The organism is Oceanimonas pelagia, assembly GCF_030849025.1.
Lineage (GTDB): Bacteria > Pseudomonadota > Gammaproteobacteria > Enterobacterales > Aeromonadaceae > Oceanimonas > Oceanimonas pelagia.
Genome location: NZ_CP118224.1, coordinates 1,936,142 through 1,992,447, shown reverse-complemented (window position 1 = coordinate 1,992,447; position 56,306 = coordinate 1,936,142). Strand labels below are relative to the sequence as shown.

The window sequence follows — 56,306 nt, the reverse complement described above, 5'->3', positions numbered from 1 at the left end:
TTGAGCTGGAGCGGCGGCTGTCGTCGGTGTTTATTACCGGCGACGACTACGGCACCCGGTCCCAGACGGTGCTGAGTGTGGAACAGGGTCGAGTGCGCATACTGGAGCAGGGCCGGGGGCCCCGGGGCCGTTTGCTGCACCGCCGGCGGGCCGAATGGCGGCTTGCTCCCGGTGTCTGAGCGACTCGCCCGCCAGTCAGGCCGGCCCACGGACCGGTTGCTTGCCCCCGTATTGGGCTTTGCCACCGCTGCCCCGGGAGACCGGCTTACTCCGGCTGCAGGTCGCTGCCGATATGCCCCAGCAGGGCGGCCAGATCGTTGTGAATGTAGCGCTCGTCCACGCAGCGGGCGAGGTGGTCGTTGACAAAGCGCACGAAGTTGGCGGCGGGATAGGGCAGGCGGCGGTTGCCGTGGCACACCAGATACCAGTAGCTGCCGAGCGGGAATTCGGCCAGGGCCGGCCGGCCCAGCCGCTGCTGGCCTTCCGCCAGGGTGTGCTCGGACAGCACCGCCAGCCCCAGGCCCTGCTCCACGCTCATGCGAATGACCTCGTTGCTTTCTATCTGCATCACCCGCTTCAGTTGCAGGTTGCGGCTGCGCAGCCATTCCTCGAATACCAGCCGGGTGGCACTGCCCGGCTCCCGCAGTAAAAAGCGCTCGTTGAGCAGATCGGCAAAGCGCGCCGGTGGTTGTTTCACCGCCCAGTGATCGGGAGGGGTGATCAGCACCAGCGGATTGTGAATAAAGCGTCCGCTCAGGGTGTGCTCGCCGGTGGGCGGGTGGCTGAACAGGTAGACGTCGTCCTGCTGGTGGCGGTGGCGCTCCAGAATATAGCCCCGGTTGCCCACGCTGATGGATACCTCCACCCCGGGATATTGCCGGTTAAAAGGTCCCAGCAGCCGGGGCAATATGTATTTGGCGGTGGTCACCACACCAATGCTGAAGCTGCCCCGGGTGCCCTGGCGGGCGTCCTGCAGAAAACCGCCAAAGTCGTCAAAGCGGGACAGGGCGTCGAGGGCGGCATGGTAGAGCTCGGTGCCGATAAAGGTGGGTTTCATCTGGCCATCCAGCAGTGGTTCGCCCACCGCCTCGGCCAGGCGCTTGAGCTGCTGGGAGACGGTGGGCTGGGTCAGGTGCAGCTGGGCGGCGGCCCGGGACACCGAGCCCAGCCGCACCACGGCCACATACACCTGCAGCAGGCGAAAGGTCAGGTGGCGTACATTCATGGATGATTATCTATATCTGAGTTAATTAACATTTATTGGAAACTATAGCGCCGTCAACGCACAATGTCGCCACTTTCCAGAGCCGGCTTCGGCCGGCTCTTGCTTACAGCCCGTTTTCTTTTGTGCCGGCAGGCTTGACGCTTTGCCGCGGGCACGGCTGTGCGTGTTGCCAATCAAATAAAAGAGGAGTGAATATGCCGGATATAGTGGTGGCGTTTTTTGCGCTGGGAGTGGTGGCGGGACTGGCCCGCTCCGATTTGCAGGTGCCCAAGGCGGCCTACGATACCCTGGGGATCCTGCTTATGCTGACCATCGGTTTCAAGGGCGGGCTGGCGCTGCACGGCAACCTGCACTGGCAGCTGGTGCCGGAGCTGCTGGCGGTGGCCTCACTGGGCGTATTGATCCCGCTGCTGTGCTACCCGCTGGCCCGGCGGCTGCTGCGCCTGGATCAGGCCAACAGTGCCAGCCTGGCCGCCCACTACGGCTCGGTGAGTGCCGGCACCTTTGCGGTGGCCCTGGCCTACGCCCAGACCCTGCAGCTGGAGATCGCGCCGGAAACCACCCTCTACCTGGTGCTGCTGGAGCTGCCCGCCATCGTGGTGGCCATTTCCCTGTACAAGCGGCTGGCGGGCCAGGATGGTGTTGCCAGCAGCGGCAGTGTGTGGCATGAAGCCCTGACCAGCCGGGGCGTGGTGCTGCTCACCGGTGGTGTGCTTATCGGTTATTTCTATGGCCCCGAACGGGCAGCGCCGGTGAGTGAGCTGTTTATTCACGCCTTCAAGGCGCTGCTGGCACTGTTTTTGCTGGAAATGGGGCTGTGCGCGGCCAAGGCGCTGACGCCGGTGCCCTGGAAACGCTGGCCGGTGATGCTGTTTGCGCTGGTGGCTCCCCTAGCGCTGGCCAGCCTGGGTGCGCTGACCGCCACCCTGCTCGGTCTGCCGGCGGGCAGTGCGCTCATTCTGGTGGCGCTGGTGGCCAGTGCTTCCTACATTGCCGCGCCGGCCGCCATTGGCGCCGCCATCGAAAAAGCCGACATTGGCCTCGCCATGCTGGCCTCGCTGGCGGTGACCTTTCCCTTTAACGTGCTGGTGGGCATACCGCTCTATGCCCGCTGGCTGGCGGCCTGAGCATAAAAAAGCGGACCCCAAGGGGTCCGCTTTTTGCTTTCCGCTGTGGTTACACCAGCTCGCGGTTTTCCTTTCTGGCGGCGACAATGTCTTTCCACACGCCGCGGCAGATCATGATCAGCACCCAGAGGGTGAGAGCGGGCCAGATCAGAATGTAGGCCCCCAGGGTCAGTTCGTTCATCTCAGGACTCCTTGGCAAGGTCGGCGGTTTGCATGGCCGCCGGAGTGGCATGTTCAAAGCGATCGTCGTAGTTGCCCACGCGCTGCTTGATCAGGTCAAAGTCGAATTCCCGGCGTTCCATCAGGCTCATCACCACACACACCAGGGTGCTGACGCCGTAGGCCACCAGGGAAGACAGCAGTACGGTGTATTCCCGCAGGAAACCGGTGGCGAAATACATCAGCGCCAGGCCGGCGAGAATGCCGGCAATAAAGCCGACGTGGCGGCCAAAAAAGCCAAACGCCATCAGGCCGATCACCACGCCGCCGCCGAGGCTGGCGAGCAGTTCAAACGCCAGGGCCACGGCACCGGTCATGGGCAACAGCTCAAAACGGGCCACGCAGAACATGAGCAGGGCCACAATCACCGACGAGGTAAAGGCGCGGTTGGTGACCCGGTTCCAGAAACAGCTGGCGATCACCGGGAACACGATGGCCCCCCACAGCGCGCCCACAAACACCAGCATCACCAGAATGTCGAGGGAGAAGCTGGCGAACACGATGCCCAGCATGGTGGCCACTATCATGGTCAGCCGGCCGATAAACAGCATGCGTTTGGGATCGGCCTTGCCCCTGGCGATGTTCTTGCCGTAGACGTCGGCCATCACGATGGCGGACAGCGCCGACAGGTCCGAGTCGGCGGTGGAAGACAGCGAGCCGATCACCAGAATAAAGAACAGGCCGATAAACACCGGCGGCAGGTAGCTGGACACCATCTGCGGGATCAGGTTGTTCATGTCGCCGTTGAGGGGCTCAACACCGTTGGCCAGTGCCATCAGGCCAATCATGCCCAGGCCAATCACAATGGCGCCGTAACCGAGGGTAGCGGTAATAAAGGTAGGCTTGATGTGCTGCTCATTCACCGCAAACAGCCGCTGGGAAATGGTCTGGTTACCAATGGCATAGGCCAGCACCGCCACAAAATAGGGCGCGCCCTGATGCAGAATGGCCTCGGTGGAGAACAGGTTGGCCTGCTCGGCGGTGAGGTGATCAAAGCCGTTCATCACCTCGGCCGGGCCACCCATGGCAAACAGCACGGCGGGAATGATCACCACGGCAATGGCCATGAGCGCAATCAGCTGGGCGAAGTCGGTGAGCACGGAGGCACGAAAGCCCGACCACAGGGTGTAGCTGAGCACGCCCACACCGGCGATGATCACCCCGGTCTGGAACGACAGCGGCGACAGCACCGACACCAGAGCCCCGGCGGCGGTGAAGTTCACCATCAGGCTGATGATGCTGCCCAGCAGGTTGGAAAACGCCAGGATCAGCTGGCTGGAGGAGCCGTGACGGGCGTGGATCACCTCACCCAGGGTATGGGCGTTGGGCGCCAGGGCACGAAAGCGCCGGCCAAAGGGGTAGATGAACAAAATCATCAGTGCGCCCCACAGGCCGTAGTGCAGCGGGCCGGACACGCCATAGGTGTAGCCCGAGGTGGCGGCGGCGTAGAAGGAGGCGGCCCAGATCCAGGTGGCGGTCATGCTGGCCGCGCCCATGCCAAAGCCTACGCTGTGGTTGGACACCATAAAGGCGTCGGTGTCTTCCTGCTCCTTCTTGATGAAGGTGGTGATTAAGTAGGTTCCGCCGTAAAAGGCGGCCAGCAGCAGCAGCACGGTCGTGCTGGAAAATTGATAGAGTTCCAAGTTCATCTCCCTGTCTTGCGAAAAACACAGACAAGCGCCGGCAGTCTCGCGAAGGCGGATTGCGGGGCGCGAATAAGGACGACCTGGCTGACGGCAACGGACGTGTGGAACCCGTGAACGAGGTTCGGCAAACAGCGAGAGTGTGTTTTGCGGTGAAGCGCGGCGCTTCTGTAAGACGTTGGCGTTAGCCTGGTATTGTGCGGTCGACGGCACGGATCCGTGCGTCAGGGCAGAGCTTCTATGGCGCCCATCATAAGGCGTGCACCTCCTCAAAGTTGGTTAGGTCGGCTTTTGAGCGCCAATACCTTAACGACTGAGTCAGGTAATGTCCACCCTTTCACTGGCTGCAAAACCGCGCTTTCGGTATAATCCGCGCTCCCCCAGATCCACCAGAACATGCTGAACGTTGTTGAACAGGAGTAGTCATGCAAGCAAAAGTTGCCGTCATCATGGGCTCGAAAAGCGACTGGCCCACCATGCAGGGCGCCGCAGAGATCATGGACAAGCTGCAGGTGTCCTACACAGTGGAAGTGGTGTCGGCGCACCGCACCCCCGACAAGCTGATGGAATTCGGTGAAAAGGCGGTGGAGCGCGGCTATCAGGTGATTATCGCCGGTGCCGGCGGTGCCGCCCACCTGCCGGGCATGGTGGCTGCCAAAACCCGCCTGCCGGTGCTGGGCGTGCCGGTACAGAGCAAGGCCCTGAGCGGCCTCGACAGCCTGCTGTCCATCGTGCAGATGCCCAAGGGTGTGGCCGTGGGTACCCTGGCCATCGGCACCGCCGGTGCCTTCAACGCCGGCCTGCTGGCCTGCCAGATGCTGGCGAATCACGACGCCGAGCTGGCCGAGCGGCTGGAAGCGTTCCGCAACGAGCAGACCAGCACCGTGCTGGGTAGCCCGGATCCGCGGGAGGACGCATGAGCCGTATCTGGGTACTGGGTGCCGGCCAGCTCGGCCAGATGCTGAAACATGCGGGTATGCCCCTCAATCTGGATGTACGTCCGGTTGATATTGAGTCCGAAGACACCTTTCCGCTGGAAGCCCATGAAAAGGTGACCGCCGAGCGCGAACAGTGGCCCGAAACCGCCGCCACCCGCCAGCTGGCGGCGCACCCGGCGTTTGTGAACCTGAACACCTTTCCTATTCTCGCCGACCGCTACACCCAGAAGTCACTGATCGACAGGCTGGGTCTGGCCACCGCGCCCTGGCGGCTGGTGGAAACCGACACCAGCGCCGAGGATCTGCACCACGTCCTGGGTGAGCGGGTGCTGCTCAAGCGCCGCACCGGCGGCTACGACGGTCGCGGCCAGCACTGGCTGCGCGAGCCGGGCCGGGATGCCATTCCCGACGACTGGCACGAGCAGGCCATTGCCGAGCAGGCCATCGATTTTGACGAGGAAGCCTCCGTCGTCGGCATGCGCGGCGAAGACGGCCAGTGTTATTTCTATCCGCTGACCCTCAACCTGCACGTGAACGGCATTCTGCTGGGCTCGGTGTCGCCGCTGGCGCGGCTGGCGCACCTGCAGGCCGAGGCCGAGCGCATGCTGGGTACCCTGATGAACGACCTCGACTATGTCGGCGTCATGGCCATGGAGTGCTTCCGGGTCGGCGATCGGCTGCTCATCAACGAGCTGGCGCCGCGGGTACACAACAGCGGTCACTGGACTCAGGCCGGTGCCAACGTCAGCCAGTTCGAGGCGCATCTGCGCGCCGTGGCCGGCCTGCCACTGGTGGCGCCCACGGTGAAAAACACCAGTGTCATGGTCAACCTGGTGGGCACCGAGCGCAACGACGACTGGCTGTCGGTGCCCGGTGCCGAGCTGTACTGGTACGGCAAGGAGGTGCGTCCGGGCCGCAAGGTGGGGCACATCAACTTCTGCCTGAGCAATGCGGCCGACACCAGGGCCGCGCTGGACAAGCTGGAGCCCATGCTCCCCGCCAGCTACGGCATTGTGCTCGACTGGCTGCGCAGCCAGCTCGACTGAGCCCGAGCCCGGTTCAATGGCAAGGCCCCGTTTCGACACGGGGCCTTTTTGTTTTTGCCCGGCGTGACGGCGGTCGCTCCCGGGATCCGTGAGCCTGTTTGACTCCACTTCAAATTGATATGCTGAGCCATCACTCTGAAGGCACGGAAATCATCATGATGGCAACGGGTTGGCGTGAACGGCTGAGCAGGCACCAGGCCCTGGCATGGGGGCTGGGTCTGGTGCTGGTGGTGGTGTTCTGGCTGTGGCGGGGACAGGTTTATCAGGCGGCGAGCGAGGCTCCCGAGCCCGCCGCCGCGGCGAGCCCTGCGCCCGAGTTCCGGCTGCAGGTGCAGACCCTGGCCGCCGAGCCCTACCGGCCCGAGGTGGTGGTGCAGGGGCAACTGCAGGCGGTGCGGCAACTGGTGATGCGTGCCCGGGTGGAAGGCACGGTAGAGCGAATGCCCGCGCTGGGCCAGGCGGTCAGTGCCGGCGAGGAGTTGCTCAGACTCAGTACCGACGATCGCCAGGTCAACCTGGCCCGGGCCGAAGCGGAGCGGGCGTTGCGGGTGGCCGAGCTGGCCGCCGCCGAGCGGCTCAGGGGCAAGGGGCTGCTGGCCGAAACCGACTTCCTGCAGCGTCAGTCCGCCGCTTCCCAGGCCGAGGCGGCTCTCACTCAGGCCCGGCTGGCGCTGGAGCACAGCCGGCCGGCCGCACCCTTTGCCGGCACCGTGGATGCTCACCACGTGGAGGTGGGGGATTACGTCAGGGCCGGCGATGCCTTGCTTACCTTGGTGGATGCCGGCGCGCTGAAACTCATGGCGCAGGTGCCCCAGCAGCAGGTGAGCGGGCTGGTTCCGGGCCTGCCGGTCACCGCCGTGCTGCTGGACGGCCGCGAGCTGGCCGGCACCCTCAGCTTTGTGGCCAGCGCCGCCGATGCCGCCACCCGCAGCTTTGCGGTGGAAGCCCGTTTTGCCAACCCGCAGGGGGAGCGCCTGGCCGGCGCCAGTGCCGAGTTGCGCATTGTGCTGCCGTCCCGTCCGGCTCACCGGCTGTCGCCGGCGTTGCTGGCGCTGGATGAACGGGGCCGGCCCGGCGTACCGGTGGTGGACGAGCAAAACCGGCTGCAACTGGTGCCGGTGACCCTGCTCGCCATTACCCCGAATGAGATCTGGGTCGACGGCCTGCCCGCACGGCCCAGGGTGGTGACCCGGGGCGCCGGTTTTGTGGCCGAGGGCGAGCCGGTGGCGGTGCGGGAGCCGGCCGAATGAGGGCCCTGATTGCCGCCGCCGTGTACCGCAGCCGGGCCACCCTGCTGGCCTTTATGCTGTTGCTGCTGGGTGGCGTGGGGGCCTACCAGGCCATTCCCAAGGAAGCCAACCCCGACGTCACCATTCCCATCATGTATGTGTCCATGGCGCTGGAAGGCATCAGCCCGGAAGACGGCGAGCGCCTGCTGGTGCGGCCCATGGAGCAGGAACTGCGCACCCTGGAAGGGGTGAAAAAAATGACCTCCACCGCCAGCGAGGGCCATGCGGCGGTGATGCTGGAATTTGATGCCGGTTTTGATCCCAAACAGGCGCTGCAGGAAGTGCGTGAAAAGGTGGACTCGGCGCGCAGCGAACTGCCCCAGGAAGCGGACGAGCCGGTGGTGCACGAGATCAACGTGGCGCTGTTTCCGGTGTTGTCGGTGGCGCTGTCGGGACCGCTGGCGGAAGGCGAACTGGTGATGATTGCCCGCCGCCTCAAGGACGAAATCGAGGGCATTGCCGAGGTGCTGGAAGTGGACATCGGCGGTGACCGGGAAGACGTGCTGGAAATTCTGGTCGACCCCCAGGTGCTCGACGGCTACGGCATCGACTATACGCAACTGTTCAATCTGGTGTCCCGCAACAACCGGCTGGTGGCCGCCGGCAGCCTGGACACCGGCGCCGGCCGGCTGGCCATCAAGGTACCCGGGGTGATCGAGGATCTGGACGACGTGCTGGGCCTGCCGCTCAAGGTGAGCGGCGATAGCGTGGTTACCTTTGCCGATGTGGCCACCCTGCGGCGCACCTTCAAGGATCCCGCCGGCTTTGCCCGCATCAACGGCCAGCCCGGTGTGGTGCTGGAGGTGAGCAAGCGCGCCGGCGCCAACATCATCGAGACCATCGCCCGGGTCAAGGCATTGCTGGCGCGGGCGCAGCCCCTGCTGCCCGAGGGGGTGAACATCGACTACATCATGGATCAGTCCACCCAGATTGAAACCATGCTGGCGGATCTGCTCAACAATGTGCTCACCGCCGTGACATTGGTACTGGTGCTGATCCTGGCCACCATGGGCGCGCGCCTGGCGGTGATGGTGGGCCTCACCATTCCCGGCGCCTTTTTTGCCGGTATTCTGATCATCTGGGGCATCGGCTTTACCATGAACATTATCGTGCTGTTTGCCCTTATTCTGGTGGCGGGCATGCTGGTGGACGGGGCCATCGTAGTGAGCGAGCTGGCCGACCGCCACCTGCACGAAGGGCAAACACCGAAGGAAGCCTGGATCAACGCCGCCCATCGCATGAGCTGGCCGGTGATCGCCTCCACCTTTACCACCCTGGCGGTATTCCTGCCGCTGCTGTTCTGGCCCGGGGTGGTGGGCCAGTTTATGCAATACCTGCCCGCCACCGTGATCATCTGTCTGCTGGCGTCTCTGGCCATGGCGCTGGTGTTTTTGCCCACCATGGGCGGGCTGGGCCGGGCCGGTGGTGTGCCCAGAGCGCCTGTGGTGGTGCCCGGACTGAACCACTACCGCCGGCTGCTGGCCTGGCTGCTGCGCCGCCCCGGGCTGACCCTGCTGGGCACTCTTGGGCTGATTGCGCTCATCTATGCCGGTTATGCCCGTTTTAACCACGGGGTGGAGTTCTTTCCCGATATCGAGCCCGACAGCGCCCAGCTGCAGGTGCGCGCCAGAGGGGATCTGTCCGTTTATGAGAAGGATGCCCTGCTGCGGGAAGTGGAGCACCGGCTCACCGGCCTCACCGAGGTGAAGGCGCTCTATGCCCGCAGCTTTGCCATGGCCGACAACCAGCGCGGCAGCGATGTGATTGGCGTGCTGCAGTTTCAGTTCACCGACTGGTATCTGCGCCGCCCGGCCAGCGCCATTCGGGAAACCATGCTGGCGCGTACCGCCGATATTCCCGGGGTGGCGCTGGAGTTTCGTGAGCAGCAAATGGGGCCGGGCGGTGGCAAGCCGGTGGAAATCCGGCTGTCGGGCAGCGACGATGCCACCCTGAGTGAGGCCACCGATCGGCTGCGTCATGCCATGATCGAACTGGGCGGGTTTGCCGATATCGAGGACGATCGCAGCCTGCCGGGCATTGAATGGCGGCTGCGGGTGAACCGGGAAGCCGCCGCCCGCATGGGGGCCGATGTGCTCAGTGTGGGCAATGCGGTGCAGCTGGTGACCAACGGCCTGCGCCTGGCCAGCTACCGGCCGGAAGATGCCAGCGACGAGGTGGACATTCGGGTGCGGCTACCAGGCCACTGGCGCTCGGTGGATCAGCTCTCCCGCCTGACCCTGAATACCCCCCGGGGCCAGGTGCCGCTCAGCCAGTTCGTGACCCTGACCCCGGCGCCCAAGGTGGGCACCCTGCACCGGGTGGATGGCCGACGCACCGTCACCATCAAGGCCGACATTGCCGAGGGCTTTCGCCTCGACGAGCGGCTGACGGCGCTGCAGCGAAGTGGTGTGACACTGCCGGATGGCGTGGCCCTGACCGTGGCCGGAGAAGATGCGGATCAGCGTGAAGCGGCGCAGTTTCTGACCACCGCCTTTGTGGTGGCGCTGTTGCTGATGACGCTGATCCTGGTGACCCAGTTCAACAGCCTGTACCAGACCGCGCTGGTGCTGTCGGCCATTGTGTTTTCCACCGCCGGGGTGCTGATGGGGCTGCTGCTGAACGGTCAGTCGTTCGGCATTGTGATGGTGGGTATGGGCATCATCGCCCTGGCGGGCATAGTGGTGAACAACAATATCGTGCTGATCGACACCTTCAACCAGTTGCGGGCCGATGGCATGAACCCGGTGGAGGCGGCGCTGGAAACCGGCTGCCTGCGTCTGCGCCCGGTGCTGCTCACCGCCATTACCACGGTACTGGGGCTGATGCCCATGGTGCTGGGGGTGAATGTGGACCTGCTGGCGCCGTCCCTGGGGCTGGGCGCGCCCTCCACCCAGTGGTGGACCCAGCTCTCCAGCGCCATTGCCGGCGGCCTGGCCTTTGCCACCCTGCTGACCCTGCTGCTCACCCCCTGCATGCTGGTCTTAAGGGAAAGCCGGAAACCCTCTTCGAGGGAGCTGTAAGCGGTCAGCTATAAGTGGTGCAATTTGGCTTCCTGATAGGAAGCGGGCAACGCCCATGCTGCCCGAAGCAGCAGTGGGGATTGCCGGAGCCGACCGTCAAATGTCAGGGATGACATTTACCGAGCGTCCCACGGATGGGCTTGGAGCGTGTCGGCGGAGTGCAACCGCACTGCTGCTTCGCGTTGTGTTCTCTTTGACGATTTGTGATTGGCTTCCGGCTTGGTGGGTTAGCCCAACAGGGCCAGCTGTTCGCTCCAGGGCCGAATATCGCCGATGTGTTCGGCGACCCACTCCGGGTTGTAGTAGGTGTCGAGGTAGCGCTCGCCGCCGTCGCACATCAGGGTGACCAGGGAGCCGGTTTTGCCGGCTTTTTGCATTTCCTGCGCCAGTTGCAGCACGCCCCACAGGTTGGTGCCGGTAGAGCCGCCGGCCTTGCGCCCCAGCACGCGCTCCAGCCAGTGAATGGTGGCGATGCTGGCGGCGTCGGGCACCTTGATCATGCGGTCGATCACCTCGGGCAGAAACGACGCCTCCACTCTGGGGCGGCCAATGCCTTCAATGCGGCCGCAGGCCCGGCTGGTGAGGCTGGCATCCTGCTGCTGAAAGCTGTCGAAGAACACCGAGTTTTCCGGGTCCACCACCACCAGCCGGGTGTTCAGGCCGGCATAGCGGATGTAACGGCCCAGGGTGGCGGAGGTGCCGCCGGTGCCGGCGCTCATCACGATGGCCTCAGGCTCCGGGTGGGGCTCTTCCGCCAGCTGGCGAAAAATGCTTTCGGCTATGTTGTTGTTGCCGCGCCAGTCGGTGGCCCGCTCCGCATAGGTGAACTGATCCATGTAGTGGCCACCGGTGTCGTGGGCCAGCCGTTCGGCGGCGGCATAGACCTCGCTGGCATGCTCCACAAAGTGACAGCGGCCGCCCAGGCGTTCTACCTGGGCGATTTTGCTGCGGGTGGTGGACGCCGGCATCACGGCGGTAAAGGGCAGCCCCAGCAGTTTGGCGAAATAGGCTTCCGACACTGCGGTGCTGCCGGATGATGCCTCCACCACATGGGTGCCTTCACGCACCCTGCCGCTGCAGATGGCGTGCAGAAACAGCGAGCGGGCCAGCCGGTGCTTGAGGCTGCCGGTGGGGTGGGTGCTTTCGTCCTTGAGGTAGATATCGATGCCTTCAAGGGCGGGAATATCCAGCCGGTAAAGGTGGGTATCCGAGGTGCGCAGCTGATCGCTGGAGAGAATTTTAAGGGCGGTGCGGGTCCACTGGCTCATAAGATGGCGTCCGTGAAAACTGGGGAATGGCAGGAATTGTATTCTCACTCAACGGAAAAAGTTTTCTCTTGTTCCCGTCATGATGGATAATTTTTAGAAAATTTTTCTCTTAATGGGTGGTTAAGCGAATGGATAATTTCGATCGTCGAATACTGGCCCTGTTGCAGCAGGACGTCACCCTGGCGCTGAAGGATCTGGCGGAGGCGGTGAACCTGTCCACCACCCCCTGCTGGAAGCGGGTGAAGCGGTTGGAAGAGGCCGGGTACATTCGTGGCCGGGTGGCGCTGCTCGATGCCGAGCGGCTGGGACTGGGACTGTCGGTGTTTGTGCAGATAAAAACCCAGCACCACGACAGCCGCTGGCTGGCGCGCTTTGCCGAGACGGTCACCGCCTTTGACGAGGTGGTGGAGTTCTACCGCATGTCCGGCGAATGGGATTACATGCTGCGGGTGGTGGTGGCCGACATCAAGGCTTTTGATCGCTTTTACAAAAAGCTCATCAACAGCACCGAAGGCCTGTCCGATATCACCTCCAGCTTTGCCATGGAGCAAATCAAGTACACCACGGCCTTGCCGTTAAAAGTGTAAAAACTTGCTGGTTTGTGCCGCAGTGCGAAGCAACAGCAGGGTTGCACTCCGCCGACACGCTTCGTTAAACGCCACTCAATAAAAAGGCAGCTGCGAACATAATCAATGTTCGGTCAGCCTTTTTACTTCGTCACGGCGAGCAAGCTCGCCCCATGGACGCTCGGAAAATGCATCTGACCGCCATGGAAGGCGGGAATGTCGAAAATGCAGGAGCAACTTTTCGGCCGTGGAATTTGACGGTCGGCTACGGCAATCCCTGCTGCTGCTTCGTGTAGCTTCACTGTTGCTTGCAAAACGCTGTCAGGCAACGCGATGCTCAGCGAGGAGGGCAAAGGGCGTCAGCTTCGCCGTGCCCTCTGCGCCATGGATGGCGCAGCGGAGCCCACATGGAAGTGTTTACGGCGAGCCGGCGAAGTTGTGCGCTTTGTCCGACGAGGTTGCACGGCTCTGCAAACGGCTGAGTATGTTGCAGAAGTCCGGCCTTCATCCTTGCTTTCTGCGTACATAGTCTCCCGGTGTGCAGCCCATCAGTTCGCCAAAGGCGGCGATAAAGGCCGACAGGCTGTCGTAGCCGCATTCCAGTGCCACATCGGTAATGCGCAGGTTTTGCTCCAGCAGGGGCAGGGCGGCGAGCAGGCGGGCGCGCTGGCGCCACTGGCGAAAGCCCAGACCGGTGTGGCGCATGAAATACCGCCCCAGGGTCTTGTCGCTCACGCCCAGTTGCCGGCTGAAATACCCCATGGGCCGGCGGCAGTCCGGGTTTTCGGCCAGATGGTGGCAGATGCCGAATAACATCTCATTATCGGGCCAGGGCAGCATCAGGGCGCAGCCCGGTGCCGCTGTCAGCCGGTCGAGCAATACCGCCACCAGCCGGCCCTCGGCACCGCCCTCGTCGTATTCCACCTCAAAGTGGCTGAAGGCCAGAATAAGCTCCCTGAGCAACGGGCTGATTTCCACCACCAGGCAGGGCCGCGCCGGCACTGCATCGGAAGCGATATAGAGGCTGCGAATCTGCGTGCCGGCGGTGCACCACACACCGTGGCTCAGGCCCGGGGGGATCCACACTGCCCGGCTGGGCGGGGCCACAAAACGGGCATGGGGGGTGTCTACCGTGATCACCCCTTCGGCGGCCCAGGACAGCTGCACCCAGGGGTGAGCATGGGGAGTGTGAATGGCTTGGTTGGGCAAGGACCACCGCTGCCCCAGGAGCGGCCGGGGCAGCTGCAGCCGGGCCAGCTGGTCGAGCAAAGGCTGCTGTTTGTCCGCTTGGCGATACTTCATCTCTTTTTGCCGATAAAGCGTGATTTCCATTCAGGCTACAGTAGCCCGGTATTGCTCTCAACCGGGAATATTTCAGATGCTCAACCATTTACGTTTACTGTTCGCTCGTTTCACCCTGGTGCTGCTGGCGGTGGTGGCCGCGGCCACCCTGTGGCCGGCCCGAGGACAGGGGGCGGTGCTGTTTGACTGGCTTACCGCCGCCGCCATTGCCCTGCTGTTTTTTATGCACGGGGCCAAACTGTCTCGCCAGGCCATTATCGCCGGTGCCACTCACTGGCGGCTGCACCTGCTGGTATTCGCCTGTACCTTTGTCATGTTTCCCGTCATAGGGGTTCTGCTGAAGCCGGTGCTGCTGCCGCTGCTGGGAGAGCAGCTGTATATGGGCGTGCTGTTTCTGTGCGTGCTGCCGGGCACGGTGCAGTCGGCCATCGCCTTTACCTCGCTGGCGGGCGGCAATGTGCCGGCGGCGGTGTGCAGTGCCTCGGCCTCCAGCATTCTGGGCATCCTGCTCACCCCCCTGCTGGTGGCGGCCCTGCTCAATATGCAGGCCGGTGAGGCGGTGTCGCCGCTGGACTCCATTCTGTCCATCAGTGCCCAGCTGTTGCTGCCCTTTGTGGCGGGTCATGTGCTGCGCCCGCTGATTGGCGGTTTTGTGGATCGCAACCGGGCCTGGCTGGGCAAAATCGATCAGGGCTCCATTCTGCTGGTGGTGTACACGGCGCTGAGTGCGTCTGTGGTGGAGGGACTGTGGCACACGGTGTCCATGACCCGGCTAATGGTGCTGGCGCTGGTCTGTTGTGTATTACTGGCGCAGGTGCTGTGGCTGACCGCGGTGCTTGGCCGGCGCCTGGGCTTTAACCGGGCAGACCGCATCACCATCATTTTTGGCGGCTCCAAAAAGAGCATGGCCACGGGCGTGCCCATGGCCAAGGTGCTGTTCGGTGGTGCCATGCTGGGACCGGCGTTGCTGCCGCTGATGCTGTTTCATCAGATCCAGCTGATGGTGTGCGCCGTGCTGGCGCAGAAATACGCCCGTGAAGGGGATCCGGACCTTAACCCTGAGCAAACACCAGCGCCTTGAGCCCCGCCTCGGGGTCAATGTCGGCAAACTCGGGCGGGTTGTCGAGGCGCTGTACAAAGCGCAGCTGTGGTGTCTGCTCGGCCATGCCGTCGATCAGAAACCGGCTGCTGACCTCCGGATCGTTGACGCAGGCCAGCACGGTGCCCTGTTCGGTTAGCAGCTCCGGCAGCCGGCGCAGGATCTTGCCGTAGTCCTTGGTAAGGGCAAAGCTGCCCTTCTGGAACGACGGCGGGTCGATAATGATCAACTCATAGGGCCCCAGTTTGCGCACCTTGCCCCAGGACTTGAACAGCTCGTGGCCGAGAAAACCGACCTTGCTCAAATCGTGATGATTCAGCCGGTGGTTGTCCCGGCCCCGGGCCAGCGACGATTTGGCCATGTCCAGATTCACCACCTGCGTCGCACCGCCGGCGATGGCGGCCACGGAAAAGCCGCAGGTGTAGGCGAACAGGTTCAGCACCCGTTTTCCTTGTGACTGCTGTCGCACCCACTGCCGGCCCGCGCGCATATCCAGAAACAGGCCGTGGTTCTGGTTGCGGCCCAGGGTCAGCCGGTAGTTCAGTCCGTGCTCGCGCACCACGGGGTTGGGTTCAAGCGTCCCCCAGATCACTTCCAGCGGCGCGCCGTCGCGGCCACGGTGTTGCAGCAACAAGGCCCTGGCACCGCTCTGTTGCCAGGCCTGCGTAGTCACCAGCTCATTCAGCAGGCTGAGCAGGGCGTTCAGAAACTCGGGCACCGGCTCCCGGAACAGGCTTACCAGCAACTGACCGTCGAGCCAGTCGGCGGTCAGTTGCTCCAGTCCGGGCCAGCGCCGGCCCCGGCCGTGAAACAGCCGGCGGGCCTCGGCGGGCAGGTGTTCCAGGGCAGTTTCGAGGTGTTTCCTGAAGGTGGGCAGGGCGGTGGCATTCATGGTGTGGTCCGGCAAGAAAAAAAGCAGGCCATTCTAGCGGCCTGCCTTTGATAACTCCACTCGGGTGGTCAGCTTACAGCCACTGGCTGAGGCCCACCAGCCCCAGGGGCAGGGCAAAGAACACGCCGCCGATATAGGCCGCCACATAGCCCTTGTTGCGCTGGGCCAGCCCGGCCAGGCCTTCGGCCATGTACAGCGGCAGGGAGCGCAGCATGGGCAACAGGTAGATCAGGGCGATGGCCAGCAGGTTGAACAGCAGGTGCACCAGGGCGATTTGCAGCGCCACCATGGCCGAGGCACCGGTGATGGCGGTGGCCGCCAGCAGGGCGGTGATGGTGGTGCCGATGTTACTGCCCAGAATAAAGGGATACACCTGCTTCAGGCTGAACATGCCGGAGCCGGCCAGGGGCACGATCAGCGAGGTGGTGGTGGAGGACGACTGCACCAGCACGGTCACCAGGGTGCCCGAGGCCATGCCCGACACCGGGCCGCGACCCACGGCGGTGCGCAGAATGCCCATGGCACGACCTTCCATCAGGGTGCGCAGCACCCGGCCGATCTGGGTGACCACCATCAGGATCAGGCCGATGCCCAGCAGAATGAGCGCCACGCCGGACCAGATCCCGGGCAGCCAGGCCACGCTGTCCTTCATCATGCCGGTGGCGGGGGCCAGCATGGCCTTCATGAAGTTCAGATTGCCCAGGCTCATGCTGGTGTCGCTGACCAGCAGGCCGGCCAGCCACTCGGAAGCCCGTGCCAGAGGCTGAAACAGCAGTTCCAGCGGCAGCACAATGGCCACCGCCAGCAGGTTAAAGCTGTCGTGCACGGTGGCGGCGGAAAAGGCGCGGCGGAACTCTTCGCCGTTGCGCACATGGCCCAGGCTTACCAGAGTGCTGGTCAGCGAGGTGCCGATATTGGCGCCCATGACCATGGGAATGGCAATGGCCACCGGCAGGCCGCCGGCGACCATGCCCACGATAATGGAGGTTACGGTACTGGAACTCTGGATCAACGCGGTGGCCACCACACCGATGATCAGTGCAATAACGGGATTGGAGGCAAATTCAAACAGGGTTTTGGCGTCTTCACCGGCGGCGGCCTTAAAGCCACTGCCAATGGCGCCCACGGCGGCCAGCAGCAGATAAACCAGGGCGGCCACCAGCAGCCAGGACATCCAGCGAGGGATACTCTGCGTGTTGGCGGAAGCGGGCAGGGCGGAGGTTTCAGTGCTCATGGTACATCCTCAACGTCATGATGGGCGCACTATGCCGGCCTAATATGACGGTTTTATTACAATGTGACACTGGCATGACGGTACGATGAATTTGCCGGCTCCGACAGCCTCGTTCGCATCCGAATTTCCCTCACTTGCTCTCGCGCAGTCCAGGGGTAATAGTGAAACACCATGGATGCAACGCGAATGCGTTTGCATCCTGTTCAAGCGAATAAACCGATACATCAGGTCACAACCGGAGGAAGAGAGCATGAGTAAGCACGTATTTTCCCGTTCCGTACTGGCTGTTGCATTGAGTTCCGCACTGGTGGCGGGCACCGCCCTGGCCGCCCCGTCTGCCGCCTTGTCCGGCAAGGCTGAGGCGGCCACCGAAGCCGGCTCCCTGGCCGGCAAGCTGGAAACGGCCACCGAGCAGACCGGCAATTCGCTGGAGCAGGCCGCCAGCAAGGCCGGCACCCTGATGAATGACAGTGTGATCACCGGCAAGGTGAAGTCGGCGCTGCTCAATGACGAGCGCATATCCAGTGTCGATATTTCGGTGGAAACCAATAACGGCAAGGTGGTGCTGAGCGGCTTTGTGCCCGAGCAGCGGCAGGCCGAGCGGGCCGTGGCGGTTGCTCAGGGGGTGAAGGGGGTCACCGCGGTAGATGATCAGCTGCATGTTCAGGCCGCGGGTGAGACGGAGGACGGCTCCCTGGCCGAACTGGCGGGTGACGCGCTGATCACCGGCAAGATCAAGGCGTTGCTGTTGGCGGATGAAGTGGTTGCCGGCACCTCGGTCAGCGTGGAAACCGACAAGGGCGTGGTGCACCTGAGCGGCGAGGTGGACAGCCAGGCTCAGGCTGAGCAGGCTGCCCGTCTGGCCGGCACGGTGGAAGGCGTGACCACGGTGAAAAACGATATCAGGGTGGTGAACGGATAACGCCCGGATCCGGCCCGGGCCGGCGGCCACTCACTGGCCGGGTGAGTGGCCGGTTTTTATTTCGACAGGAGAGGGATCAATAAGGCGCAGCCGCTTCCTTTCCCGGCGCCAGCGGTTTTTTCACCGGGGTCGGTTGCGGTAAGCTGGGCCCAACAGTCACCGCATACAGACAAGGCGCATCATGGGTGAAAGGGCCCCGCACAACCGATTTTACCGCAACGGACCCGATCACCTTTCACGAGAGCCGGTGGACTTTGTGCATGTTCGCCGGCGTTTTGATTTTCGCAGCATAGAAATCGGCCGCTGGGTCACGCGGGCCGAGCGTGAGGCCGCGGCCGGCCATTTTTACAACGCCCTGTGCGATCTCATGCTGATCCTGCAGGGCCCCGAGTCCCTCATTTCCCTGCGTGGCACCCTGTCGCTGCAATACGGCACCGGCGGCCGGCCGGGGGTATCCGCCCATTACAGCCCCGCCACCCGCAGCTTTGCCCTGGCCAAGAACGCCGGCCCCGGCAGCATTGCCCACGAGTGGTTTCATGCCTTTGATCATCATATGGGGAGCAAGGCCTTCAGCGGCCTGGGCCATAACGTCTTTGCCTCCGGCGCCTGGCTGAACGAGGCCCGCCCGGTAATCCACCCGCTCAACGCCCTGCTGTTTGCCTGTTTTGAGGCCGTGCTGCTGAGCGAAGACGGCAGCCAGCCCCGTGCCTCGGCCAGCGTGGACGAGCGGCAGGGCGTGTTTTATTACAGCCGGCCCGAGGAGCTGTGCGCCCGTGCCTTTGAGGCCTTCGTGCAGGATGCCGCCATCAAGAACGGCTTTCTGGTCAAGGGCACCAGGGCCACCCGGGAGGCCGAGCTCGGGCTCTATCCGCAAGGGGCGCAGCGGGCCCGCTGCAATGCCGCCTTTGGCCGTTATTTTCATGCGTTGGGCCGGGCTCTGTATCGCCAGCAGCCCGTCTAAGCTGAAAGCGGACGGCCATAGAGGAGGATTAGCGATGAACACAGCACACAGGGGCGCCATGCTGGAATGCGTGCAGGGCGACATTACGCAACAGCCGGACATGGACGCCATCGTCAATGCCGCCAACGGTGCCCTGCTGCCCGGTGGTGGTGTGGCCGGCGCCATACACAGGGCGGCGGGGCCCGGCCTGGTGCAGGAATGCCGGAAGCTTGCGCCCATTCATCCCGGCGAGGCGGTGAGCACCGGTGGCCACCGGCTGCCCAACCGCCATGTGATTCACTGCCTGGGGCCGGTCTACGGGGTAGATGAGCCCGCCGCTGCCCTGCTGGCGTCCTGCTATCGCCAGGCTCTGCGGCTGGCCGAGCAACAGGGGCTGGCGTCGGTGGCCTTTCCCGCCATTTCTACCGGGGTGTTCGGTTATCCCCTTGAGCCCGCGGCGCGCATTGCGGTGAACACGGTAAAGGCGACCCTGGCGGAGTGCCCCGGCATCAAGCGAGTGCGTTTCGTGCTGTTCAGTGCCGCCGATCTGGCCTGCTACCGGCGGGTGCTGGCAGAAACAGGTGAGTAATAAATGAATTTATATTTTTAAATAATCATTAAAAATTCATTTGTTGGGGCTGTCCGTGAGTGTGATATAACACTCGTATATAAAAACGCACTGGAATAACCATATTGGCTAATATCGAACACCTGTTTTTGCTGGCCGGCGTGCTGCTGTGCCTCAGCGTGCTGGCCACCCTGGTGTCGGCGCGCTCCGGCATTCCCATTCTGCTTATCTTTCTGCTGATCGGCATGCTGGCCGGTGAAAGCGGCCCCGGTGGCATTCAGTTCGAGAGTTATTCCCTGGCCTATACCGTGGGCAACCTGGCGCTGGCGGTGATCTTGCTGGATGGCGGCATGCGTACCCGCATGGACACCTTTCGTGTGGGCCTCAAACCGGCGCTCAGTCTGGCCACCCTGGGGGTGCTCATCACCAGCGGCATTACCGGGCTGCTGGCGGTGTACATTCTCGATCTGGGCTGGCTGCAGGGGTTGCTGCTGGGCGCCATCGTCGGCTCCACCGACGCGGCGGCGGTGTTTTCCCTGCTCGGCGGCCGGGGCATGCAGCTGAACCAGCGGGTGGGCGCCTCCCTCGAGATTGAGTCCGGCACCAACGATCCCATGGCCATTTTTCTCACCCTGACCCTGATTGCGCTGATCACCGGCGAGATGAACAGCGCCGGCGATGCCCTGTTGTTTCTGCTCAGTCAATTCGGTGTGGGCGCGCTGGCGGGCTGGCTGGGGGGCCAGTTGCTGGTGCAGCTTATTCGCCGTATTCATCTGGTGGCCGGCCTCTATCCGCTGCTGGTGTTCGGTTTTGGCCTGACCCTGTTTGCCCTGACCGCGGTGCTGCAGGGCAGCGGCTTTCTGGCGGTGTACCTGGCCGGGCTGGTGCTGGGCAATTCCCGCCTGCGCAATCTGGAGTCGATTTTGCCGGTGTTCGACGGCCTGGCCTGGCTCAGCCAGATTGGCCTGTTCCTGGTGCTGGGGCTGCTGCTCTCTCCCGCCGACATGTGGGCCCTGGCGCTGCCCGCCAGCCTGATTGCCCTGGCCATGATTTTTGTGGCCCGGCCGCTGGCGGTGCTGGTGTCTCTGCTGCCGTTTTTCCGTTTCAACGGGCGTGAGCTGGGCTTTATTTCCTGGGTGGGGCTGCGCGGTGCCGTGCCCATTGTGCTGGCCATTTTTCCGTTGATGGCCGGCATTCCCGAGGGCAATCTGCTGTTCAATGTGGCCTTTTTCGTGGTGCTGATCTCTCTGCTGGTGCAGGGCTCCACCCTGCCGCCGGTGGCCCGCTGGATGAAGGTGGAAGTGCCCCCCGAGCCGGCGCCCCGGCGCCGCTCCATGCTCGGCATTTTCAAGGAAGACGACTTCGAGATGTTTCTTTACCGGGTGGACAGTCAGTCCCTCGACGGTGTGGTGGTGCGCCAGCTGACCTTTCCGCCCCACTGCCGGGTGGCGGCGGTATTCCGGGGCGAAAATCTGCTGCCCGCTTCGGGCAGTACCCGGCTGGCGATCAATGACATGCTGTGTGTGATCGGTCGCAGTACGCACCTCAAAACCCTCAACAACATGTTTGGCGGCGATCTGGAAGCGGCCCGCGAAAAGGCCCGGGCCTTCTTTGGCGACTTTATTCTCGATGCCGGCGCCCGCATGAGCGATGTGGCGCTGATGTACGGTGTGGATGTGCCGCCAGCGGAGCGGGATCTGACCCTGGGCGACTTTATGCTGGCCCACAACAGCGGCCATCCGGTGGTGGGGGATTATTTTGTGCGTTACGACATGGTCTGGACGGTGGCGGACGTAGACGGTGACCGGGTGCTGAAGGTGGGCATGCGCGAGTTTGAGCCGTCCTGATGGTTACTCGCCGTGGGCGGAGTAACCGGTCGGCTGCAACGCCGGCTCGGGCTGCTGTCCGCGAATGTGGTGCAGACTGCCCAGGTCGGCCACCCGGCTGTAGCCCAGCGCCTGCAAGGCTTCCATCGCCATGCGCGAGCGGCGGCCGTCCTGGCCGTAGAGGTTGATGGCGGTATGGCGGTCGGGATAGCGCTCGGTTACTCCCCGGGCGATATGGGTATGGGGAATGAGCACGGCGCCGGGCAGGTGATCCTGCCGGTATTCCTCCACAGTGCGCACGTCTATCCATACCGGGCCGTGCTCGGTGTGTGCGCGCTCGGCGGCCGGTAACGGCGTGGCCAGCGTCAGCAGCAGGGTGGCAATGAGAATCTTCATGGCGTGGGTACCCGTTCAGTGGTGTCTGCCGGCAAGTGTAAAACAGAAGGGAAGGGGAAGAATGGCCCGGGGGGCGGGGGGCCGACAGAAACCGGCACAAACGCGTAAAAACGGAGCCATTCAGGCTCCGTTTGGCATCTTGTTACCGAATGGGATCAGGACATCAGGTAGGCCAGGATCTCCACCACCTGCTCGGGGTGGCGGCAGGTGGCCTTGGCGGCTTCGTCCACTTCCTTCAGCGGGTGATCGTGCTCGGCGTCGTGCAGGGTGATGATGGGCACGCCGGAAGCCACCGCAAAGCCGGCGTCAAAGGCGGCGTTCCACTGCTTGTATTTGGGGCCGAAGCGCACCACCACCAGATCCGCTTCGCGAATGTGGGTGGAGGTCCGAATGCTGTTGATGCCCGAGGCCTTGCGGTCACGCCAGAAGTTGTCTTCCTCGTTGCCCAGAATGTTCACGCCCACCATGTCGCTGGCGTCGTGATCGGTCACGGCGGAGCTGAAGCGTACCTTCAGGCCTTTGGCTTCGCAACCATTGATGATTTGCTCGCGCCAGTCGGTATGGATTTCGCCGGAGAGGTAGACGTTCCAGATCTTGTCGCTCATATTGCCTTCCTTATTGTTCACAAAAGTAACTGAAATAAAGTACAGTTGTTACAGGTTACCCCATTTCAGCGGCAAGATCAGCCCTTGGCTGCCGCCGGCACCAGCTTGAGCAGGCGGCCGTCGTCCGCGTCGGTGAGCACGTAAATGCCGCCGTCGGCGGCCTGGTGCAGGGCGCGAATGCGCAGACCCGGTTCACGCAGCAGGTGGTGCTCGCCCGTTACCCGCTCGCCGTCCAGCTCCAGCCGCACCAGCCGGCGTCCGGCCAGGGCCCCCACGAAGAGGTTGCCGCGCCAGGCCGCAAAGGCGGAGCCGGTATAAAACAGCATGCCCGAGGGGGCGATGGACGGCACCCATACCCAGAGCGGGTCTGCCATGCCGGTCTTGCTGGTGCCTTCGCCGATGGCGCCGCCGCCGTATTCTTCGCCGAAGGTCACCACCGGCCAGCCGTAGTTGGCGCCTTTTTGAATGCGGTTGACCTCATCGCCTCCCTGGGGGCCGTGCTCATGAGTCCACAGTTCACCGGTGTCCGGGTGCATGGCGGCACCCTGCACATTACGGTGCCCCAGACTCCAGATCTCGGGCAGCGCGCCGGGGGTGTTTACAAAGGGGTTGTCGGCGGGCACCCGGCCGTCGTCGTGCAGGCGAATGATCTTGCCGAGATGATTGTCGAGCCGCTGGGCCTGGTGCCGGCTGTGGTAGCGATCGCCGGTGGTGATAAACAGGTAACCGCCGGCATCAAAGGCCAGGCGCGAGCCGAAATGGGAGCGGCCGTGGGTTTTGGGTACCTGGGCAAATACCACTTCGGGCTGCAGCAGGCGGTCGTCCCTCAGCCGGGCCCGGGCCACGGCGGTGCCGGCGCCCCCCGGGCCCGGCTGGCTGAAGCTGAAATACAGCAGGCGGTTGCGGGCAAAGTCCGGGTGCAGGGCCAGATCGAGCAGGCCGCCCTGACCGCCGGCGGCAATGGCCGGCAGGCCGGAAATGGAGCGGCGTTCGCCGCCGGGCATCAGGCGCAGCAGCCGGCCCCGGCGCTCACTTACCAGCAGGCTGCCGTCGGGCAGCTCGGTCAGGCTCCAGGGGTGATGCAGGCCGGTGGCCAGGGTATGCACTCGATAGTCTGCCGCCGCCAGCGGCAGGCTCAGCAGCCACAACGCAAACAGGCACGCGCGCATGGCCCTACCACTCCGGCTCGGCGTGGGGATCATAGCCTTCATACTGCACCGGGCGGGTGCCGGTTTCACCGGTCATGCGCGGGTAGCCCTGCTCCGGCGGGCCGGGTCTGGGCTTCTTGCGGGAGCGGGAGACGCTGAAAATCCAGTCGTCACCGAAGTCGAACCAGTAAAACAGCTTTTTGCCCCTGGGCAGCGGAAACAACGCCGAGATGGGGGCGTCGAGGGAGTATTCGTCACCGTCAAAGTGCAGGCGCTCGCCGGCGCGCTCGCTGCGGGCGATAAAAAAGGAATACATGTGATCGTTGTCAAAGCGCACCGCTCGCTGAATGGCATCGTGCAGTTCGTGCAGGGAGGAGCGATCGTCAATTTCCAGCTCGCAGGCCCAGTCGTGATGGGCATACATGCCGGAGACCAGCCGCACGGTAAGGGTGATGAGCATACACATCTCCTGGCGATAAATCCTAGTGTCAGAATAGACGGTGATAATGACCGGCGTATCCTCTGGCCTCCGGCGGGGGATGATGAAAATGTGAGCTGGCTCGGCATCGAATAACGACAGCCTGATGCCATTTTTTGCAAAATAAGACATGCTGACAGCATGCCGGAATGAATCGACAAGGATGTAACCATGGGTTTGAAGGTGCTCGGCGGGGCCGTGTTGGGGCTGTGGGTCATTATGGTGCTGGGCATGGCCCCGGTACAGGCGGGCACCCTGCAGCAGGTGCTGCGCCACGGCGACATTCGCTGCGGGGTGTTTCCCGATGATCCCGGCCGCAGCGCCATCGACGAAAGCGGAGTCTGGCGCGGATTTTACGTCGACTTCTGCCGGGCCACGGCCGCCGCCCTGTTTGGTGATCCAAACCGGGTGCAGTATGTGGAAGTGGATGCCACCAGCCGTTTCACCACCCTGCAGCAACGACGCAGTGACGTGGTCATGTACAGTGCTACCTGGACCCTTGGGCGGGAAGATCAGTACCAGGTGGCCTTTCCCGCCGTCTATCTGTTTGACGGCCAGGGCCTGCTGGTGCGCAAGGGGAAGGGCATTGCGCGGCTGGCCGACCTCGAGGGCAAGAGCGTGTGCGTGACCGAAAACACCACCACCCACAACAATCTGCTGACCCTGCTGGAGCGGGATCAGATCCATGCGCGGGTGCTGTTTTCCAATGGTGACAGTTTTTTTCGCGGGCATTGCGATGCCTATACCGCCGACCGCATCAATCTGGCCATTAACCGGGCGCACCGGGCCGACGATCCGGATAATTATCATATTCTGCCCGAGCTGCTGTCCCGGGAGCCCATCGGCCCCATGGTGCGCAACGACGATGCCGAATGGAGCCGGGTGATCCGCGCCGTGGTGCACGCCCTGATCCTGGCCGACGACAAGGGGGTGACGCAGCACAACGTCGAGCGCCTGCGCAGCGCCGAGCAGGATGCGGAAGTCCGCCATCTGCTGGGCGTCAGTGGGGATCTCGGCGCGCGTCTGGGCCTGCCCGCCGACTGGGCCTATCAGGCCATTCGCAGCGTGGGCAACTACAGCGAAATTTACCAGCGCCACTTTGGTCCCGGCACCCCGGTAAACATGCCCCAGGGGCTGAACCAGCCCTGGTCGCGGGGCGGCCTGCTCTATGCGCCGCTGTTTCGCTGAGCGCCCCCGTCATGGCCAGCAGCGCTAACCGCAAACCGGGCGGCAGCCTGGGCCGCCGGCTGACCCTCGTCATCATGCTGGTGTTCGGGCTTTATCTGTTGTCGGCCTCGCTTTTTGCCTATGTGATCTTCAGTCAGTATTCCCGGCTGGCGGGGGCGGTGGGCAGCCATTTTGAGCGGGCCATGATCGCCGCCGAGCTGACCCGGGACGCCGAAACCATTGCCGCCGAAGTGTATGAATTGCTGGTGGGCAATGATCGCTCCGTCAGCGCCGGCAATCGCCGGGTGGAAAACCTGGCCAGCATTTATCAGGCCACGCGCGAGCGGCTGACGCAGCAGGGGGCTTCCGTCAGCGCCGCCGATGCCCTTGCCCTGGATCGCTGGCAGGCGCCCTTTTTCAGCAGCCTCGACCGGCTGAACGAGCGCTTGCGTGCCGAGCAGGAGCTGCAGGCCGGGCAGTTTCAGCGGGTGGATGAATTGTTTCTGCTGTTGACCAAGGTGTCCGATCTGCCGGCGGATGAGGGCCAGCCGCTGCCCGAGCAGCGCTTTGCCGGACCTGCACTGGCCGCAATTGGCTATGCCGCCGCGGCCCTGAGTGCGGAACGCCCGGGGCACATCAGCCGGCTGCGCTCCTATTGCCGGCAGCAGTTGCAGGTGCTGGCCGGCCTGACGCTGACCCACCCCGACTTTATTGCCCTGCGCCACCGGCTTGAGCAGCAGTTGCCGGCGGTGTTCAGCCAGCGGGGGCCGCTGTTGCGTCATGCCCGTGCCACCCTGGCCACCGCCCGGCAGACCCGGGTGCTGGCGCAAAAGCTGACCAGCGCCACCTTTGGCTATCACCAACGGCTCAAGGCTTCGGCCCAGCAGGCCCTGCAGGAGCAGCAGGCGCTGATGCAACGCTCGGTAGCCGGATTGCTGGCGGCGTCAGTGGTACTGGTGCTGATCACCCTGGGCGCCATTTTTTACATTCGCCGGGCGGTTATTCAGCGCATCAACCATCTCAGCCTTGCCATGCAGTCTCATGGCGAGGGAGTGCCGGTGCCCATTCCCACCGCCGGCGATGACGAAATCAGCCGCATGGGGGCCACCTTTGAGGTGTTCGTCAATGCCCGTCAGAGTGCCGAGCAGCAGCTGGCCCGGGCCAACCGTCATTTGCAGGAAATGAATCAGTCGCTGCAGCGCCTGAGCGAAGTGGATGAGCTGACCCGCATCGCCAACCGGCGCTGCTTTGATCGCCACCTGGAGGGCGAATGGCGCCGGGCCCAGCGTGAGCAACGCCCGCTGGGAATCATCATGGGCGACATTGACTACTTCAAGCGCTTTAACGATGCCTACGGCCATCAGCAGGGGGATGAGTGTCTGCACCGGGTGGCTCAGGCGCTGGCCGGCCAGTTGCATCGCCAGGGGGACATGGTGGCCCGCTACGGCGGCGAGGAATTTATCGTGCTGTTGCCGGAACTGGATTTGTGGCAGGCCCGTCATGTGGCCGGACGGCTGCTGAATGCGGTACGGGAGCTGGAGATTGAACATTGCCAGTCGGAATTTGGCATTGTGACCCTGAGTCTCGGGGTGGTGGCCGGCGTACCCGGGCAGCGGGATCGCATCGAGGACTTTGTGGGCCGGGCCGACAGGGCCCTGTATGCCGCCAAGAAGCAGGGGCGTAACCGCCTGTGCGCGCCGCCTGAAGCATGCGGGGCCGGCCGGAGCCGGCCCGAATAGGCTTACTTGAAGTAGGAGCAGCAGTAGTCCACCAGGCTGTGCACCTTGAGCTTGAAGCTGGCGTTGGCGGGCACGTCAAAGGACTGGCCGCCCTCAATGTGCAGCCATTCGTCGCTGCCCGGCAGCTGTACTTCCAGGCTGCCGGCGGTGATTTCCATCAGCTCGGCGGCCTCGGTACCAAAGGTGTATTCACCCGGCAGCATGATGCCCAGGGTTTTGTGGCTGCCGTCGGCGAACTTCACCACCCGGCTGGTGACCTTGCCGTCGTGATAGACATTGGCGCGGGTTTCGACGGAAACATTATCGAACTGGGCGTCGGCTTGAGACATGATACTTCCTGTATTGAGTAATAAGAGGGGGATTGGTTATAGCACAAGGTCGTGCGCCGGAAAATGGGGCGGGACCGGTGAAGGAAAATTCTCACGGGCGGGTCCTCTGGCTCGGGTCTTCAGGCTTCTCATTTGGCCCATGCCAAGGTAACGTAAACAAAAAATGTGATCAGGGACATGTTTATGCACACACTGGCAGATGCCGTAACCCGGACGCCGCTGCTCACCGGCACGAGTCCGGCGCACAAGCGAGAGGAAATTCGCCGCTATTTTCACCAGACCTTCAGTCTCTACGAGGCGCTGTTCGACTGCATTGCCACCGAGGCCGCCTACTATTCCCGCCCCGAGCCCCTGCGCCACCCGCTGATTTTCTATTTTGGCCACACCGCGGTGTTTTTCATCAACAAGCTGGTGCTGGGCAAGTACCTGCCCGAGCGCATCGACGAACGGCTGGAGTCCATGTTCGCCATCGGGGTGGACGAAATGTCCTGGGACGATCTCAACGATGCTCACTACGACTGGCCCGGCCTGGCCCAGACGCGGGAGTACCGCCGCCGGGTGCGCGATACCGTGGATCGGTTTATCAGCGACATGCCGCTGAGCCTGCCCATTACCCAGGACAGCGCCGCCTGGATAGTGCTGATGGGTATCGAGCACGAGCGTATTCACCTGGAAACCTCCTCGGTGATCATGCGCATGCTCCCCCTGGAGCAGCTTCGGCCTCACCCCCTGTGGACGCCCTGCACCGAGACCGGACCGGCGCCACAGAACGCCCTGCTGCCGGTGGCAGGTGACACCATTACCCTGGGCAAACCCGCCGGCGCGGCCACTTACGGCTGGGACAACGAATACGGCAGCAAAACCGTGGAGGTGCAGCCCTGCCGGGTGTCGAAATATCTGGTGTCCAACGGCGAGTTCCTGGAGTTTGTGCAGGATGGGGGCTACCAAAAGCCGGAATACTGGACCGAGGAAGGCCGCCGCTGGCTGGGCTTCACTCAGGCCGGCATGCCCCGTTTCTGGCGGCAACATCACGGCGAATACCGGCAGCGCAACCTGCTGGAAGAAGTGCCGTTGCCGCTGAACTGGCCGGTGGAAGTGAACTACCTCGAGGCCAAGGCCTTCTGTAACTGGAAGGCGGTGCAAACCGGCCGCCACATTCGCCTGCCCACCGAGGCCGAATGGACCCTGCTGCGCAACCGCATCGACGCTGATCAGCCCGATTGGCCGCGGGCCCCGGGCAACCTCAACCTGGAGTATTTCGCCTCGTCCTGCCCGGTCAACCGGTTTGAGACCGGTGGCATTTACGACATTGTCGGCAACGTCTGGCAGTGGACCGAGACCCCCATTGACGGTTTTCCCGGGTTTGAGGTGCACCCCCTTTACGACGACTTTTCCACCCCTACCTTTGACAACCGGCACAACCTGTTCAAGGGGGGCTCGTGGATTTCCACCGGCAACGAGGCCACCCGTTACTCCCGCTATGCCTTTCGCCGGCATTTCTTTCAGCATGCGGGCTTTCGCTACATTGAATCCGACAACCCCGAGGTCCCTGTGGAGCCTGTAAACACCTACGAAACCGATGAGCTGGTTGCTCAGTACCTGGAATTTCACTATGGGGATGCGTATTTCGGCGTGCCCAACTATCCGGTAGCCTGTGTCAATGCGCTGCTGGGGCACCTGCCGCATGTGAGCAAGGGCCGGGCGCTGGATCTGGGCTGCTCGGTGGGCCGGGCCAGTTTCGAGCTGGCGCGCCATTTTGACCGGGTGGACGGCATCGATTTTTCCGCCCGCTTTATTCAGCACGGTTTTCAGCTCAAGGAAAGCGGCCAGACCCGGTTTGCCATTCCCACCGAAGGGGAGCTGGTGGAGTTCAAGGAGGCCAGCCTCGAACAAATGGGCTATGCCGGGGTGGCCGACCGCATCGAGTTTGTGCAGGGCGACGCCCACAACCTCAAGCCCCGCTTTACCGGTTACGATCTGATCTTCTGCGGCAACCTGATCGACCGGCTGTACGATCCGGCGGCGTTTCTGAGCAAGGTGCACCAGCGTCTGAACCGAAGCGGCTGCCTGGTGCTGACCTCACCCTACACCTGGCTGGAGGAATACACTCCCAAGGCCAGGTGGCTGGGGGGCATCAAGGTCAACGGCGAGAACTTCACCACCCTCGACGGCCTGAAGGCGGTCCTGGGGGAGCACTTTGAACTGGTGGGCCGGCAGGATATTCCCTTTGTCATTCGCGAGACCCGGCGCAAGTTTCAGCATACCCTGGCCGAGATGACGGTCTGGAAACTGAAGTAAACCGCATAAGCCAGTGAGGGGTAAGGGAAGAAAATTACCCCTCACACCCCACTCGTCTGTTGCCCTGTGGCAACCACAAAAAAGCCGGTCATTCGACCGGCTTTTGTCACTGTGGACTTTCATCCTTGCCCGCAGGCTTGCCCTTTCAGTTGCTGGCGTTGGCTTCGCGCAGCTGGGCGTTGTCGTTCTTGGCCTCGGATTTGACGGTGCCCTGGTTCATCTGGCGTTCAATTTCCTCGCGCTCGCGGGCTTCGTCCTTCAGGGACTTCTTGGGCAGTATCATGTTCAGTACAAAGGCCACGCTGGCGGCCACAATCACCGGCGAACCGATCAGCATGCGGGCGGTGTCACCCAGCTGGGCGATGGCCTCGGGCACGGCATTGATCCCCATGGCCAGCGCGACCGACAGCGCCACTATGGTGATGTTGCGGGAAGACAACTCGTCTTTGACCAGCAGCTGAATACCGGTCATGGTGATCATGCCGAACACGATAATGGTGGCGCCGCCCAGTACCGGGTAGGGAATGGTGGTCATCACGGCGCCGAACTTGGGCAGCAGGCCGGCAATGACCAGGAACACGGCGGCAATGCCCAGCACGTAGCGGCTGATCACTTTGGTCATGGCCACGATGCCCACGTTCTGGCTGAAGGAAGCGGTGGGCAGGGCACCGAAAATGGAGCCCACCAGGGTGCACAGGCCGTTGCCCAGCAGGCCGCCGGACAGTTCCTTGTCTTTCAGCTCGCGGTTCATGCCGCCGACCGTGGTGGCAGACAGGTCGCCGATGGTCTGCACCGAGTTCACAATGCAGATCACCACCATGGAAATCACCGCCGAGGCATGGAACTCAATGCCCATGGAGAAGGGCGTGGGCACAATGATCCAGGGTGCCTGGTGCAGGCTGGTGAAGTCCACCATGCCAAAGGCAAAGGACATCAGGTAACCCACGATAATGCCCACGATAATGGCGGCCAGGCGCAGGTAGCCCTTGCCAAACTGGGAGCACAGCAGTACCACCGCCAGGGTGGTGATGCCCACCAGCCAGTTCTGGCCACTGCCAAAGCCGTCGGCGTTGACATTGCCGCTGCCGGCCATGTACTTGATGGCGATGTCATACAACGACAGGCCGATCACCAGTACCACGGTACCGGCCACCACAGGCGGAAACAGATGGCGGATTTGCTTGATAAACAGGCCGACGATGATCATGGCGATACCGCCGGCGATCTGGGCACCGAGAATGCCGGGAATACCGTAAACAGAGCCAACGGCAATCAGGCTGGGTACATAGGCAAAGCCCACACCGAAAATGGTGGGTACGCCGGCGCCAAAGCGACCGACAGGGTAAAGCTGCAGCAGGGTGGAAATACCCGAGAACAGCAGGGCAAGTTGCACCAGCATCATGGTTTCCTGGCCATTGGCCCCGGACACCCCGGCCACGATAAGCGGCGGCGTTACCGCACCCATGATCATCGCCAGAATGTGCTGGAAGGAGAGCGGCAGTGCTTTACCGAAAGACGGCTTGCCGTAGTAATCGAATACCGATTTGCTTTGGCTGTGTTTCATTGCATAAGTCCCTGAGGGTTGCTCAAGTGAGTTGTTGTTCACTGCCTGCCGTCGTTATCTGGTTATATAAAAAGGCTGACAGAACCACACCGCAGTGTCTGAGCTTCGAGTTTGGCTCATTTGTGTCCAACTCATGGGGTGGCTGACCCCGTGGTTAATCACGGGGATCAATGTATACATTTTTGTAAACACCAAATCAATATTTTGTTCATATTTGCGAGTGGGACTGTGTTTCTGCTCGCAGTTTTTTGTGCTGGATCAATGCCGTTACCGCATTAGTAAATTTTGCGGCGTATGCCGGTGCGCTCCAGTATCTTGACCGAGATTTCCTCCACCGAGTGAAAGGTGGTGTCGATAAAGGGAATGGCCTCCATGCGGAACAGCCGTTCCACCTGGCCCAGCTCGTAACGGCACTGCTCTATGGTGGCGTAGCGGCTGTCGGCCCGGCGGCGCTGGCGAATTTCCTGCAGCCGGTTGGCGTCTATGGTCAGCCCGAACAGCTTGTGGCGGTTGGCCTTGAGCGCGGGCGGCAGGTTCATTTGCTGCATGTCCTGATCGATAAAGGGATAGTTGGCGACGCGAATGCCGAACTGCAGCGCCAGATACAGGCTGGTGGGAGTCTTGCCGCAGCGGGATACCCCCACCAGGATGATGTCGGCCTCGTCGTATTCCTTGGTGGTCACGCCGTCGTCGTTGTCGAGGGCATAGTTCACCGCATCGATGCGCAGATCGTAGTGGTGCCGGTTCTCCATGCTGTGGGCCTTGTGGGCCCGGGGCTCGGCCCTGACCCCCAGTTGCTGCTCGATGGGGGCGACAAAGGTATTGAGAAAGTCATAACACATGGCTTCGCTGGCGGTAATGATGCCCCGCAGCCGATCGTCGATGATGGTATGAAATACCAGAGGTTTCTTGCCGCTCTGGTGAAAACTGTCGTTGATGCGATCCCGTACCGCACGGGCCTTGTCTTCATCCTCCACAAAGGGAAAGGTCAGTTGCTCAAAGGGCAGGGGAAACTGGCTCAGCACCGCATGGCCAAACACTTCGGCTGTGATCGCCGTCCCATCGGAAACATAAAAAACCGTGTGCACAGGGCCTCCAGATCTCACTTTCGGGTATTGGGGCGGGCAGGGCGTTTACCCGCTTTTCGGGGCCATTGTAGAATCAAACCGTGTACAGGCCCACATCCTAACAACAATACCAGAGGCCCTGTTTTTACACAGAAATCAATTGTGATACGGATATCCCGAAACCCCTTTTTGTGGAGACGTGGCAGTGCAGGAATATGTGATTTGGTATGAACAACTCGGCATGCATGACGTGGACCGGGTTGGCGGCAAGAACGCCTCACTGGGCGAGATGATAAGCCAGCTGGCCGGCGCCGGTGTGTCGGTGCCCGGCGGCTTTGCAACCACCGCCTTTGCCTTTAACGAATTTCTCGAGCAGAGCGGGCTGAACGACAGGATTCACGACCTGCTCGACCGGCTCGACGTGGACAACATCGCCGCCCTGGGCGAAGCCGGCCGGACCATTCGCCAGTGGGTGATCGACACCCCGTTCCAGCCCGGGCTGGAAACGGCCATTCGCGAAGCCTACGACGAGCTGGCCGGCAAGGCCGGTGATGAGGCCTCGTTCGCGGTGCGTTCTTCCGCCACTGCCGAAGACATGCCCGACGCCTCTTTTGCCGGCCAGCAGGAAACCTTCCTCAACGTGCGCGGTCTGGACGCGGTGATGGAAGCCATCAAGCACGTGTTTGCCTCCCTGTTCAACGATCGCGCCATTTCCTACCGGGTGCACCAGGGCTACGACCACAAGGGCGTGGCGCTGTCCGCCGGCATTCAGCGCATGGTGCGCTCCGACATCGGCGCCTCCGGCGTGATGTTCACCCTGGACACCGAGTCCGGCTTTGATCAGGTGGTGTTCGTCACCTCCGCCTGGGGCCTGGGTGAAATGGTGGTGCAGGGCGCGGTCAACCCCGACGAGTTCTACGTGCACAAGCCCACCCTGACCGCCGGCCGACCGGCGGTGGTGCGCAAGACCCTGGGCTCCAAGCTGCAGAAAATGATTTACGCCAGTGCTCAGGAGCTGGGCAAGCAGGTGGAGATCAAGGAAACCAGCCGGGAAGAACGCCGCCGGTTCTCGCTCACCAACGACGAGGTGATGGAGCTGGCCAAGCAGGCCATGATCATCGAAAAACACTACGGCCGTCCCATGGACATCGAGTGGGCGAAAGACGGGGTGGACGGCAACCTCTATATTGTGCAGGCCCGGCCCGAAACCGTGCGCAGCCGCCAGGACGCCAACGTGCTGGAGCGCTTTGCCCTGAGCCAGAAGGGCGAAGTGATCGCCGAGGGCCGCGCCATTGGCCACAAGATTGGTGCCGGCACCGCCAAGGTCATCGACAGCATCGAGCAGATGGACGAAATCAAGGCCGGCGATGTGCTGGTAACCGACATGACCGACCCGGACTGGGAGCCGATCATGAAGCGCGCCGCCGCCATCGTCACCAACCGGGGCGGACGCACCTGTCACGCCGCCATCATTGCCCGCGAGCTCGGCATTCCCGCCGTGGTGGGCTGTGGCAATGCCACCGAACTGGTGCAGGACGGCCAGCAGGTGACCGTGTCCTGTGCCGAAGGCGACACCGGCTTCATCTATAACGGCAAGCTGGAGTTCAACGTCAACACCTCGGAAGTGGGCTCCATGCCCGCCTCGCCGGTGAAGGTGATGATGAACGTGGGCAACCCCGACCGGGCCTTTGACTTTGCCCAGTTGCCCAACGCCGGCGTGGGCCTGGCGCGGCTGGAGTTCATCATCAACCGCATGATCGGCGTGCACCCCAAGGCGCTGCTCAACTACGACAGCCAGAGCCCCGAGCTCAAGCTCAAGATCGACGAAATCATCGCCGGCTACGACAGCCCGCGGGAGTTCTTCGTGGCCAAGCTGACCGAGGGCATCGCCACCCTGGCCGCCGCCTTCTGGCCGGAGCGGGTGATCGTGCGCATGTCCGACTTCAAGTCGAACGAATACGCCAACCTGCTCGGTGGCGATGCCTACGAGCCGGACGAGGAAAACCCCATGCTGGGCTTCCGCGGTGCCTCCCGTTACATTTCCGAGGACTTCCAGGACTGCTTTGCCATGGAGTGCGAGGCCATGAAGCGGGTGCGGGGCGACATGGGCCTGACCAACGTCGAGATCATGATCCCCTTCGTGCGCACCCTGAAGGAAGCCGCGTCGGTCATCGACATTCTCGGCGAGAACGGCCTCAAGCGCGGCGAAAACGGCCTCAAGGTGATCATGATGTGCGAGCTGCCGTCCAACGCCCTGCTGGCGGACAAGTTCCTCAACTATTTCGACGGCTTCTCCATCGGCTCCAACGACATGACCCAGCTCACCCTGGGGCTGGATCGGGACTCCGGCCTGGTGGCGGGCTCCTTTGACGAGCGCGACGAGGCGGTGAAAACCCTGCTGGCCATGGCCATTCAGGCCGCCCGCAAGGCCGGCAAATACGTGGGCATCTGCGGCCAGGGCCCATCGGATCACGCCGACTTCGCCGCCTGGCTGGTGGAGCAGGGCATCGACTCCGTGTCCCTCAACCCGGACACCGTCATCGACACCTGGCTGTACCTGGCGGAGCAGGCCGGGAAGTAACGGTTCACCATTGAGTATCAAGGGCGCTTCGGCGCCCTTTTTTAGTGTGTAGTGCACCAGGGAATAGGGACTTGGGATGAGAGGGGAGTGCATCATGGCCAGTCCCCAGTCCCCAGTCCCCAGTCCCCAGTCCCCAGTCCCCAGACTTGCGCTTCCCGCCCACAGCGTTAAAATGCCCATCGCTTTTTTACCCGGTCGCAGCCTACCCGGACAAAACAAGGACACAACTTATGAAAGCACTGCTGATCTGCTCCGGCGGATTCGACTCTGTGACGCTCGCCTGGCGGCTGGCGGCGGAGGATTCCCTCGGCGCCCTGCTGACCTTTGACTACGGCCAGCGCCACAAAAAGGAAATCGACGCCGCCCGCCTGTGTGCCGAGCGCCTTGGTGTTCCCCATCTGGTGATGGACATCGGCCACATCGGCCGCCAGCTCTCCGGCTCGGCGCTAACCGACGACATCGATGTGCCCCACGGCCACTACAGCGAAGACAACATGAAGGTGACCGTGGTGCCCAACCGCAACGCCATCATGCTCACCATCGCCTTTGGTGTGGCCGCCGCCCGCGGCCTGGATACCGTCGCACTGGCGGTACACGGCGGTGATCACTTTATCTATCCCGACTGTCGCCCCGACTTTATTCGCCTGTTTGGCGAGATGCAGGCGCGCGCCCTCGACGGCGTGGCCGAGGTGGCGCTGCTGGCGCCCTATGTGAATGCCGACAAGACCGAGATCGCCCGGGACGCTGCCCGCTTCAAGGTGCCGGTGGCCGACACCTGGTCCTGCTACGAAGGCGGCGACATTCACTGCGGCCGTTGCGGCACCTGCGTGGAGCGCATCGAAGCCATGGCCCTGGCGGGTCTGGACGATCCCACTCCCTATCAGGACGATCAGTTCTGGCGCGAGGCGGTGGCGAGGGCGAAGTAATGTATACCATCAAAAAAGAGTTTCATTTCTCCGCTTCCCACCAGCTCAAGCAAATGCCCGACTGGCACCCCTGTGCCCGGCTGCACGGTCACAACTATGTGGTGGTGATCGAGCTGCAGAGCGAGCGGCTCGATCAGTACGGCTTTGTACGCGACTACCTCGAACTCAAGGCGTTCAAGGACTATATCGACGACCGGCTCGATCACCGTCACCTCAACGAGGTGCTGGGGGACGAGTGCACCACCGCCGAGCGGCTGGCTCGTCATCTGTATGACTGGGCGCGGGCGCGCTGGCCCGAGGTAAGCGCCGTGGCCGTGTCGGAAACCCCCAAAACCTGGGCGGAGTTCCGGCCATGATCGCCATCAGCGAAATCTTTGGCCCTACCATTCAGGGGGAAGGGGCGCTCACCGGGGTGCCCACCGTGTTTGTGCGCACCGGCGGCTGTGACTTTCGCTGCAGCTGGTGCGACACCCTGTATGCGGTCGAACCCCGTTTCAAGGCCGACTGGACGCCCATGAGTGCCGAGGCGGTACTGGCCGAGGTGGAGCGCCTGAGCGGCGGCCGGCCACTGCTGATTACCCTGTCCGGTGGCAATCCGGCGCTGCAACCCCTGGGGGAGCTGCTGAGCCTGGGCCATACCCGGGGTTACACCTTTGCCATCGAGACTCAGGGCAGCAAGGCGCAGGACTGGTTTGGCCTGCTGGATCACCTGACGCTCAGCCCCAAGCCGCCTTCCGCCGGCATGGCCTTCAGCCAAAGCCGGTTTGACGCCTGCCTGGCTGCCGCCGGGGTCAATACTCAGGTGACCCTCAAGCTGGTGATCGCCGACGAAGCCGACTACCAGTGGGCGCGGGAATTTGCCGCCAAGTACCCGCAATTGCCGCTCACCCTGCAGCCCTGCAACCCGGCGCCGGCCACCCCCGACGAGCCCGAGCGGGAAACCGACCTCGAGGCCCTGAATGCCAGGCTGCGCTGGCTGGTGGACAGAGTCACCGCCGACGGCTGGTTTAACGCCCGTGTGCTGCCTCAGCTGCATGTGATCATCTGGAATAACGAACGGGGCGTGTAAGCCTTGCCGCCCCTGTACGGTCAGGGGCGTTCTTTGTTGTTATTCGCCTCGCGTTTTTACCGTAAACGCATTGCCTGTTTGAATCCGCTCGAATAGTATGGACGTCTAAACGTCTGTTATGCACATTATTCAGGAATCACAGGAGTCGTCATGTCCCGCTTTTCCCGCGCCCTGCCGTGGCTGGCATTGTCATTGTGCTCGTTTCCCCTGTTGGCGGTCGACGAAGCCAAAAAGGAAATCGTTATCGGCACCACGGTGGGTGACTTCGCCGACATGGTCACCGAGTCGATCAAGCCCCAGCTCGAGGCCCTGGGCTATCGCGTCAAACTGGTGGAGTTTACCGATTATGTCATGCCCAACCTGGCCCTGGCAGAAGGCTCACTGGATGTTAACTGTTTTCAGCACAAGCCCTACCTGGATACCTTCAGTCAAAGCCGCGGCCTGACCCTGAGCCCCATCACCCAGGTGCCCACCGGCCCCATGGGGCTGTATGCGGGCAAGGCCGACTCGCTGGAACAGGTAAAGCAGGGCAGCACGGTCGCCATTCCCAACGATCCCACCAATCAGGCCCGGGCCCTGCTGATGCTGGAAGACATGGGCTGGCTCACTCTGAAAAAAGACATAGATCCGCTCAAGGCCAGCGAATTTGATGTGGCCGACAACCCTTATGGCATTAAGCTCATCATGCTGGAAGCGGCTCAGCTGCCCCGCTCGCGCCAGGATGTGGACTTCTCGGTGATCAACGGCAACTACGCCGCCTCCAGTGGCATTCCGTTCAGCGAAGGTCTCTTTCTGGAGCGCAGTTACGATTTTATCAACTGGGTGGTGGTGCGCAGCGAAGACAAGGACAAGGCCTTTGTGCAGGACGTGACTGAGGCCTATAACAGCGAGGCGTTCAAGGACTATGCCAGCAAACGCTTTGAAGGCTACAAGTACCCGGAATCCTGGCATGAATAAACCCAGAGAATTCCATATTGATGTGCATGGCCGCCGGCTGGCGGTGGTGGAGTGGGGCGACCCGAATGGCATCCCCCTGGTGGCCCTGCACGGCTGGCTGGATAACGCCGCCAGCTTTACCCCCCTGGCCCGGCGGTTGCCCGGTGTGCGGCTGATTGCCCCGGATCTGGCCGGTCATGGCCGCTCCGATCACCGGGCGCCGGGCCAGCCCTATTACATCTGGGACAATGTGGCCGATGTGCTGGCCCTGCTGGACGCCCTTGAGCTGAAACAGGTGGCATTGCTGGGCCATTCCATGGGGGCCAGCGTGGCCACCCTGTTTGCCGGCGCCTTTCCCGAGCGGGTCAGCCGGCTATTTTTGCTGGACGGTCTGGTTCCTCACGATTATGCCGCCGATACCCTGCCGGAACAGCTGGCCGCCGCTCTGGAAAAGGCCAAACGCCAGCGTCGCCGGGGGCCACGCTTCTATCCGGATTTTGAAAACGCGGTGACGGCACGCATGAACAGCCGCTGGCCGGTCAGCCGCGAGGCGGCCCGGCTGTTGCTGGCCCGGGGCATGGAGCAAACCGCTGAAGGCTGGCTGTGGCGCCACGATGGCGCACTGGTGCTGCCCTCTGTGGTGCGGCTGTGCGAGGCGCAGATCACCGCTTTTGTGCGCCGGCTGAGCATGCCGGTGTGGCTGATGATGGCAACGCAGGGCATTGGCATGGCACGGGTAGCGCCCTGGCTGGATCTGATCCCCGGGCTGGAGCTTGAGGTGCTTGACGGCGGCCATCATATGCATATGGACGAGCAGCCGGCGGCACTGATTGCCAACCGGCTGCTCGCAGGGCTCGGGGCTGAGCCCCGGTGAGGCCGGTACTCAGTAACCCAGGTGGGCGGCAATCACCATCAAAACCCAGCAGAAGGCATAAATGGGCACCATGATGGGCACGATCACCGGCAGCCACTGGGCGTAGGACACCCGCCCCAGTGCCAGCATGGCCAGGATGCCGCCGGCGGTGGGAATGAACAGGTTGGTCAGACCATCGCCGATCTGGAAGGCCGAGACCATCAGCTGCCGGCTCATGCCGATCAGATCCGCCAGCGGGATCAGTATTGGCATGGTGATCAGGGCCTGGGCCGAGCCGCTGGGAATAAACAGGTTGATGATGCCCTGAATAATGCTGGTCAGCACGGCGGCCAGGGCCACGGGCATGCCTTCCAGTACCGAGCTCAGGGACTTGACGATGGTGTCAATCACCCGGGCGTCCTGCAGAATCACCGGAATTGAGGCCGCCAGGCCAATCACCAGCGCGCCCGAGGTGACCGAGGAGGCCCCTTCCATCATGCGCTTGACCAGCTGGTTGGCGCTCATGCCCGCCGCCAGGCCGATGACGATGGCCATGATCAGAAAGACGGCGGAAATTTCCGTGATGTACCAGCCGCGGGTGAAGATCCCCGTCAGCAGGCTGATCAGGCCGATCAGAAAGATGCCGAGAATGGTCAGATCCTGGCGAGACAACCGGTATTCATGCAGTGCCTTGCTCATTTCCACCGGCTGCTCGTCATGAAACTCCATCTTGACCACGCGCAGGCAGATATAGGCCGCCAGCATACTCAGCGAGCCCAGCACCATCAACAGACGCAGGCCCCAGCCTGAGAACAGCGGCAGCTCGCCAATGCTCTGGGCTATGCCCACGGTATAGGGGCTGATGGGGGACAGGGCAAAGCCGATGCCGATGCCGCCCACCGCCATGGTGACGCCCACCAGCCGGGAGCAGCCCACCGCCGCCGCCACCAGCACGCCCAGGGGCACCAGGGCGATGTTGTTTTCACCCCCCACGGCCACGCCGAAGAAACCGTAGATAAAGGTACCCAGCACGATGATCAGGTTACGGCTTTTGGTGCTGTTGCTGGCGCCCACCTTGTTGGCGGCCACGCCGATCATGTTTTCCAGCGCCCCCGTGCTCTGCAGCACATGAAAAAGGCCACCGGCGATAAACACGATAAACAGGAAGGGGGCGGCATTGATCATGCCCTGGGGAATGGCCAGGAACAGGTCAAAAAAGGGCAGCGGCTCCACCCCGGTCAGATACGCGAAGGTATCGGGGATCACCCGGCTTTTGCCATCGATCACTTCCCGGGCGAACTCGCCGGCGGGAATGATAAAGGTCAGCAGGTAGACCCCGACCAGCACCATGAAGATCAACACCATGGGATCGGGAAACTCGTGAAACCACCTGCGTTGCTTTTTATCGCTCCCGGCACGGGGGTGGGACTGGTTCATATGTCTCTCCTTGAAGATGAAATCGCTGGCAACGGAGGACGCACGTCAGGGCTGCGCGGGCTGGCCGAAGTAACGGGCGACCAGGTTCACCAGAAAGGTGGCGGCGGTCTCCATGCAGTCGTCGTTGAAGTCGTAATGGGGGTTGTGCAGGCTGCAGGGTCCCAGCCGGGCACCGGCCTGGTGGCCGTTGTCGCCATTGCCGACCAGGAAGTAACAGCCGGGCACCTGCTCCAGAAAGTAGGCGCAGTCTTCGCTGCCGGTCAGTGGGGCGGTGGGGGCCTCGACACTGTCGTCACCGAACTGCTCCCGGGCGGTGTCCACCGCCAGCCGGGTCATGGCCGGATCGTTCATCAGTACCGGGTAGCCGCGCTGGTAGTCAATGTCGCACTGGCAGTCGAAGGCCGCAGCCTGAGCCTGGGCCAGGGTGCGGACACGGCGCTCCAGGGTGTCGCGCACGGCGGGATCCAGGGTGCGGATGCTGAGCTCCAGCTCGGCGGTGTTGGGGATCACGTTGGCGGCGCTGCCCGCCTGCATTTTGCCGACGCTGATCACCGCGACCTGGTTGGGATCCACATTGCGGCCCACTATGCTCTGCAGGGCCAGCACGGTGGCGGCCGCCGGCAGGGTGGGATCCTGGGACAGCTGGGGCAGGGCACCATGGCCGCCCTTGCCGATAAAGGTCAGTCTGGCGGTATCCGAGGACGCCATAAAGGCGCCTTCGCGAAAGCACAGCCTGCCCACGGGCACACCGGGAAAGTTGTGCAGAGCAAAGAGCGCATCACAGGGGAAGCGTTCGAACAGGCCTTCGTCGAGCATGCGCTGGGCACCGCCGCCGCCGCCCAGCTCCTCGGCCGGCTGAAAAATCAGGGTCAGGGTGCCGCTGCCGGTCAGTCCCTGCTCCCGCTGGCGGCGGGACATGGCTTCGGCCACGCCCAGCAGGATGGCGGTGTGGCCGTCGTGACCACAGGCATGCATTTTGCCATCCACCTGGCTGGCCCAGGGCAGGCCGGTGGCTTCCTGAATGGGCAGGGCATCCATGTCGGCACGCAGGCCCAGGCGAAGGCCAGTGCCGTCACCCCAGCGCAGCACCCCCACCACGCCGGTGACGGCAATGCCGGTATGCACCTCGTAGCCCCAGGTCCTGAGGCGATCGGCCACCAGCTGGCTGGTGGAGAACTCCTCAAACCCCAGCTCCGGGTGCTGATGGATCTGGCGGCGCCAGGCTTTCATCTGGTCGAGGTCTGGTTTGATGTCGATGTTCACTGTCGTCATAATACTCCCTGACTGGTGGTTTCTGCGGCGGCGGGAAATAGTGTCAGCCATCAGCGATAGTGAAAAGGCAGAAAATTTTGCCTGGTGACAACTTTTGGTAATCATGTGATATGAAAGATCATCAGCTCAGGGCGCTGGTTAAGGTGGCCGAAGAAGGCTCTATTCGCGGAGCGGCCCGCTCCCTGCATCTGAGCCAGAGTGCGCTGACCAAGGCGCTGCGGGAGCTGGAGGCCGATCTGGGCACTCAGCTGCTGATCCGCAGCTACCGGGGGGTTGAATTTACCCCCGCGGGCCAGACCTTGCTGACCCGGGCACGCCTGGCCTTGTCAACCCTGGACAGGGCGCGCGATGAAATTCGCTGGCTGCGGGGAGGGGCCGGGCTCAAGGTCACCGCCGCCGTAACCACGGCCGTTGCCTCGACCGCTCTGCCAGCGGTATTGAGCGAGTTTGAGCGAGAATTTCCGGATGTGAGTCTGCGGTTTGTGGAAGGTATGCTGACCACGGTATTGCCCGGTCTGCTGGAAGGACAGCTCGACTTTGCCATTGCCGTGGCCGAGCCGGAACAGTTGCCTTATGAGATCCTGTTCGAGCCCCTGACTCGTATCTTTTCCGAGCCGGTGGCGCGGGAAGGGCATCCGTTACTGGCCGCGACCGACTGGTCACAGATGGCGGATGCCCGCTGGGTGCTGAACCTGGCCACCGGCAGTTCGGCCCAGCAGCTGGTGAACTGGCTTGATACACAGGGAGCGACGCTGTCACAGCGCATTGTGCATTGTGACTCCCCCTTGCTGATGGTGGAGCTTATTCGCCGGACCGATCTGGTGGGTTTTGGCCCGCGGGTTTATTTTGAGGATCCACTGTCCGGTGGTGGCCTGTCCTGTTTTGATTCCCTGCCCAGGTTTCCGGCTCACGCGCTGGGCTTGCTGACCCTCAGGGGAGTACCGCTGAACCTGGGAGCGGAGCGCCTGGTCAGCCTGTTTCGACGCCGGATCACCGAACTGGAGCTGGGGGCTGTCAGCCCCGGGCCGGGGATAGACAGAGAGGAGAGTGAATAAGGTGTCGTGGCAAAGCGAGCGGAGCTATTACAGCGGCAGGGAATCCTGCGGCGGTACCGGCTGCTGTTCAAGCTCCAGCTCCAGTTGTTTTTTACGGGCGGCGGCCAGCACCCGGCGCTTGCGATCCTGGCACAGGCGGATCACCTCCCGGCGCTGGGCGGGAGTGAACTTGAGCCAGTTAAAGCGCTCTTCCCGGCTGCGAAAGCAGCCCTTGCAGTAGCCCCGGTTGTTGACCTGGCAGACGCCGATGCAGGGGCTGGGGACATCAAAAAACTCCAGTTGCTCCATTGAGCCGCCTCCCTGTTACCGCCTTCACTGGAGCATATTCCGCTCATTTTTACAACAGATCCCGCAGCCGGTACCAGGCCATGGCCAGCACCAGCGCCGGGGTGCGCAGCAGCCGGCCGCCGGGAAAGTCGTGGTGGGGAATACGGGAAAACAGATCAAAACGCTCGGCACTGCCGGCGATGGCGTCGGCCATCAGGCTGCCGGCCATGCCGGTGAGGGCCATGCCGTGGCCGGAGAACCCCTGGGCAAAATACACATTGCCGTTCAGCCGGCCAAAGTGGGGGGCCCGGTTCATGGTAATGCCCACATAGCCGCCCCAGGTGTATTGCTGTTTGACCCCGTCCAGTTGCGGAAACACATGGCGTAGGCGCGTGCCCATGGACGCCGCCAGGTTCACCGGATCCAGACCCGAGTAACTGACCCGGCCGCCGAACAGCAGCCGGTGGTCGGCACTCAGGCGAAAATAGTCGAGCACAAAGTTGATGTCGGCCACCGCCATGTTGTTGGCAATCAATGACTCGGCCCGTTCCTTACCCAGTGGCTCGGTGGCGGTAATATAGGTGCCCACCGGCATGATCTTGCGCTCGATATCGGGGGCGATGCCGTCAAGGTAGGCGTTGCCGCACAGCAGCAGGTGACGGCAGCGCACCACGCCGTGAGGGGTGTGCACCACCGGGTGCTCACCCTGTTCAATGCGGGTGGCGGGGGTGTATTCAAAAAACCGCGCGCCGGCCTCGGCGGCGGCTTGCGCCAGCCCCAGGGTGTAGTTGAGCGGATGCACATGGCCGCTGGCGGCATCGTAGAGGCCGCCGAGATACGCCTCGCTGCTCATCTGCTCACGAACCTGCTCCTTGCTCCACATTTCCAGAGAGTCGTAGCCATAATCCTTGCGCAGGCTGTCGGCCCAGTGCTCCAGCTCCTTCATGTGGCGGGGTTTGACCGCCGCATGCAGGTGACCGTCGGCCAGATCGCACTGAATGTGGTGCTGGTCGATGCGCCGGCGCATTTGCGTGAGGGCTTCCACCGAAATGTCCCACAGCTGCCGGCTGACGGTGTCGCCCACCAGCCTTTTAAGGGTGGCCTGCTCGCAGGCATAGCCGAAAATCATCTGACCGCCGCTGCGCCCCGAGGCGCCCCAGCCCACTCGCCGGCTCTCCAGCACCGCCACGCTGTAACCCCGCTCCGCCAGATTGAGTGCCGCGGCACAGCCGGTGATGCCGGCGCCCACAATGCACACGTCCGCTTCCAGATTTTCGTGCAGGGCGGGATGAGCGGGGGCCGGGTGGGCGGAGGCGGCGTAATAGGAATCGGCGTGTGGCTGCATAAAGGCTCCTCAAAAGGTCAAGAGATCTTAAACCAGGTGCTGATACCACTGGTACTCCAGCGGGGTTACGTGCTGATCGAATTCGGCCAGCTCAAAGCGCTTGTTGATAAGGTAGGCCCGGTGAAACTCCTTGCCCAGGTATTGCGACAGCCGGTGCGACTGGGCAAAACGGTCGAGGGCATTTTGCCAGCGATAGGGCAGCAGCGGCAGGTCCAGCTTGTTGGCATCGCCCTGAATGGGCGCGGGCGGATGCAGCTGCTCGGTCAGACCGTAATCCACCGCGGCGAGAATGGCCGCCACCACCAGATAGGGGTTGGCATCGGCCCCGGCTACCCGGTGCTCCAGCCGGGTATTGGCGGGGTCGCCGGACGGGATGCGCACCGCCACGGTGCGGTTGTCAAAGCCCCAGCTGGCGTGCAGGGGCACAAACATATGCGGCTGCAGCCGGCGGTAGGAGTTGGCGTTGGGAGCAAACAGCGCCATCGACTCGGGCAGCATGCTGAGAGTGCCGGCAATGGCCTGGCGCAGCAGCTCGTGATCGCCGGCAAACACATTGTTGCCGTCGTCGTCGAGCAGGCTCACATGAATATGCATACCGGAGCCGGCCTGGCCGTTGTAGGGCTTGGCCATAAAGGTGGCGTACATGCCCTGCTTGATGGCAATGGCCTTGATCGCCCGCTTGAGCAGAATGGCCTGATCGCAGGCGGCCACGGCATCGTGCTGATGGGTGAGGTTGATTTCAAACTGGCCCGGGGCGTATTCGGCCACGGCGTTGTCGGCGGGAATGTGCTGCAGTTTGCATACCTCGGCCACCTGCACCAGAAAGTCCTCCCAGCTGTCGAGATCGTCCAGGGAATACACCTGAGTGTCGTGCATGCGCTCGTCGGTGCCGGGCAGTATGGGCGGCTGCGGCAGGCCGTCGGCGCCTTCCTTCTGATCCACCAGATAAAACTCCAGCTCCACCGCCACGCAGGGGTGCAGCCCCTTTTCCTTGAGCCGGGTAAGTACGCCCTGCAGCACATGGCGCGGATCGGCGAAAAACGGGCTGCCATCGAGATCTTCCATGGTCATCAGGATCTGCCCGGAGGGGATCTTGTGCCAGGGCACCGGCGCCAGGGTATGGGGCAGCAGCCGGCATACCCGATCGCTGTCGCCCTGGGCCAGGCCCATGCCGGTTTCCTCCACCGTCTGGCCGGTAATGTCGAGGGCAAACACCGAGGCGGGCAGGCTGACGCCCTGCTCCAGCGCCTTGGCAAAGGCGCTGGTCTGAATGCGTTTGCCGCGGATCACGCCGTTGATGTCGCACAGCATGAGATCGATGGACTGAAAGGCCGACCAGGGCGCGTCGGCGGGACTTTTGGCGGTGTCTCGGGCCTTGTGCATGGGGTTTTCCTTAACGCCGGGTGAAAGCACGGCTGTTTAATATTTACGAAATTTTGTTAAATAATAATGCCGGTAAATTAACACTTATTAAAACAATCTTTTTACTTGCTCGTTGGCTATGTCTATGTCTAGCATACTTTTACACCAATATGGACTATGCTGACGAGTGTGTTTTTCACCCAGAGCTTCACTATGAGTGTTCAAGATCCTGAAAATCGCGATATGGAGTGGCTGCGTCAGTGGATGCAGCGGCATGCCATTACCGAAGTGGAATGCCTGTTGCCCGACTTTACCGGCAATGCCCGGGGCAAGATACTGCCCGCCAGCAAGTTTCTGAAGGAAGGCGGCATGCGCCTGCCCGACAATATCTTTCTGCAGACCGTGAACGGCGACTGGCCCGATGACGAGAGCATCGACTGGACCGAGCGCGACATGGAGCTGCACGCCGACATCAACACTCCCCGGCTGGTGCCCTGGGCCAGCGAGCCCACCGCCCAGGTGATCCACGACTGCTTCAACGCCGACGGTGAGCCGGTGGAAATCGCCCCGCGCAGCGTGCTGCGTCGGGTATTGAAACTTTATGAACGGGAAGGCTGGCGCCCGGTGGTGGCACCGGAGCTGGAATTCTTTCTGGTGAAGAAAAACGAGGACTGGGATTACCCGCTGGAGCCGCCCATCGGCCGCAACGGCCGGCCGGAAACCGCCCGTCAGTCGTTCAGCATTGATGCGGTCAACGAGTTCGATCCCATCTTTGAGGAAATGTACGACTTCTGCGAGGCCCAGGAGCTGGAGGTGGACACTCTGATCCACGAGTCGGGTGCTGCCCAGATGGAGGTGAACTTCATTCACGGCGATGCCCTGGATCTGGCGGATCAGGTGTTTCTGTTCAAGCGCACCATGCGCGAGGCGGCCATGCGCCACAATGTGTACGCCACCTTTATGGCCAAGCCCATGAAAAACGAACCGGGCAGTGCCATGCACATTCACCAGAGCCTGGTGGACGCCGACGGCAACAACCTGTTTGCCAACCCGGACGGCAGCCACAGCGAACTGTTCCTGCACTATATCGGCGGCATGCAGCGCTATATTCCCAGTGCGGTGGCGCTGTTTGCCCCCAACGTCAATTCCTACCGCCGGCTGGCCTTTGGCGATTCGGCGCCGCGCAATATGGCCTGGGGGGAAGACAACCGCACCGTGGGGCTGAGGGTGCCGCGTTCGGGCCCGGCGGACCGGCGTATTGAAAACCGTTTTGCCGGCGCCGACGCCAACCCCTACCTGGCGCTGGCGGCCAGCCTGGCCTGTGGTTACCTGGGCATGAAGCAGGGCATAGCGCCCACTGACGAGGTGGAGGGCAATGCCTACGACATGCCCTTTGGCCTGGCCCGCAGCCTGGAAGAAGCCCTGCTGGAGCTGGAGCAGTGCGAGGAGCTGCGCGAGATGCTGGGGCCGCGCTTTGTGCGCGCCTTTATCGCGGTCAAGCGCAAGGAATATGAAGCCTTTTTCACGGTGATCAGCGCCTGGGAACGGGAGTTTCTGCTGCTGAACGTGTAACTCAACCACCATGTCGACAGGGAGTTGACCATGCCGGAGTTGAACAAGGGAGCGGTGCAACGGCTGGATGCGGCCCATCATCTGCATCCCTTTACCGACAGCCGGGCGCTGCGGCAAAAGGGCGCCCGGGTGATCGAGCGGGGTGAAGGGGTTTATCTGTGGGACGCCGCCGGCCGGCGCATTCTCGACGGCATGGCCGGGCTCTGGTGCGTGAACCTGGGTTACGGCCGGCAGGAGCTGATAGAGGCCGCTCATGCACAGTTGCAGCAGTTGCCCTATTACAACCTGTTTTTCCAGACCACCCATCCGCCGGCGGCCACGCTTGCCGCCACCCTGGCCGGGCTGCTGCCCGGCGAGCTGCAGCAGCTGTTTTTTACCGGCTCCGGCTCCGAGTGCAACGACACCGTCGTGCGCATGGTGCGTCATTTCTGGGCCCAGCAGGGCCGGCCCGAGCGCCGGGTGATCATCAGCCGGCACAATGCCTACCACGGCTCCACCCTGGCCGGCGCGTCCCTCGGCGGCATGGCGCCGATGCATGCGCAGGGGGGACTGCCGCTGCCCGACATGGTGCACATTGACCAGCCTTATCACTTTGGTGAAGGGCAGGGCACAGATCCGGATGAGTTTGGTCTGGCGCGGGCGAGGCAGCTTGAGCAAAAAATTCTCGAGCTCGGCCCCGAGCGGGTGGCGGCCTTTATCGGCGAACCCGTTCAGGGCGCCGGCGGCGTCATTATTCCCCCCGCCAGCTACTGGCCGGAAATTCAGCGCATTTGCCGAAAATACGACATTCTGCTGGTGGTGGACGAAGTCATCTGCGGCTTTGGCCGCACCGGTCACTGGTTTGCCAGCGAATATTACGGCCTGCAGCCGGATCTGCTGTGCATGGCCAAGGGCATTACCTCCGGCTACATCCCCCTGGGCGCGGTGGCGGTGGGCGCCAGGGTGGCGGAAGGACTGATCGACGGCGGCGAGTTCTTTCATGGCTTTACCTGGTCCGGTCACCCGGTGGCCTGCGCCGTGGCCCAGGCCTGTATCGAGGTGATGAAACAGGAACACATTGTCGAGCGGGTGCACGATGATATTGGCCCCTACCTGCAACGGCGCTGGGCCAGCCTGGGGGATCATCCCCTGGTGGGGGAAACCCGGGGCCTGGGGCTGCTGGCGGCGCTGGAGCTGGTGGCCGACAAAACCACCCTGGCACGTTTTCCCGAGGCCGCCGGTGCCGGCCTGGTTTGCCGCGAACACTGTTTTGAGCAGGGGCTGGTGATGCGCGCGGTGGGCGACACCATGATCATTTCACCGCCGCTGGTGATCAGCCGTGAGCAGGTGGACGAGCTGGTGGACAAGGCGCGCCGGGCCCTTGATTTGACCCTTCATACCCTGAGCAACCAACAAGGAAAGTAGCATGAGCAACAACCCTGTGTTTAAAGCCGGCCTGCTGGCCGCCGGTGTGGCCCTGGCCCTGAACGTGCAGGCCGAGGAGCCGGCCCAGGTCAATTTCTACAACTGGTCCGACTATATTGCCGAAGACACCCTGGCCAGCTTCACCAAGGAGACCGGCATTGAAGTGACCTACGATGTGTTCGACTCCAACGAGGTGCTGGAAGCCAAGCTGCTCGCCGGCAACACCGGCTTTGATGTGGTGGTGCCCACCGGCGACTTTATGGGCCGGCAGATCCAGGCCGGGGCCTTTTTGCCGCTGGACAAGTCAAAGCTGACCAACTATGGCAATCTCGATCCGCGCATCATGGCGTTGCTGGAAGACAAGGATCCGGGCAACCGGTATGGTGTGCCCTATCTGTGGGGCACCACCGGCATTGGCTTTAACGTCGACAAGGTGAAGGAAGTGCTGGGAGAAGACGCTCCGGTGGACTCCTGGGATCTGGTGATGAAGCCCGAGAACCTGGCCAGACTCAGCCAGTGCGGCGTGGCCTTTCTCGATGCGCCCACCGAGATCTTTGCCGCCGCCCTCAACTACCAGGGCATGGATCCCAACAGCACCAATGTGGCCGACTACAATGGCCCCGCCACCGAGCTGATGATGCAGCTCAGGCCCCATATCACCTATTTTCATTCCTCCAAGTACATCAACGATCTGGCCAACGGCGACATCTGCGTGGCGGTGGGCTGGTCCGGCGACATTCTGCAGGCGCGGGACCGGGCCGACGAGGCGGAGCGGGGCGTGAAGGTGGCCTACCGCATTCCGAAGGAAGGCGCGCTGATGTGGGTGGACATGCTCACCATTCCCAAGGACGCCAGGCATCCGGACAATGCTCATCAGCTTATCAATTACCTGCTGAAGCCCGAGGTGATCGGCGGCATTTCCAACTATGTGGCCTATGCCAACCCCAACAAGGCGGCCAGCGAGTTTGTGGATAAGGACATTCTCAACGATCCGGGCATTTACCCCAGCCAGGAAGTGGCGGAAAAGCTCTATACCGCCAGGCTGCTGCCGCAAAAGGTCAACCGGGCCATTACCCGCGCCTGGACCCGGGTGAAGACCGGCAAATAAGCAGGTCTGCCACGCGCCGGAGCATCAGCAGGGTTACCTTCTTCGACACGCTTCAAGCCCTTCCATGGGACGCTCGGCAAATGCCGTCCCTGGCATTTGACGGTCGAATCCGGTAATCCCTGCTGCCGCTCCTGGCCTTGAAAGCCTGTAAAGGAATTGCGCTGAACAAGCAACACGGAGGCAAGTATGCCGGAACCGCAACAACCGGTCAGCACGGAAAAAACGCCCTTTCTGGACATACGCGGGGTCAGCAAGCTGTACGATGGCCAGCCGGCGGTGGATGACGTCAGCCTGCAGGTACGGCGGGGAGAGATCTTCGCCCTGCTCGGGGCTTCGGGCTGCGGCAAGTCGACCCTGCTGCGCATGCTGGCCGGGTTCGAGCCCCCCAGCCGGGGCGAAATCTTTCTCGACGGCGTCGACATCGCCGAGGTGCCGCCCTATGAGCGGCCCATCAACATGATGTTTCAGTCCTATGCGCTGTTTCCCCATATGACGGTGGAAGCCAATATCGCCTTTGGCCTGAAACAGGACAAACTGCCCAGGGCCGAGATTGCCGAACGGGTGGCGGAAATGCTCAGACTGGTGCACATGGAGGACTACGCCAAACGCAAACCCCATCAGCTCTCCGGCGGCCAGCGCCAGCGGGTGGCGCTGGCGCGCAGCCTGGCCAAGCGGCCCAAGCTGCTGCTGCTCGACGAGCCCATGGGCGCGCTCGACAAGAAACTCAGGGAAGAGATGCAGCTGGAGCTGGTCAACATCATCGAAAAGGTGGGGGTCACCTGCGTCATGGTGACCCACGATCAGGAAGAGGCCATGACCATGGCCGGGCGCATCGCCATCATGAACAAGGGCCGGCTGGTGCAGGTGGGTGAGCCACTCGACGTCTACGAATACCCCAACTGCCGCTTCAGCGCCGAATTCATCGGCTCGGTCAACCTGTTTGAAGGGGAGCTGGAGCGTAACGAGGCCGACAGCGCCACCATTCGCTGCGCCGATCTGGACAGGCCGCTGCACATCAATCATGGTGTGTCCATCGGCGAAGGGCTGCCCATCATGATTGCGGTGCGCCCGGAAAAAATGCATCTGTCGGTGCAGGAGCCGGAACAGCCCCACAACCGGCTGCGCGGCACCGTGGACGAGATTGCCTATCTCGGTGATGTGTCCATCTACCATGTGCGGCTGCCCTCGGGCAAACGCATTCTGGCCACCCTGCCCAATGTGGACCGGCACAGACGCAACAGCCCCACCTGGGGCGATGAGGTGTATCTGCGCTGGGAAGCGGACAGCTGCGCCGTGCTGCTGATCTAGGAGGTGACGATGAAGGCAAAGGCTCGAACCGCCACCGGCCAGCGGCTGGTGATTGCTCTGCCCTACAGCTGGCTGCTGCTGTTTTTCCTGGTGCCCTTTCTGATCGTGTTCAAGATCAGCCTGTCGGAGGCGGCCCTGGCCATTCCGCCCTACAGCGAGGTGCTGAGTGTGGTCGACGAGCAGTTGCAGATTGTGCTCAATTTCGGCAACTATCTGTTTCTGCTGAGCGACAGCCTGTACATTCAGTCCTACCTGCAGTCCCTCAAGGTGGCGGGCATTTCCACCCTGCTGTGCCTGCTGATCGGCTTTCCCCTGGCCTGGGCCATCGTGCACTCCAAACCCTCCACCCGCAACGTGCTGCTGATGCTGGTGATTTTGCCGTCTTGGACCTCGTTTCTGATCCGGGTCTACGCCTGGATGGGCATTCTCGGCAACACCGGTTTTCTCAACAATGCCCTGCTCTGGCTGGGCGCCATCGACGAGCCGCTGCAAATTCTCAATACCAACACCGCCGTCTATATCGGCATTGTTTACGCCTACCTGCCGTTTATGGTGCTGCCGCTCTATACCGCGCTGATGCGGCTGGACTATTCCCTGGTGGAGGCGGCGGCGGATCTGGGCGCCCGGCCGTTTACCACCCTGTTTACGGTGATCGTGCCCCTGGTGAAGGGGGGCATTATCGCCGGCGCCATGCTGGTGTTTATTCCGGCGGTGGGCGAGTTCGTGATCCCCGAGTTGCTGGGCGGCCCCGATACCCTGCTCATTGGCCGGGTGCTGTGGCAGGAGTTCTTCAACAACCGGGACTGGCCGGTGGCGGCGGCGGTGGCCAGCGTCATGCTGTTGCTGCTGATGGTGCCGATCATGTGGTTCCACCGCATTCAGCGCAGAGAAATGGAGGGCTGAGCCATGAACAACATTCCCGTCAGCCGCTCCTGGGCGCGGCCGTTGATCCTGTGGCTGGGCTTTGGCTTTCTGTATGCGCCCATGCTGCTGCTGATCGTCTACTCCTTCAACAGCTCCCGGCTGGTGACGGTATGGGCCGGCTGGTCCACCCAGTGGTATGGCGAGCTGCTGGCCGACGACATGATGATGCAGGCGGTGGGGCTCAGCCTCACCATCGCCTTTTTCGCCGCCAGCACCGCCGTGGTGCTGGGCACGGTGGCGGGCTTTGTGCTCACCCGCATCGGCCGCTTTCGCGGCGAGAACGGTTTTGCCTTTATGATCACCGCGCCCCTGGTGATGCCCGAGGTGATCACCGGGCTGTCGCTGCTGCTGCTGTTTGTGGCCATGGGCGATCTCATCGGCTGGCCCGCCCAGCGGGGCATGAGCACCATCTGGATTGCCCACGTGACCTTCTGCACCGCCTATGTGGCGGTGGTGGTGAGCTCAAGGCTCAGGGAGCTGGATCGCTCCCTGGAGGAAGCCGCCATGGATCTGGGGGCGCGGCCGCTCAAGGTGTTTTTCGTGATCACCCTGCCGATCATCGCCCCGGCCATTGTCGCCGGCTGGCTGCTGGCCTTTACCCTGTCGCTGGACGATCTGGTGATCGCCAGCTTTGTATCCGGGCCCAACGCCACCACCCTGCCCATGGTGGTGTTTTCCAGCGTGCGCCTGGGAGTAAGCCCCAAGATCAACGCCCTGGCCACCATCATTATCCTGATCGTATCGCTGGTGACCTTTGTGGGCTGGTGGCTGATGGCCCGGGCGGAAAAACGCCGGGCCCAGGAAGTCGCCGCCGCCCGGGCGGCATGAGGAGAGCGCCATGGACTTGCCTGAACGCCTGAAATGGCTGCGTGATCAGCATGGCCTGACCCAGCGGGAGCTGGCCCGGCGGGCCGGGGTGAGCAACAGCCTGATCTCGCAAATAGAGCAGGCGGCGGTCAATCCGTCGGTGGCCACCCTCAAGCGGGTGCTGGACGGCTTTCCCATTTCCATGGGGGCGTTTTTCAGCCTGGAGCGGCGCGCTGGCCGGCAGGTGTTTTTTCGTGCCGGCGAGCTGGTGGAATTTGGCAGCAACGGCGTCACCATGTGGCTGGTGGGGCCGCTGACCGGCGAGCGCAAGCTGGCGCTGCTACGGGAATGCTATCCGCCCGGCGCCGACACCGGCCCGGAGATGCTCAGCAATGAGGCGGAAGAAGCCGGCCTGGTGCTGAGCGGTGAAATCGAAATTACCGTGGGGGAAGAGTGCCGGGTGCTGAAGGCCGGCGACGGCTATTATTTCGACACTTGCCAGCCCCATCGCTTTCGCAACCGGGGCACCGAGGTATGCGAGCTGGTGTCGGCAGCCACGCCGCCCACGTTTTAAAGTGCCTTGGGCTGGCTGGCGGAAACGATATGCAGCTCGTCGTCACCAATGTTCACAAAGCGGTGGGGCTCGGTACTGTCAAAGTAGTAGCCGTCGCCCGGGCCCAGTTCAAAGCGGCGCTCGCCCACATGCAGCAGCAGCTTGCCGTCTATCACCACGCCGCACTCCTGGCCCGGGTGGCTGAGCATCTCCGGCCCGGTGTCGGCGCCGGGGGGCATGGTTTCCCGCAGCAGGGTGATATGGCGATCGGGAAAGCGACTGCCAATCAGGCGGTAGCTGATATTACCCGTGCCCCGCTCGGGCTGGTCCTCGGCCCGGTACACCACCGGCTTACCGGCACCGGCGCCTTCTTCTTCGGCAAAAAATTCCGCCAGGGTCATGGGAAAGCCGTCGAGCAGTTTTTTCAGCGAGCCGATGGACGGACTGACCTGGTTCTTTTCAACCTGGGAAATAAAGCCGTTGGTGACGCCGGAACGTTTGGCCAGCTCTCGCTGGGACAGTTTGGCCTGCAGACGAATGGTTTTGAGGCGGTGGCCTATATCCATAACGGCGGTCTTCTCCATGGTTACAATTGAATCTTTATTGGCGCGCAAGCAGAATGTCGTTCCAGCTTCTATAACAGAAGAAATGACACTTCATCATATCAGCAACGGTGTAATGGGCAGCATTCTACTCCAAAACACCAGGGCACACAGGGGTTGAACATGGATATCGCAGTACCCAGGGAAATCAAGAACAACGAATACCGGGTGGGCATGACCCCCGCCGGTGTGCGCGAACTGATCCGGGCCGGGCACCGGGTGCGGGTGCAAACCGGCGCCGGCGAGGGTGTGGGGTTTGGCGATGATCACTACGCCGCCGCCGGGGCCGAGCTGGTGGCGGATGCCGCCGCCCTGTTTGCCGGGGCCGAGCTGATCGTCAAGGTCAAGGAGCCGCAACCCGAGGAATACCGCCGGCTCAAGCCCGGGCAGGTGTTGTTTACCTACCTGCATCTGGCCCCCGACGAAGCCCAGACCAAAGGTCTGCTGGCTTCGGGCTGTACCGCCATTGCCTATGAAACCGTGACCGATGCTCACGGCGGCCTGCCGCTGCTGGCGCCCATGAGCGAGGTGGCCGGGCGCATGGCGGTGCAGGCCGGCGCTCATTGTCTGGAAAAGGCGCAAGGGGGCAGGGGCGTACTGCTGGGCGGCGTGCCCGGTGTGCCTCCGGCCCGGGTACTGGTGCTGGGCGGCGGCGTGGTCGGCATCAACGCCGCCCGCATGGCCATGGGACTGGGGGCAGATGTGACCATCTTCGACAAGTCTTTGCCCAGGCTCACTCAGCTTGATGCCTTGTATGGTCCGGCCATCAAGACCCAGTATTCCACCGCCGATGCCATTGAGGCCGAGCTGGAGCGCGCCGATCTGGTGATTGGCGCCGTGCTCATTCCCGGTGCCTCGGCGCCCAAACTGATCACCCGCGACATGCTGAACAAGCTGCCGAAAGGGGCCGTGCTGGTGGATGTGGCCATCGATCAGGGCGGCTGCTTTGAAACCAGCACGCCCACCACCCACCAGCAGCCTACCTTTGAGGTGGAGGGGGTGGTGCACTACTGTGTGGCCAACATGCCCGGGGCCGTGGCGCGTACCGCCACCCTGGCACTGACCAACGCCACTCTGCCGTTTGTGCTGGATCTGGCCAACAAGGGCTGGCGCCGGGCGCTGAATGAAGATGTGCACCTGGCCCGTGGCCTGAACGTGCACGCAGGCAAGGTGGTGTACCGGGCGGTGGCCGAGGCTCATGGCCTGGCGCATGAGCCGCTGGAGCGGGTGCTGGCCGGCACCAACTGATAAAGAGGCCGCTGCCATGAATGAGCTGGCCGCCGATCTGTGGAGCGGGCACCAGCCCCTGGTGCGCCTCGGCATTGCCCTGCTGCTGGGCGCGCTGATTGGCATTCAGCGGGGCTGGCAATGGCGCGATGCCGAAGCCGGGCAGCGCATCGCCGGCATTCGCACCCATGCCCTGGTGGGGCTGCTGGGCGGTCTGATCGCCCTGCTCGGGCAGACCGTGGGGCACTGGTTGCTGGCCGTGGGCCTGCTGGGGGTGGTGGCCATCAACCTGGTGGCCTGGCGGGCACAGGCCCGCACCCTGAACGATTTCAGCATTACCGGCAGCATCGGCCTGTTGCTGACCTTCTGCTTTGGTGCACTGGCCATGCTCGACAGCCCGGCCATCGCCGCCACGGCGGCGGTGATCACCGCCTTTATTCTCGACAACAAGCGGGAAATTCACGGCCTGCTGCACAGGCTGCGGGAGCATGAGCTGGATGCCGGGCTCAAGTTGCTGCTGATCACGGTGGTGATGCTGCCGCTGCTGCCCAACCGGGCAATGGGGCCGGGCGGGGTGGTGAATCCCTTTGAAATCTGGTGGATGGTGGTGCTGATCGCCTCCATTTCCTTTCTGGGGTATTTCGCCATTCGTGTGGGCGGCACCGAAAAGGGCATTCTCTTTACCAGCCTGTTTGCCGGCTTGAGCTCATCCACCGCCCTGACGTTGCATTATGCCCGGTTGTCGCGGCAAACACCGGGGCTGGCGCCGCTGCTGGCCGCCGGCGTATTACTGGCCTGCGGCACCATGTTTCCGCGTATTCTGGTGTATTGCGCGCTGATCAATCCCGCCCTGCTGCCCGTACTCTGGTGGCCGGTGCTGGTGATGACGTTGCTGCTGTATGGGCCCGCCGCCTGGATCTGGCAGCGGCACCGGGCCGGCGGCAGCGTGGAGCAGCCCAGCCTCCACATGAATCCGCTGGATCTGAAGGCGGCGCTGCTGTTCGGCGGTCTGATCCTGCTGATCATGGTGTTGGGGGAGTGGCTCAGGCAGGCGCTGGGCAATGCCGGTGTGTTGTTGCTGGCGCTGGCTTCCGGGGTGACCGATGTGGATGCCATTACCCTGTCGCTGACGCGCATGTCCCAGGGCGGCCTGGCACCGGGCACGGCGGTGCTGGGCATAGTGCTGGCGGCCTCGGTCAATAACCTGGTGAAGGCGGCCATGGCGGTCAGCCTGGGGGACGGGCTGCTTGGCCGGCGTGTGGCCTGGGCCATGGGCATTTCACTGCTGGCGGGGCTGCTCACCGCCTGGGGACTGAACTGACCGTTTGAGGCATTCCGTCAGGGTTGTCTCGCCAACAAAAACGGCGCTGTGTTGCCACAGCGCCGTTTTTTATCTGGGCGTGCCGCTTTGAAGCTTAGGCCGGCAGCAGCTCCCTGTGCAGATCGGCAATCACCCGGTTGGCGTTGTCTTCATCCACCAGGAAGCAGAAATTGTGCGGGCTGGCGCCATAGCAGATCATGCGAATATTGACGTCATGCACCGCCTGGAACACCCGGCTGGCGGTGCCGCCGGCCTCGCTCATGCGGTTGCCAATCAGTGCCACCAGCGCCAGACCCTCTTCCACTTTCAGGTGGCAGTGCCTGGCCAGCTCGTTCTTGACCTCTTCGGTCAGCAGCTCGGCGCCGGCATCCAGGGTCAGGGACACGCTGATCTCCGAGGTAGTGATGAGATCCACCGAAATCTTGTGCCTGGCCAGAATGCCGAACACCTCGGCCAGAAAGC

At 62.8% G+C, this 56,306-nt stretch carries 52 protein-coding genes (2 of these 52 running past the window's edge); 31 read left to right on the top strand and 21 right to left on the bottom strand.

Going from position 1 to position 56,306, the window contains the following annotated elements; translation table 11 throughout:
* On the top strand, positions 1–179 hold the 3' portion of the coding sequence (locus PU634_RS09370) for an NRDE family protein (protein ID WP_306760542.1). Its footprint begins 586 nt before the window's first position; the window shows 179 of its 765 coding nt (coding positions 587–765); its start codon lies beyond the left edge, outside the window; the stop codon is at positions 177–179.
* An 86-nt stretch (positions 180–265) separates the two neighbouring features.
* Here PU634_RS09370 and PU634_RS09365 read toward each other — a convergent pair whose 3' ends face one another.
* Positions 266–1,225 carry a LysR family transcriptional regulator gene (locus PU634_RS09365; protein WP_306760541.1) on the bottom strand — a complete coding sequence of 320 codons (960 nt, stop codon included), beginning with the start codon at positions 1,223–1,225 and terminating at the stop codon, positions 266–268.
* Positions 1,226–1,419: 194 nt separating this feature from the next.
* On the opposite strand from PU634_RS09365, the gene PU634_RS09360 reads away from it, so the two are divergent.
* Positions 1,420–2,352 carry a sodium-dependent bicarbonate transport family permease gene (locus PU634_RS09360; protein WP_306760540.1) on the top strand — a complete coding sequence of 311 codons (933 nt, stop codon included), beginning with the start codon at positions 1,420–1,422 and terminating at the stop codon, positions 2,350–2,352.
* A 49-nt stretch (positions 2,353–2,401) separates the two neighbouring features.
* On the opposite strand, the gene PU634_RS09355 is transcribed toward PU634_RS09360, so the two are convergent.
* On the bottom strand, positions 2,402–2,533 hold the full coding sequence (locus tag PU634_RS09355; RefSeq protein WP_306760539.1) for a putative transporter small subunit: 132 nt from the start codon (positions 2,531–2,533) through the stop codon (positions 2,402–2,404).
* Position 2,534: 1 nt separating this feature from the next.
* The gene (locus PU634_RS09350; protein WP_306760538.1) at positions 2,535–4,220 is read right to left on the bottom strand and encodes a sodium:solute symporter family protein; all 1,686 of its coding nucleotides are present in this window, start codon (positions 4,218–4,220) and stop codon (positions 2,535–2,537) included.
* Positions 4,221–4,639: 419 nt separating this feature from the next.
* On the opposite strand from PU634_RS09350, the gene purE reads away from it, so the two are divergent.
* The 4 genes from purE (at position 4,640) to PU634_RS09330 (ending at position 10,507) form a co-directional block, all read left to right on the top strand.
* A complete protein-coding gene (gene purE, locus PU634_RS09345; protein ID WP_306760537.1) occupies positions 4,640–5,134 on the top strand; it encodes a 5-(carboxyamino)imidazole ribonucleotide mutase in 495 nt (164 codons plus the stop codon).
* Positions 5,131–6,198 (top strand): 5-(carboxyamino)imidazole ribonucleotide synthase, encoded by a 1,068-nt coding sequence (purK, locus tag PU634_RS09340; RefSeq protein ID WP_306760536.1) that lies wholly within the window; start codon positions 5,131–5,133, stop codon positions 6,196–6,198. Before purE ends, purK begins: the two co-directional genes overlap by 4 nt.
* Before the next feature lie 155 nt (positions 6,199–6,353).
* Positions 6,354–7,448, top strand: coding sequence for an efflux RND transporter periplasmic adaptor subunit (locus tag PU634_RS09335; protein WP_306760535.1), 1,095 nt, complete (start codon positions 6,354–6,356; stop codon positions 7,446–7,448).
* On the top strand, positions 7,445–10,507 hold the full coding sequence (locus PU634_RS09330) for an efflux RND transporter permease subunit (protein ID WP_306760534.1): 3,063 nt from the start codon (positions 7,445–7,447) through the stop codon (positions 10,505–10,507). Before PU634_RS09335 ends, PU634_RS09330 begins: the two co-directional genes overlap by 4 nt.
* A gap of 227 nt (positions 10,508–10,734) precedes the next feature.
* Here the strand turns inward: PU634_RS09330 and PU634_RS09325 are convergent, their stop codons facing one another.
* Complete coding sequence (locus PU634_RS09325; protein ID WP_306760533.1) at positions 10,735–11,775, bottom strand: PLP-dependent cysteine synthase family protein; 1,041 nt, start codon at positions 11,773–11,775, stop codon at positions 10,735–10,737.
* A gap of 128 nt (positions 11,776–11,903) precedes the next feature.
* On the opposite strand from PU634_RS09325, the gene PU634_RS09320 reads away from it, so the two are divergent.
* Complete coding sequence (locus tag PU634_RS09320) at positions 11,904–12,362, top strand: Lrp/AsnC family transcriptional regulator (RefSeq protein WP_306760532.1); 459 nt, start codon at positions 11,904–11,906, stop codon at positions 12,360–12,362.
* Between the two features lie 483 nt (positions 12,363–12,845).
* Here PU634_RS09320 and PU634_RS09315 read toward each other — a convergent pair whose 3' ends face one another.
* Complete coding sequence (locus tag PU634_RS09315) at positions 12,846–13,643, bottom strand: AraC family transcriptional regulator (protein WP_306760531.1); 798 nt, start codon at positions 13,641–13,643, stop codon at positions 12,846–12,848.
* 76 nt (positions 13,644–13,719) lie between these two features.
* On the opposite strand from PU634_RS09315, the gene PU634_RS09310 reads away from it, so the two are divergent.
* The gene (locus PU634_RS09310) at positions 13,720–14,724 is read left to right on the top strand and encodes a bile acid:sodium symporter family protein (protein WP_306760530.1); all 1,005 of its coding nucleotides are present in this window, start codon (positions 13,720–13,722) and stop codon (positions 14,722–14,724) included.
* On the opposite strand, the gene PU634_RS09305 is transcribed toward PU634_RS09310, so the two are convergent.
* Positions 14,696–15,634, bottom strand: a complete 939-nt coding sequence (locus PU634_RS09305; protein ID WP_306760529.1) for a class I SAM-dependent methyltransferase — start codon at positions 15,632–15,634, stop codon at positions 14,696–14,698. The two genes, PU634_RS09310 and PU634_RS09305, sit on opposite strands and share 29 nt — an antisense overlap.
* A 73-nt stretch (positions 15,635–15,707) precedes the next feature.
* Positions 15,708–16,868 carry a Na/Pi symporter gene (locus tag PU634_RS09300; protein WP_306760528.1) on the bottom strand — a complete coding sequence of 387 codons (1,161 nt, stop codon included), beginning with the start codon at positions 16,866–16,868 and terminating at the stop codon, positions 15,708–15,710.
* Between the two features lie 250 nt (positions 16,869–17,118).
* Here PU634_RS09300 and osmY point away from each other — a divergent pair, with 250 nt between their 5' ends.
* The 4 genes from osmY (at position 17,119) to PU634_RS09280 (ending at position 21,145) form a co-directional block, all read left to right on the top strand.
* Positions 17,119–17,790, top strand: a complete 672-nt coding sequence (osmY, locus tag PU634_RS09295; RefSeq protein ID WP_306760527.1) for a molecular chaperone OsmY — start codon at positions 17,119–17,121, stop codon at positions 17,788–17,790.
* Positions 17,791–17,971: 181 nt separating this feature from the next.
* A complete protein-coding gene (locus PU634_RS09290; protein ID WP_306760526.1) occupies positions 17,972–18,751 on the top strand; it encodes a CLCA_X family protein in 780 nt (259 codons plus the stop codon).
* 34 nt (positions 18,752–18,785) lie between these two features.
* Positions 18,786–19,319: an O-acetyl-ADP-ribose deacetylase gene (locus tag PU634_RS09285; protein WP_306760525.1), complete on the top strand. Its 534-nt coding sequence runs from the start codon at positions 18,786–18,788 to the stop codon at positions 19,317–19,319.
* Positions 19,320–19,423: 104 nt separating this feature from the next.
* Positions 19,424–21,145 (top strand): potassium/proton antiporter, encoded by a 1,722-nt coding sequence (locus PU634_RS09280; RefSeq protein ID WP_306760524.1) that lies wholly within the window; start codon positions 19,424–19,426, stop codon positions 21,143–21,145.
* Between the two features lie 3 nt (positions 21,146–21,148).
* On the opposite strand, the gene PU634_RS09275 is transcribed toward PU634_RS09280, so the two are convergent.
* The 4 genes from PU634_RS09275 to PU634_RS09260 all read right to left on the bottom strand — a co-directional run bounded on the left by PU634_RS09275 (position 21,149) and on the right by PU634_RS09260 (position 23,733).
* Positions 21,149–21,520 (bottom strand): rhodanese-like domain-containing protein, encoded by a 372-nt coding sequence (locus PU634_RS09275; RefSeq protein ID WP_306760523.1) that lies wholly within the window; start codon positions 21,518–21,520, stop codon positions 21,149–21,151.
* A gap of 155 nt (positions 21,521–21,675) precedes the next feature.
* Positions 21,676–22,125 carry a YtoQ family protein gene (locus PU634_RS09270; protein WP_306760522.1) on the bottom strand — a complete coding sequence of 150 codons (450 nt, stop codon included), beginning with the start codon at positions 22,123–22,125 and terminating at the stop codon, positions 21,676–21,678.
* Positions 22,126–22,202: 77 nt separating this feature from the next.
* Complete coding sequence (locus PU634_RS09265) at positions 22,203–23,294, bottom strand: PQQ-dependent sugar dehydrogenase (protein WP_306760521.1); 1,092 nt, start codon at positions 23,292–23,294, stop codon at positions 22,203–22,205.
* A gap of 4 nt (positions 23,295–23,298) precedes the next feature.
* On the bottom strand, positions 23,299–23,733 hold the full coding sequence (locus tag PU634_RS09260) for an IS1096 element passenger TnpR family protein (protein WP_306760520.1): 435 nt from the start codon (positions 23,731–23,733) through the stop codon (positions 23,299–23,301).
* 189 nt (positions 23,734–23,922) lie between these two features.
* Here PU634_RS09260 and PU634_RS09255 point away from each other — a divergent pair, with 189 nt between their 5' ends.
* Together PU634_RS09255 and PU634_RS09250 are read left to right on the top strand one after the other, a co-directional pair.
* Positions 23,923–24,939 carry an amino acid ABC transporter substrate-binding protein gene (locus PU634_RS09255; RefSeq protein ID WP_306760519.1) on the top strand — a complete coding sequence of 339 codons (1,017 nt, stop codon included), beginning with the start codon at positions 23,923–23,925 and terminating at the stop codon, positions 24,937–24,939.
* A gap of 11 nt (positions 24,940–24,950) precedes the next feature.
* Entirely contained in the window at positions 24,951–26,657 is a 1,707-nt protein-coding gene (locus PU634_RS09250; protein WP_306760518.1) for a GGDEF domain-containing protein, read from the top strand.
* Between the two features lie 2 nt (positions 26,658–26,659).
* Here the strand turns inward: PU634_RS09250 and ppnP are convergent, their stop codons facing one another.
* Entirely contained in the window at positions 26,660–26,986 is a 327-nt protein-coding gene (gene ppnP / locus PU634_RS09245; RefSeq protein ID WP_306760517.1) for a pyrimidine/purine nucleoside phosphorylase, read from the bottom strand.
* Positions 26,987–27,163: 177 nt separating this feature from the next.
* Between ppnP and ovoA the strand changes: the two genes are divergently transcribed.
* A complete protein-coding gene (gene ovoA, locus PU634_RS09240; RefSeq protein ID WP_306760516.1) occupies positions 27,164–29,284 on the top strand; it encodes a 5-histidylcysteine sulfoxide synthase in 2,121 nt (706 codons plus the stop codon).
* Positions 29,285–29,429: 145 nt separating this feature from the next.
* Here the strand turns inward: ovoA and PU634_RS09235 are convergent, their stop codons facing one another.
* The gene (locus tag PU634_RS09235) at positions 29,430–30,848 is read right to left on the bottom strand and encodes a uracil-xanthine permease family protein (RefSeq protein WP_306760515.1); all 1,419 of its coding nucleotides are present in this window, start codon (positions 30,846–30,848) and stop codon (positions 29,430–29,432) included.
* Between the two features lie 275 nt (positions 30,849–31,123).
* Positions 31,124–31,936: a posphoenolpyruvate synthetase regulatory kinase/phosphorylase PpsR gene (gene ppsR, locus PU634_RS09230; protein WP_306760514.1), complete on the bottom strand. Its 813-nt coding sequence runs from the start codon at positions 31,934–31,936 to the stop codon at positions 31,124–31,126.
* Positions 31,937–32,120: 184 nt separating this feature from the next.
* On the opposite strand from ppsR, the gene ppsA reads away from it, so the two are divergent.
* The 6 genes from ppsA to PU634_RS09200 all read left to right on the top strand — a co-directional run bounded on the left by ppsA (position 32,121) and on the right by PU634_RS09200 (position 38,301).
* Positions 32,121–34,496, top strand: coding sequence for a phosphoenolpyruvate synthase (ppsA, locus tag PU634_RS09225; protein WP_306763681.1), 2,376 nt, complete (start codon positions 32,121–32,123; stop codon positions 34,494–34,496).
* A 230-nt stretch (positions 34,497–34,726) separates the two neighbouring features.
* Complete coding sequence (queC, locus tag PU634_RS09220; protein ID WP_306760513.1) at positions 34,727–35,422, top strand: 7-cyano-7-deazaguanine synthase QueC; 696 nt, start codon at positions 34,727–34,729, stop codon at positions 35,420–35,422.
* Positions 35,422–35,778, top strand: coding sequence for a 6-carboxytetrahydropterin synthase QueD (queD, locus tag PU634_RS09215; protein ID WP_306760512.1), 357 nt, complete (start codon positions 35,422–35,424; stop codon positions 35,776–35,778). Before queC ends, queD begins: the two co-directional genes overlap by 1 nt.
* The gene (queE, locus tag PU634_RS09210) at positions 35,775–36,491 is read left to right on the top strand and encodes a 7-carboxy-7-deazaguanine synthase QueE (protein ID WP_306760511.1); all 717 of its coding nucleotides are present in this window, start codon (positions 35,775–35,777) and stop codon (positions 36,489–36,491) included. Before queD ends, queE begins: the two co-directional genes overlap by 4 nt.
* A gap of 150 nt (positions 36,492–36,641) precedes the next feature.
* Positions 36,642–37,448, top strand: coding sequence for a MetQ/NlpA family ABC transporter substrate-binding protein (locus PU634_RS09205; RefSeq protein ID WP_306760510.1), 807 nt, complete (start codon positions 36,642–36,644; stop codon positions 37,446–37,448).
* Positions 37,441–38,301 carry an alpha/beta fold hydrolase gene (locus PU634_RS09200; protein WP_306760509.1) on the top strand — a complete coding sequence of 287 codons (861 nt, stop codon included), beginning with the start codon at positions 37,441–37,443 and terminating at the stop codon, positions 38,299–38,301. The genes PU634_RS09205 and PU634_RS09200 overlap by 8 nt, the downstream gene beginning before the upstream one ends.
* 9 nt (positions 38,302–38,310) lie before the next feature.
* Here PU634_RS09200 and PU634_RS09195 read toward each other — a convergent pair whose 3' ends face one another.
* Positions 38,311–39,717, bottom strand: a complete 1,407-nt coding sequence (locus PU634_RS09195; protein ID WP_306760508.1) for a YfcC family protein — start codon at positions 39,715–39,717, stop codon at positions 38,311–38,313.
* Between the two features lie 45 nt (positions 39,718–39,762).
* A complete protein-coding gene (locus tag PU634_RS09190; RefSeq protein ID WP_306760507.1) occupies positions 39,763–40,989 on the bottom strand; it encodes a M20 aminoacylase family protein in 1,227 nt (408 codons plus the stop codon).
* 110 nt (positions 40,990–41,099) lie between these two features.
* Between PU634_RS09190 and PU634_RS09185 the strand changes: the two genes are divergently transcribed.
* Positions 41,100–42,044, top strand: a complete 945-nt coding sequence (locus PU634_RS09185) for a LysR substrate-binding domain-containing protein (RefSeq protein WP_306760506.1) — start codon at positions 41,100–41,102, stop codon at positions 42,042–42,044.
* A gap of 27 nt (positions 42,045–42,071) precedes the next feature.
* Here the strand turns inward: PU634_RS09185 and PU634_RS09180 are convergent, their stop codons facing one another.
* Genes PU634_RS09180 through PU634_RS09170 form a run of 3 tightly spaced genes read right to left on the bottom strand, consistent with a single transcriptional unit; the run spans position 42,072 to position 45,039 of the window.
* The gene (locus PU634_RS09180; protein WP_306760505.1) at positions 42,072–42,332 is read right to left on the bottom strand and encodes a DUF1289 domain-containing protein; all 261 of its coding nucleotides are present in this window, start codon (positions 42,330–42,332) and stop codon (positions 42,072–42,074) included.
* A 49-nt stretch (positions 42,333–42,381) separates the two neighbouring features.
* Complete coding sequence (locus PU634_RS09175) at positions 42,382–43,656, bottom strand: NAD(P)/FAD-dependent oxidoreductase (RefSeq protein ID WP_306760504.1); 1,275 nt, start codon at positions 43,654–43,656, stop codon at positions 42,382–42,384.
* A 27-nt stretch (positions 43,657–43,683) separates the two neighbouring features.
* Complete coding sequence (locus PU634_RS09170; RefSeq protein ID WP_306760503.1) at positions 43,684–45,039, bottom strand: glutamine synthetase family protein; 1,356 nt, start codon at positions 45,037–45,039, stop codon at positions 43,684–43,686.
* Between the two features lie 192 nt (positions 45,040–45,231).
* On the opposite strand from PU634_RS09170, the gene PU634_RS09165 reads away from it, so the two are divergent.
* The 7 genes from PU634_RS09165 to PU634_RS09135 all read left to right on the top strand — a co-directional run bounded on the left by PU634_RS09165 (position 45,232) and on the right by PU634_RS09135 (position 52,715).
* The gene (locus PU634_RS09165) at positions 45,232–46,590 is read left to right on the top strand and encodes a glutamine synthetase family protein (RefSeq protein WP_371319593.1); all 1,359 of its coding nucleotides are present in this window, start codon (positions 45,232–45,234) and stop codon (positions 46,588–46,590) included.
* A 30-nt stretch (positions 46,591–46,620) separates the two neighbouring features.
* Positions 46,621–47,994 carry an aspartate aminotransferase family protein gene (locus PU634_RS09160; RefSeq protein WP_306760502.1) on the top strand — a complete coding sequence of 458 codons (1,374 nt, stop codon included), beginning with the start codon at positions 46,621–46,623 and terminating at the stop codon, positions 47,992–47,994.
* Between the two features lies 1 nt (position 47,995).
* Positions 47,996–49,102, top strand: coding sequence for an extracellular solute-binding protein (locus PU634_RS09155; protein ID WP_306760501.1), 1,107 nt, complete (start codon positions 47,996–47,998; stop codon positions 49,100–49,102).
* A 186-nt stretch (positions 49,103–49,288) separates the two neighbouring features.
* Positions 49,289–50,410, top strand: coding sequence for a putrescine ABC transporter ATP-binding subunit PotG (potG, locus tag PU634_RS09150; protein ID WP_306760500.1), 1,122 nt, complete (start codon positions 49,289–49,291; stop codon positions 50,408–50,410).
* Between the two features lie 9 nt (positions 50,411–50,419).
* Positions 50,420–51,313: a putrescine ABC transporter permease PotH gene (gene potH, locus PU634_RS09145; protein WP_306760499.1), complete on the top strand. Its 894-nt coding sequence runs from the start codon at positions 50,420–50,422 to the stop codon at positions 51,311–51,313.
* Between the two features lie 3 nt (positions 51,314–51,316).
* Positions 51,317–52,162 carry a putrescine ABC transporter permease PotI gene (potI, locus tag PU634_RS09140; protein ID WP_306760498.1) on the top strand — a complete coding sequence of 282 codons (846 nt, stop codon included), beginning with the start codon at positions 51,317–51,319 and terminating at the stop codon, positions 52,160–52,162.
* 10 nt (positions 52,163–52,172) lie between these two features.
* A complete protein-coding gene (locus PU634_RS09135) occupies positions 52,173–52,715 on the top strand; it encodes a cupin domain-containing protein (protein ID WP_306760497.1) in 543 nt (180 codons plus the stop codon).
* On the opposite strand, the gene PU634_RS09130 is transcribed toward PU634_RS09135, so the two are convergent.
* Positions 52,712–53,260: a cupin domain-containing protein gene (locus PU634_RS09130; RefSeq protein WP_306760496.1), complete on the bottom strand. Its 549-nt coding sequence runs from the start codon at positions 53,258–53,260 to the stop codon at positions 52,712–52,714. The genes PU634_RS09135 and PU634_RS09130 overlap by 4 nt on opposite strands.
* 159 nt (positions 53,261–53,419) lie before the next feature.
* On the opposite strand from PU634_RS09130, the gene ald reads away from it, so the two are divergent.
* Positions 53,420–54,544 carry an alanine dehydrogenase gene (ald, locus tag PU634_RS09125; RefSeq protein WP_306760495.1) on the top strand — a complete coding sequence of 375 codons (1,125 nt, stop codon included), beginning with the start codon at positions 53,420–53,422 and terminating at the stop codon, positions 54,542–54,544.
* Between the two features lie 16 nt (positions 54,545–54,560).
* On the top strand, positions 54,561–55,844 hold the full coding sequence (locus tag PU634_RS09120) for an MgtC/SapB family protein (protein ID WP_306760494.1): 1,284 nt from the start codon (positions 54,561–54,563) through the stop codon (positions 55,842–55,844).
* A gap of 94 nt (positions 55,845–55,938) precedes the next feature.
* Here PU634_RS09120 and lysC read toward each other — a convergent pair whose 3' ends face one another.
* Positions 55,939–56,306: the final stretch of a lysine-sensitive aspartokinase 3 gene (gene lysC, locus PU634_RS09115; RefSeq protein WP_306760493.1), read on the bottom strand. 970 nt of this gene lie beyond the right edge of the window; only the last 368 of its 1,338 coding nucleotides appear in the window; its start codon lies off the right edge, out of view; its stop codon occupies positions 55,939–55,941.

Excerpts from the sequence above, each read along its gene's own strand:
- PU634_RS09365 (WP_306760541.1), bottom strand. The coding sequence starts at position 1,225 with ATGAATGTACGCCACCTGACCTTTCGCCTGCTGCAGGTGTATGTGGCC.
- PU634_RS09360 (WP_306760540.1), top strand. The coding sequence starts at position 1,420 with ATGCCGGATATAGTGGTGGCGTTTTTTGCGCTGGGAGTGGTGGCGGGA.
- PU634_RS09355 (WP_306760539.1), bottom strand. The coding sequence starts at position 2,533 with ATGAACGAACTGACCCTGGGGGCCTACATTCTGATCTGGCCCGCTCTC.
- PU634_RS09350 (WP_306760538.1), bottom strand. The coding sequence starts at position 4,220 with ATGAACTTGGAACTCTATCAATTTTCCAGCACGACCGTGCTGCTGCTG.
- purE (WP_306760537.1), top strand. The coding sequence starts at position 4,640 with ATGCAAGCAAAAGTTGCCGTCATCATGGGCTCGAAAAGCGACTGGCCC.
- purK (WP_306760536.1), top strand. The coding sequence starts at position 5,131 with ATGAGCCGTATCTGGGTACTGGGTGCCGGCCAGCTCGGCCAGATGCTG.
- PU634_RS09335 (WP_306760535.1), top strand. The coding sequence starts at position 6,354 with ATGATGGCAACGGGTTGGCGTGAACGGCTGAGCAGGCACCAGGCCCTG.
- PU634_RS09330 (WP_306760534.1), top strand. The coding sequence starts at position 7,445 with ATGAGGGCCCTGATTGCCGCCGCCGTGTACCGCAGCCGGGCCACCCTG.
- PU634_RS09325 (WP_306760533.1), bottom strand. The coding sequence starts at position 11,775 with ATGAGCCAGTGGACCCGCACCGCCCTTAAAATTCTCTCCAGCGATCAG.
- PU634_RS09320 (WP_306760532.1), top strand. The coding sequence starts at position 11,904 with ATGGATAATTTCGATCGTCGAATACTGGCCCTGTTGCAGCAGGACGTC.
- PU634_RS09315 (WP_306760531.1), bottom strand. The coding sequence starts at position 13,643 with ATGAAGTATCGCCAAGCGGACAAACAGCAGCCTTTGCTCGACCAGCTG.
- PU634_RS09310 (WP_306760530.1), top strand. The coding sequence starts at position 13,720 with ATGCTCAACCATTTACGTTTACTGTTCGCTCGTTTCACCCTGGTGCTG.
- PU634_RS09305 (WP_306760529.1), bottom strand. The coding sequence starts at position 15,634 with ATGAATGCCACCGCCCTGCCCACCTTCAGGAAACACCTCGAAACTGCC.
- PU634_RS09300 (WP_306760528.1), bottom strand. The coding sequence starts at position 16,868 with ATGAGCACTGAAACCTCCGCCCTGCCCGCTTCCGCCAACACGCAGAGT.
- osmY (WP_306760527.1), top strand. The coding sequence starts at position 17,119 with ATGAGTAAGCACGTATTTTCCCGTTCCGTACTGGCTGTTGCATTGAGT.
- PU634_RS09290 (WP_306760526.1), top strand. The coding sequence starts at position 17,972 with ATGGGTGAAAGGGCCCCGCACAACCGATTTTACCGCAACGGACCCGAT.
- PU634_RS09285 (WP_306760525.1), top strand. The coding sequence starts at position 18,786 with ATGAACACAGCACACAGGGGCGCCATGCTGGAATGCGTGCAGGGCGAC.
- PU634_RS09275 (WP_306760523.1), bottom strand. The coding sequence starts at position 21,520 with ATGAAGATTCTCATTGCCACCCTGCTGCTGACGCTGGCCACGCCGTTA.
- PU634_RS09270 (WP_306760522.1), bottom strand. The coding sequence starts at position 22,125 with ATGAGCGACAAGATCTGGAACGTCTACCTCTCCGGCGAAATCCATACC.
- PU634_RS09265 (WP_306760521.1), bottom strand. The coding sequence starts at position 23,294 with ATGCGCGCGTGCCTGTTTGCGTTGTGGCTGCTGAGCCTGCCGCTGGCG.
- PU634_RS09260 (WP_306760520.1), bottom strand. The coding sequence starts at position 23,733 with ATGCTCATCACCCTTACCGTGCGGCTGGTCTCCGGCATGTATGCCCAT.
- PU634_RS09255 (WP_306760519.1), top strand. The coding sequence starts at position 23,923 with ATGGGTTTGAAGGTGCTCGGCGGGGCCGTGTTGGGGCTGTGGGTCATT.
- PU634_RS09250 (WP_306760518.1), top strand. The coding sequence starts at position 24,951 with ATGGCCAGCAGCGCTAACCGCAAACCGGGCGGCAGCCTGGGCCGCCGG.
- ppnP (WP_306760517.1), bottom strand. The coding sequence starts at position 26,986 with ATGTCTCAAGCCGACGCCCAGTTCGATAATGTTTCCGTCGAAACCCGC.
- ovoA (WP_306760516.1), top strand. The coding sequence starts at position 27,164 with ATGTTTATGCACACACTGGCAGATGCCGTAACCCGGACGCCGCTGCTC.
- PU634_RS09235 (WP_306760515.1), bottom strand. The coding sequence starts at position 30,848 with ATGAAACACAGCCAAAGCAAATCGGTATTCGATTACTACGGCAAGCCG.
- queC (WP_306760513.1), top strand. The coding sequence starts at position 34,727 with ATGAAAGCACTGCTGATCTGCTCCGGCGGATTCGACTCTGTGACGCTC.
- queD (WP_306760512.1), top strand. The coding sequence starts at position 35,422 with ATGTATACCATCAAAAAAGAGTTTCATTTCTCCGCTTCCCACCAGCTC.
- queE (WP_306760511.1), top strand. The coding sequence starts at position 35,775 with ATGATCGCCATCAGCGAAATCTTTGGCCCTACCATTCAGGGGGAAGGG.
- PU634_RS09205 (WP_306760510.1), top strand. The coding sequence starts at position 36,642 with ATGTCCCGCTTTTCCCGCGCCCTGCCGTGGCTGGCATTGTCATTGTGC.
- PU634_RS09200 (WP_306760509.1), top strand. The coding sequence starts at position 37,441 with ATGAATAAACCCAGAGAATTCCATATTGATGTGCATGGCCGCCGGCTG.
- PU634_RS09195 (WP_306760508.1), bottom strand. The coding sequence starts at position 39,717 with ATGAACCAGTCCCACCCCCGTGCCGGGAGCGATAAAAAGCAACGCAGG.
- PU634_RS09190 (WP_306760507.1), bottom strand. The coding sequence starts at position 40,989 with ATGACGACAGTGAACATCGACATCAAACCAGACCTCGACCAGATGAAA.
- PU634_RS09185 (WP_306760506.1), top strand. The coding sequence starts at position 41,100 with ATGAAAGATCATCAGCTCAGGGCGCTGGTTAAGGTGGCCGAAGAAGGC.
- PU634_RS09180 (WP_306760505.1), bottom strand. The coding sequence starts at position 42,332 with ATGGAGCAACTGGAGTTTTTTGATGTCCCCAGCCCCTGCATCGGCGTC.
- PU634_RS09175 (WP_306760504.1), bottom strand. The coding sequence starts at position 43,656 with ATGCAGCCACACGCCGATTCCTATTACGCCGCCTCCGCCCACCCGGCC.
- PU634_RS09170 (WP_306760503.1), bottom strand. The coding sequence starts at position 45,039 with ATGCACAAGGCCCGAGACACCGCCAAAAGTCCCGCCGACGCGCCCTGG.
- PU634_RS09165 (WP_371319593.1), top strand. The coding sequence starts at position 45,232 with ATGAGTGTTCAAGATCCTGAAAATCGCGATATGGAGTGGCTGCGTCAG.
- PU634_RS09160 (WP_306760502.1), top strand. The coding sequence starts at position 46,621 with ATGCCGGAGTTGAACAAGGGAGCGGTGCAACGGCTGGATGCGGCCCAT.
- PU634_RS09155 (WP_306760501.1), top strand. The coding sequence starts at position 47,996 with ATGAGCAACAACCCTGTGTTTAAAGCCGGCCTGCTGGCCGCCGGTGTG.
- potG (WP_306760500.1), top strand. The coding sequence starts at position 49,289 with ATGCCGGAACCGCAACAACCGGTCAGCACGGAAAAAACGCCCTTTCTG.
- potH (WP_306760499.1), top strand. The coding sequence starts at position 50,420 with ATGAAGGCAAAGGCTCGAACCGCCACCGGCCAGCGGCTGGTGATTGCT.
- potI (WP_306760498.1), top strand. The coding sequence starts at position 51,317 with ATGAACAACATTCCCGTCAGCCGCTCCTGGGCGCGGCCGTTGATCCTG.
- PU634_RS09135 (WP_306760497.1), top strand. The coding sequence starts at position 52,173 with ATGGACTTGCCTGAACGCCTGAAATGGCTGCGTGATCAGCATGGCCTG.
- PU634_RS09130 (WP_306760496.1), bottom strand. The coding sequence starts at position 53,260 with ATGGATATAGGCCACCGCCTCAAAACCATTCGTCTGCAGGCCAAACTG.
- ald (WP_306760495.1), top strand. The coding sequence starts at position 53,420 with ATGGATATCGCAGTACCCAGGGAAATCAAGAACAACGAATACCGGGTG.
- PU634_RS09120 (WP_306760494.1), top strand. The coding sequence starts at position 54,561 with ATGAATGAGCTGGCCGCCGATCTGTGGAGCGGGCACCAGCCCCTGGTG.